The organism is Actinomycetospora corticicola (genome assembly GCF_013409505.1).
Lineage (GTDB): Bacteria > Actinomycetota > Actinomycetes > Mycobacteriales > Pseudonocardiaceae > Actinomycetospora > Actinomycetospora corticicola.
On sequence record NZ_JACCBN010000001.1, the window covers coordinates 57,672 to 113,353 of the forward strand.

The following is a 55,682-nucleotide window of genomic DNA, read 5'->3' on the forward strand; positions in this document are numbered from 1 at the left end:
CGATCCGTCGACGACCTCCCCGGCCACCAGCGCCCTCGCGACGGCGGTCTCCACCTCGCGGGCAATGAAGCGGCGCAGGGGCCGCGCCCCGTACACCGGGTCGTAGCCCTCCCGGGCGACGAAGGCGCGCGCCGCGTCGGTCACCCGCAGTCCGACGTGGCGCTCGGCCAGCCGGGCCCGCAGCTCGGTGAGCATCAGGTCCACGATCTCGGCGATCTGGTTCGCGACGAGCGGCGTGAACAGCACGGTGTCGTCGACCCGGTTGAGGAACTCGGGGCGGAAGTGCGCGCGCAGCGCCGCCATCACCTGGTCGCGGGCCTCGTCGGTGAGATCCCCGCTCGGGGTCACCCCGTCGATCAGGTACTGCGACCCGATGTTGGAGGTCATGATCACGACGGCGTTGCGGAAGTCGACGGTGCGGCCCCGCGCGTCGGTGAGGCGGCCGTCGTCGAGCACCTGGAGCAGCGTGTTGAACACGTCGGGGTGTGCCTTCTCGATCTCGTCGAACAGCACCACGGCGTAGGGCCGCCGCCGGACCGCCTCGGTGAGCTGACCGCCCTCCTCGTGGCCGACGTAGCCGGGCGGGGCCCCCACCAGACGTGACACGGTGTGTCGCTCCTGGTACTCGCTCATGTCGATGCGGACCAGGTTGTCCTCGGAGTCGAACAGCGCCGACGCCAGCGCCTTGGCCAGCTCGGTCTTCCCGACGCCGGTGGGTCCGAGGAAGATGAACGACCCGGTCGGGCGCCGCGGGTCCTTGATCCCGGAGCGGGCCCGCATGATCGCGTCGGTCACCGCGCGGACCGCCTCGTCCTGCCCGACCACCCGACCGTGCAGGATCTTGTCCAGCCGCAGGAGCTTCTCCCGCTCGCCCTCGGTGAGCTGGCTGACCGGGATGCCGGTCCAGGCGGACACGATCTCGGAGATCTCCTCCGCGGTGACCTCCTCGCGGAGCAGGCGTCGACCGCCCTGCTTCGTCACGAGATGCCCCTCCTCGGCCGTGAGCCGGCGCTCCAGCTCGACGAGACGGCCGTAGCGCAGCTCGGCGGCGCGGTTGAGGTCGTAGGCGCGCTCGGCCTCCTCGGCGTCGCGGCGGACCTGCTCCAGCTCGGCCCGCAATTCCTGGACGCGCTTGATGGCCTGCCGTTCGGCCTCCCACTGGGCGCGCATGGCGTCGGCCTCGGCGCGGAGGTCGGACAGCTCGCGGCGCAGCTCCTCGAGCCGGGACGCGCTCGCCGTGTCCGTCTCCTGGGCCAGCGCCGCCTCCTCGATCTCCAGCCGGGTGACCCGGCGGGTGATCCCGTCGAGTTCCGCGGGCATCGAGTCGATCTCGGTGCGGAGCCGGGCGCACGCCTCGTCGACCAGGTCGATCGCCTTGTCCGGGAGGAAGCGCTCGGTGAGGTAGCGGTCCGAGAGGGTCGCGGCCGCCACCAGCGCGCCGTCCTGGATGCGTACCCCGTGGAACACCTGCAGCCGTTCGCGCAGGCCACGCAGGATGGAGACGGTGTCCTCGATGCTGGGCTGCTCGACGTGGACCGGCTGGAAGCGACGCTCCAGCGCGGCGTCGTTCTCGACGTGGCGGTACTCGTCGAGCGTGGTGGCGCCGATCATGTGCAGTTCGCCCCGGGCGAGCATCGGCTTGAGCATGTTGCTCGAGTCCATCGAGCCCTCGGCCGCCCCCGCGCCGACCACGGTGTGCATCTCGTCGACGAACAGCAGGATCCGGCCCTCGGCGGCCCTGACCTCCGCGAGCACGGCCTGCAACCGCTCCTCGAACTCGCCCCGGTACTTCGCTCCGGCGATGAGCAGCCCCATGTCCAGGGCGAACACCGTCCGGTCGGTGAGGCCCTCCGGGACGTCGCCGTGCGCGATGCGCTGCGCGAGCCCCTCGACGATCGCGGTCTTCCCCACGCCCGGGTCGCCGATCAGCACCGGGTTGTTCTTGGACTTGCGGGACAGGATCTGGATCACGCGGCGGACCTCGGCGTCGCGGCCGATGACCGGGTCCATCCGGCCCTGCCGCGCGTTCGCGACGAGATCCTGGCCGTACTTGGTGAGTGCCTCGTAGGTGCCCTCCGGGCTCGCCGAGGTCACCCGCTGGTTGCCGCGGATCGTGGTGAGCTCGGTGAGGATGCGATCGCGGGTGATCCCGAACCGGGCCAGGAGGCGACCCGCCCCCGTCTGCTCGCCCCCGTCGGCGAGCGCGACCAGCAGGTGCTCGACGGACACGTACTCGTCCTTGAGCCGGGCCGCCTCGCGTTCGGCCGCCTCCAGGACACGCGCCAGGGCCTGCGTGACCGAGACCTGACCCGGGGACGCCGACGGACGGGTCGTCCTCGGCTTGCGCGACAGCGCGGCCTCGACGTCCCCGCGCAGCCGGGACACGTCGACCCCGGACCCGGTGAGCAGCCGGGGTGCCAGCCCGTCGGGCTGCTCCAGCAGGGCGAGCAACAGGTGTTCGCCGTCGACCTCGGTGTGACCGGCCCTCGTCGCGATGCCCTGGGCGGCGGACAACGCCTCCTGCGATTTCTGGGTGAGTCGGTTCAGGTCCATCAGGTGCTCCCGTCCCGCAGCCGGCCTTCCAGTTCCTGGATGCGATCGAGCAGCTCACAGACCAGCCCGATCGCGGCGTAGTTGAGCCCGAGCCCCCGCCGGAGGCGCTCGATGCGGGCGACGACGGGGAGCTGGCCGGGTGGGAACCGCAGCTCGCCCCCGCCCCGGACCGCCTGCACCAGCCCGAGGGCGACGAAGCGCCCCAGCAGGTCGGGGTGCACCCCGCTGCGCCGGCAGAACTCCTCCCGGCTCAACCGCCGTCCCGGCTGCCGGCGGACCGTCATCACGTAGCTCTGTGTCATGGCCCACCTCGTCGTCCGTCGCGGCGCGGGTCGAAGTCGGAGATCTCGGCGAGGCGGGCGAAGAGATCCCGCTCGGCGTCGGTCGGCCGGGGCGGGACCATGACCTCGATCTCGGCGAACAGGTCTCCCGGCGCCCCCCGGGGGTTCGGCATGCCCTGCCCCCGCAGGCGCAGCCGGCGCCCGGTGGACGAGCCCGGCGGGACCTCGACCTTCGTCCCGCCGGCGGGGGTCGGGACGGGCACGCTCCCGCCGAGCGCGGCCTCCCAGGGGGCGAGGGGCAGATCGACGCTGATGTCGCGGCCCGTCACCCGGAATTGGGGGTGCGGGAGGAGCCGCACGACGAAGTAGAGGTCGCCGGGCTCCCCACCACCGACCCCGCGCCCGCCCTCGCCGGTCAACCGGATGCGCTGCCCGTCGGTCACGCCTGCGGGGATCGTCACCGTGTAGGTGCGGGGTCCGGCCGTCCCGGTCAGCGTCACCGGGCGGCGACCACCGCGGTAGGCCTCCTCGACGGTCAGCGGGAGCTCCGCCTCCTGGTCGGCCCCACTGATCGGCCCGGACCGCGCGCGCCCGCGGCCGAACATGCCGCCGAGGAGCTCCTCGATGTCGATGTCCCCGGCGAGATCGTCGAAACCCGCAGAGTCGAAGCCCGCGGAGTCGAAGCCCGCGGAGTCGAAGCCCGCGGAGCGGAAACCGGCTCCCGGGCCGGCGGACGACCGACCGCCCGCCCGGCCCCCGACCCCGGCACCGACGGTCTGCTCCCAGTCGTCGGGGACCTTGCGGAAGTCCTCCCCGAACCGGTCGTAGCGGCGGCGCGACCCGGGGTCGGACAGGACGTGGTAGGCCTCGTTGATCTCCTTGAACCGGTCCTCCGCCGCGGGGTCACGGTTGACGTCGGGATGGTTGGCGCGGGCCAGCCGGCGGAAGGCCTGCTGGAGCTCCTCGCTCCCGGCGTCGCGGGGGACGCCGAGCACCTCGTAGAAGTCGCGGGCCACCTCCGCTCACCCCTCCGCCGGCCCGGTGACGGTCACCGAGGCCGGCCGCAGCTGCCGCTCCGGGGTCCCGTAGCCGGGACGGACCACCTCCGCGACGTGTCCGGGTGCCAGGCCGTCCGCCGGGGCGACGACGCCCACCACCTCGTGGCGGGCCGGGTCGAACGGGACGCCGGTGTCGTCCTGGCGCGGATAGCCGAGGCCCGCGAGGATCGCCGCCGCCTGCTCCCGGACGGCCCGGACGCCCTCGAGGACGGCGTCCGGGTCGGCGTGCGTGTGCTGCAGGGCCAGGTCGAGGTTGTCCAGCACCGGGAGGAACGCCGCGGCCACCCGCCCCCGTTCGTCCGTCCGTTCCTGGCCGAGCGACCGGGCGTGCCGCTTGCGCAGGTTGTCGAGGTCCGCGACGGCGCGCCGCCACCGGTCCTCGAACCCGTCGGCGGACGGGGCCGCCCCGTCCGCGCCGGGTGGGTTCCCGCCCCCGTCCCGGCCCGGGGCCGGCTCGGACCCGCCGTCCGGGCCGCGGCGGTCGTCGTCCACCTCGTCGTGGGGAGAGGTCCGTGTCGATCCCGGGTCGGGCCCGGGCGTCGGGGAGGTCATCGTGTGCGGCTCAGGTGCGATCGAACTCGGCGTCGATCACGTCGTCGCTGCCGCCACCGTCCGCCGCGGCCCCCGAGGCGCCCGAGCTCCCCGCGGCGTCGGCGCGCGCCCCGCCCGACGTCCCGTCGGCCCGGCCGGCCGAGGCGGCCCGGAGCCCGTCGAGCACGCCCTGCAGCTCCTGGGTCAGCTCCTCGGCACGGGTCCGCGGCACCTCCTCGCCGACGGCGGTGCGGGCGTCGGCCACCAGCATCTCGGCCCGCGCCCGCTCGTGTGCCGGGGCGTCGTCGCCCAGCTCGTCGAGCAGGCGCTGCACCTGGTGGGCGACCGCGTCGAGGGTGTTGCGGGCCTCGACGTCGCGCCGCAGCTCCTGGTCGGAGGTCCGGTTCCGCTCCGCGTCGGCGACCATGCGGTCGACCTCGGCCTGGTCCAGGGTGGAGCTCTCGGAGATCGTGATCCCCTGCTCCGCCCCGGTGTCGCGGTCGCGGGCGGTCACGTTGAGGATGCCGTTCGCGTCGACGTCGAGCGTGACCTCGACCTGCGGCTCGCCGCGGGGCGCCGGCCGGATGTCGCCCAGCTGGAAGCGGCCGAGCACGCGGTTGTCCGCGGCGCGCTCGCGTTCGCCCTGCAGCACCACCACGTCGACGGCGGGCTGGTTGTCCGCCGCCGTCGAGAAGGTCTCGCTGCCCCGCGCCGGGATCGTCGTGTTGCGTTCCATGATCTTCGTCATGACGCCGCCCTGGGTCTCCACGCCGAGCGAGAGCGGCGTGACATCGAGCAGCAGCACGTCGGAGACGTCCCCGGTGAGGACGCCGGCCTGCGTGCCCGCGCCGTCGGCGACCACCTCGTCGGGGTTGACGCTCATGTTCGCGTCCTTGCCGCCGGTGAGCCGGCGCACGAGGGCCTGGACGGCGGGGATGCGGGTGGAGCCACCGACGAGGATGACCTCGTCGATGTCGGCGGCCGTCACCCGCGCGTCGGCCATCGCCTGCTCCACCGGCCCCATCGTGCGGTCGACGAGGTCCGCGCTCAGCCGTTCGAACGTCGAGCGCATCAGGGTCGTGGTCAGGTGCTTGGGGCCGGTCGCGTCGGCCGTGACGAACGGCAGGCTGATCTGCGTCTGCGCGACGGAGCTCAGCTCGACCTTCGCCTTCTCCGCCGCCTCGTGGAGCCGCTGCAGGGCCTGCGGGTCACGGCGGAGGTCGATGCCGTTCTCCGCGGCGAACCCGTCGGCGAGGTGGTCGACGATCCGGCGGTCGAAGTCGTCGCCCCCGAGGTGGGTGTCGCCGGCGGTGGCGCGCACCTCGACGACGCCGTCGCCCACGTCGAGGATGCTCACGTCGAACGTCCCGCCGCCCAGGTCGAACACCAGCACCGTCTCGTGCTCGCGCTTGTCCATCCCGTAGGCCAAAGCCGCGGCCGTCGGCTCGTTGATGATCCGCAGCACCTCGAGACCCGCGATCCGGCCGGCATCGCGGGTCGCCGTGCGCTGGGCGTCGTTGAAGTAGGCCGGCACGGTGATGACGACCTTGTCGACCTTCTCGCCGAGCTGTCGGCCCGCGTCGTCGGCGAGCTTGCGGAGGATCATCGCGCTGATCTCCTCCGGGGCGTAGAGCTCGTCCCGGATCCGGATGCGCGCGTTGCCGTTCTCGTCGGCCACCACGTCGTAGGTGACCTGGGAGGCCTCGTCGGTCACCTCGTCGAAGCGGCGTCCGATGAACCGCTTGACCGAGTACACCGTGCCCTGGGGATTGAGGATCGCCTGCCGGCGGGCGAGCTGCCCGACCAGGCGTTCCCCGGTGTCGGTGAAGGCGACCACCGACGGCGTGGTCCGCGCGCCCTCGGCGTTCGGGACCACCTCGGAGGCCCCGCTCTCCCAGGCGGCGATGACCGAGTTCGTGGTGCCGAGGTCGATCCCCGCGGCGCGTGCCATGTCGGTTCCTCCCATCGAGCGGCCGGATGCCTCCGACCTGCGCGGCTCTCGGTGTGGCCCCGGCGGCCACCGGGCGATCCCACGGTGCGCCCGTCCGTCCGGCACCGAACCGGTCTCGCGGGTGCATTCCCGCGGCGCGGTCTGGACCCGGCGGGTCAGGCCCACGCACCTGTCGGTCCACCCGTTCCCGCCGCTCGACGACGTCGGCGAGCGGGTGGACCGACACGCCGGGTCCAGGAGGCCTGCGGGGATTGCCTCCGTCGGACCGGTTCGGAGGTGGCGCACCGGTGTGACCGTGGTGGCCCGCGGTCGGGGCGACCGGGCCCGTCCGCGACCTCGGACCTCCAGGAGGCGCTCGTGACGTGTATGCGCTCCGGGTCGAGCCGCGCGCTCGGCCCGCCGACCGACCCGACCTCGACCGGACGGTCGCCGGACCGGGGAGGTCGGCGATGACCGCCCCGCGCGACGTGGTCACCGACCCGCACCTCGCCTGGGTCCGCGACGTGGCCCCGCAGACCGACGGGTGCGAGGAGTGCCTGCGGACGGGCACCCCGTGGGTGCACCTGCGGTTGTGCCTGACGTGCGGACACGTCGGGTGCTGCGATTCCTCGCCGATGCGCCACGCCCGCGCGCACGCGGGTGTCGTCGGGCACCCGATCGTGCAGTCGGCGGAGCCGGGGGAGTACTGGCGTTGGTGCTTCGTCGACGAGGCGTTCGCGTGACGCCCGGGAGGACGACCGCCGACGACGTCGAGCGGCTGCTCGCCACCGCGCCGCCGGACGAGACCCCGGACCTGAGCGGTGCCTTCCCCCGCCTGTCGGAGGACCGGGTGCGGGTGCTGGACGGGTACGGGTCGCGCCGGCAGACCCGGCGCGGGGAGGTGCTCTACGGCGAGGGACGCCCGGAGGAGTCGTTCCTCGTGGTGACCTCGGGCCGGGTCGCCGTCGTCGAGGCGCTCGGGACCCCGGCGGAGCGACTGGTGCGGGTCCACGGACCCGGGCGGTTCCTCGGGGAGCTCGGTCTGCTGACCGGCGAGGTCGCCTTCTTCTCGACGATCGTGCTGGAGCCCGGGGAGGTGCTGGAGGTCCCCGCGGACCGCCTGCGGGACATCGTGGTCCGGGACCAGGCGTTCGGGGACGACGTCCTCCGGGCCTACCTCGTCCGGCGCACGCTCGCGATCGGGGAGGGACTGGGCTTCCGCATCATCGGCTCCCGGTACTCGCCGGACACCCGCCGGCTGCGGGAGTTCGCGGCCCGCAACCGGCTCCCGCACCGGTTCGTCGACGTCGAGGCCGACGTCGAGGCCGAGTCCCTGCTGCGCGGGCTCGGGATCACGGCGGCCGAGACCCCCGTCGTGCTGTGGCGCGACCAGGTCCTGCGCAACCCCCAGACCGCCGAGGTCGCCGCCCTCGTCGGGCGGCGACCCGACCGGCCCTCGCCCGGGGTGTGTGACCTGCTCGTGGTCGGTGCCGGACCCGCCGGCCTCGCCGCCGCCGTGTACGCGGCCTCCGAGGGACTGTCCACCCAGCTCCTCGACGCCGTCGCCATCGGCGGCCAGGCCGCCCGGTCGTCGCGGATCGAGAACTACCTCGGCTTCCCGGCGGGCATCTCGGGCGCCGAGCTCGCCGAGCGGGCCGAGGTGCAGGCGCGGAAGTTCGGCGCCTCCGCCACCGTGCCCGCCGACGCCGTCACCCTGGACGTGTCCGGGGCGCATCCCACCGTCCGGCTGTCCGAGGGGGAGGAGATCCGCACGCGCACCCTCGTGATCGCGACGGGGGCCCGCTACCGCCGCCTCCCGGTCCCGCGGCTGGCCGAGTTCGAGCAGACGAGCGTGTACTACGCCGCGACCCTCGTCGAGGCCCAGTTGTGCGTGTCCGACCCGGTCGTGGTGGTGGGGGGCGGGAACTCGGCCGGCCAGGCCGCGCTCTTCCTGGCCGACCACGCCCGGTCGGTCGCGCTCGTCGTCCGCGAGCAGTCCCTCGACGAGTACATGTCCCGGTACCTCGCCGACCGGATCGAGCGCGATCCGCGCATCGAGGTGCATCTGCACACCGAGATCCGCGATCTCGAGGGTGAGGACGGCCGGCTCGAGGCCGTGGTCGTGGAGGACGCGACGAGCGGATCCCGCGTGGAGCTGCCGGCCCGCGAGCTCATGGTGTTCATCGGGGCGAGTCCGTGTACCGGCTGGCTGGCCGGGGCGGTCTCGCTCGACGACGGCGGCTACGTCCGTACCGGCCCGGCCCTCGCCGCCCGCGTCGACGGGGAGGGCGACCGGGGAGCCCCGGAGGGGGTGCGGGCGACGCTGGAGACCGACGTCCCGGGCGTGTTCGCCGCCGGCGACGTCCGGAGCGGGTCGATCAAGCGGGTGGCGTCCGCGGTGGGCGAGGGGGCCATGGCGGTCCGCCTCGCGCACGAGCACCTGGCCCGCGTCTCCGGCCGGAACTGCTGATGCCGCGCTAGAAGCCGAACCGGCGCTCGAAGTCGGCGTCGAGGAGCGCCGGGCGGGCGAGGGCGAACGTGTCGACCGGAATGCGGGAGCGACCCGCCGTCGCGAACTCGGCGAGGACCCGCCCCAGCAGCGAGGCGTAGGCGCCCGCCCGACCCGTGCCCACCGCCACGTGCACGGCCGGCGCCTCGGGCACGGTGTCGACGACGAGGTGGCGGTCCGGCGCGACGGTCGAGGTGGCGGTCGTGCTGGAGAGCTCGGGGCCGCCGAACTCGGGCAGGTGCTCGGCGAGGAACTCCTCGCGGTTCTTGCGGTGCAGCGCGTCGGCCTCGAAGGACGGCGGGCCGTGGCCGTCGAGGTCCTGGTCCAGGGTCGTCGCGACGGCGCCGTGCACCGGGAGGGCGACGAGGTCCTCGGCGCCGTGCCAGCGGACGATCGGGAACGCGCCGGGGGAGTGCTCGAGCAGGTGCGCCGTCGCATAACGGCTGACCTGCTCGTGGCGGGTGACGAGCGGGAGCGGGCGGCCCAGGTCGGCGAGCAGGCCGGCGGCGACGGCGTCCGCCGTCACGAGCACCTGCGCAGCGCGGTGGACCCCGTCGTCGGTGACGACCTCGACGTGGTCGCGCACGGGGCGGATCGAGCGGACCGGGGTGTCCTCCCGGACCTCGGCGCCCTGCCCGCGGGCGAGCGCCAGGTGCACGGCGGCGGCCCGTTGCGCGTCGACGACCCCGGCGGTGCGCTGGAAGATCGCCCGCTCGGTGCCGGTCAGCCGCAGCTGCGGCCAGCGGGCGCGCACGGCGCGCGCGTCGAGCTCCTCGACCGGCGTCGCATGCCGGGCGGCGACCGCGCGGTAGCCGTCGAGCACGTCCACGCCCAGCCGGGTCCCGGCCGACACGACGAGCTCGCCGGTGTCGGCGACGAGGTGCTGACCCGAGACCCGCTCCACGTCCCGCCACGCGGCGAGGGCGGCGGGGGCGAGGGCGGCGTGCACGTCGAGGGGCTGGGTGCGGCTCAGCGCGAGGGTGCGCTCGGGGCCGGCGCCGACGCGTCCGGCCTCCAGGCCGAGCACGGCCCCCGGCCGTCCGCCCGCGGCCCGCGCCGACCAGTACAGCGCGGCGGCGCCGGGGCCGCCGCAGCCGACGACGATGATGCGGTGCTCGGGGGTCATGACGGGGGCGCTCCCGGGTCGGGTGCGGGCGGCTTCGGGGTCCACCCTGCGTGCCGACGACGGATCGTGGTGGCGTCGGTCGATCGGCAACGCTTCTGCTCGCAGAAGGCGCGCCTTATGGATCCCCTCCGCCGCGTCGGCGCCCGCGCGTCCGCGACGGTCGGGCACCATCGATCGCATGGACCTCGAGCTCCGACAACTGCGGGCCTTCCTCGCGGTGGCCTCGGAGCTGCACTTCAGTCGGGCGGCGCGGCGGCTGCACGTGAGCCAGCCCGCGCTCTCCCAGCAGATCCGCGCGCTGGAGAAGAGCCTCGGCACGGCGTTGTTCGACCGGTCCAGCCGCGCGACGGAGCTGACCGCCGCGGGGCGGGTGCTGTTCGAGGCGGCGCCGCGGGTGCTCGCCGAGGCGGAACGGGCGCAGGCGCTGGTCACCCAGGCGGCGCGCGGTGCCGTGGGGCTGCTGACGGTCGGCTCGGTGGGGACGGCGCTGGCGTCGATCGCGCCGCGCATCCTGCGGCTGGTCCGCGCCGAGTTCCCCGACCTGCAGCTCGAGGTCAGCCAGTACGACACGTCCCCGCAGCTGGTCGCGCTCGCCGACGGCCGGATCGACGTCGGGCTCGTCCGGGCCGCCCAGCCGACCGAGACGGTCGCGGTGGAGCACCTGGTCTCGGAGCCGCTGCTGTGCGCGGTGCCGACGGACCACCGGCTCGCGGGCGGTCCGACCGTCGATCCGCGTGAGCTCGCCGACGAGCCGTTCGTGCTCTGGCCGCGCCCCCTGGGACGCGCGTTCTTCGACATCATCGTGAGCTACTGCCTGGGCCACGGGTTCAGCCCGCGCATCGTCGTCGAGGGCGCCGACATCGAGACCCAGCTCGGGCTGGTCGCGGCCGGGCTCGGGGTGTCGCTGCAGCCGTCGTACTACGCGAACCTGCGGCCGCCCGGAGTCGTGTTCCTGCCGCTCGACGGGGAGGTCCCGCAGGTCGCGCTGCAGGTGGCCTACCGGCGCAGCGACCGCTCCCCGGCCGTCGCGCACTTCGTGGCGGCGGCGAAGGAGTGCGCGGCGTCCGGCTGACTCACCCGGGGTGATCTACCAGGGCACGCTCCGGCCGTCGGCGAGGAACGAGCCGCTGGGGTGCACGGTCGGCCGGAGCACGGTCGCGACGATGCCCGCGGCGCCGTCGGCGACCGGTCGCCCGCCGCGTCCGCCCATGTCGGTGGCGGTCCAGCCCGGGGACACCGACTGCACGACGACGGGGGCGAGCGCGTCCGCGAAGACGCGCGTGGTCGCGTTGAGCGCCGCCTTCGACACCGAGTACGCGGGGGAGTGCGCCCGCATGCGGGTCAGCGACCCCAGCTCGCTCGTCACGTTCACGACGACGGGTTCGGTCCCCTCGCGCAGCAGCGGCGCGGCCGCCTGGATGAGCCGCCAGGCGGCGAGCACGTTCGTGCGCCACGCCTCGTCGACGACCGCGAGGTCCTCGGTGAGCGGGTCGGCGCCGGAGTCGAAGTTCACGGCCGCGTTGTTCACCACCGCGTCGAGCCGGCCGAGGTGCTCGCCGATCCAGGCGACGGCGGCGTCGACCGAGGCCTGGTCGGTCACGTCCAGGCCGACGAAGTGGACGCCGAGCTCGGCGGCGACCCGCTCGCCGTCGGCGGGGTCGCGGGTCCCGGCGACGACGGTGCACCCGGCGGCGGCGAGCTGGCGGGCGATCTCGGTGCCGAGGCCCCGGGACGCGCCGGTGACGAGGACGGTGCGGCTCATCCGGCAGGATGCCCCCTCCCGGCCCCGCCCTATCTGACAGATGGCTACCGTTTCCGGTGCTAACGTCGGGCGCATGGCCGGTGCGATCACCCTCCCGCTCCACATGCAGCGCGACCGGTACGACCCGCCGTCGCGCATGGCGGAGCTGCGGTCCGCGCCGGGGCTCGAGGCCGTCAACACGCCGCTGGGACTCCACGCTTTCCTCGCGACCCGCTACGAGGACGTCCGCGAGGTCCTCGGCGACGCCGAGCGCTTCTCCAGCGCCGGCCTGCCCGCGCTCCCCGGCTCGGACGGGGACCAGCGGGTGGGCAACCTCCTCGCCCTGGACCCGCCGGACCACACGCGGCTGCGCCGGATGCTGACCGGGGAGTTCACGGTCCGCCGGATCCGTCGCCTGCAGCCGCGGATCGAGCAGATCGTCGCCGACCACCTCGACGCCATGGAGCGGGCCGGGTCGCCCGTCGACCTCGTCGAGCACTTCGCGCTGCCGATCCCGAGCCTGGTGATCTGCGAGCTGCTGGGCGTGCCCTACGCCGACCGGGGCGACTTCCACCGGCGGGCCGCGGTCCAGCTCGACCTCACGCGCCCGCTCTCCGAGCGCGGCGCGATGGCGGCGGAGTCGCGCGCCTACATGGGCACGCTCGTCGACCGGGCGACGGCGGACCCCGGCGAGGACATGCTCGGCATGCTCGTGCGCGAGCACGGCGACGAGTTCAGCCGGGCCGAACTGGTCGGGGTGGCCTCGTTGCTGCTGATCGCCGGCCACGAGACGACCGCGAACATGTTGGCGCTCGGCACCCTCGCGCTGCTGGAGAACCCGGAGCAGGCCGAGGCCGTGCGGGCCGACCCCGCCGTCACCGCGCCCGCCGTCGAGGAGCTCATGCGGTTCCTGTCCGTGGTGCACTCGGGGATGCCGCGCCGGGTCACCCGGGACACCGAGGTCGCCGGGACCGCGCTGCGGGCGGGGGACTTCGTGGTCGTCTCCCTGCCCGCCGCGGACCGCGACCGGGCGCTCGTGGAGGACCCGGACCGGCTCGACGTCGGGCGGGCCGCGGCGCCGCACGTGGCGTTCGGCCACGGGGTGCACCACTGCCTCGGCGCGCCGCTCGCCCGGATGGAGATGGCCACCGCCTTCCCGGCCCTGCTGCGCCGGTTCCCGACGCTCGCCGTGGCCGGCGAGCCGGAGTTCCGCTCCGCCACCGTGGTCTACGGGCTGCGCCACCTACCGGTCTCCTGGTGAGATCGACCGTCCTTTCGCCCACCACCGGAGGGGAACCACCTGATGAAGATCCGAGCCGACCGGGACGTCTGCATCGGGGCGGGCAACTGCGTGCTCGCCGCGGAGAACGTGTTCGACCAGGACGACGACGCGATCGTCGTCGTCCTGCAGGAGACCCCCGAGGGGGCCGACGCCGAGGCCGCCCGCAACGCGGTCGGGTCGTGCCCGTCGGGGGCGCTGTCGATCGAGGAGACGTAGCGGAGCGGAGCTCGACCATCGAGCGGGGAGTGGCGACGGCGCCGTCCGGTCGCGAGCGACACGTCCGGATCGCGCCTCCGCGCTGCTAGCGTCCCGGCCCGTGACCGACGTGTCCTCCCGACCGTTGCGTGCCGACGCCGCGCGCAACCACCGCGCCATCGTGGCCGCGGCGCGGGAGGCGTTCGAGGAGGTCGGCCCCGACGTCCCGCTCGAGGAGGTCGCGCGGCGCGCGGGGGTCGGCCCGTCGACGCTCTACCGTCGCTTCGGCGGCCGGGACGAGCTGGTCAACGCCGTGTTCTCCGAGTACTTCGTCGAGACCGTCGAACCGCTGTTCTCCCGCGTCGGGGCCGAGCCCGACCCGGGCCGCGCGGTCGCGGTGCTCGTCGAGGGGATCGCGCGCGCGTTCGTGCACCAGCGCGGCATCCTGCGCGCCGCGAAGGACGCCGGCGCGTTCACCCCGGAGCTCGTGCTGCGCTTCGTCGGCCCGATGCACGACCTCGTCGAGCGCGCGAAGGAGCAGGGTGCCGTGCGCTCCGACCTGGAGGCCCGCGACCTCCCCGCGGTCGCCCACATGCTGGCCTCGATCGCCGCGCCGTTCGGCAGCGAGGTCGAGCCGCGCACGTGGGACCGCTATCTCGCGTTCCTGGTCGACGGGCTCACCGCCGGGGCCGAACGCACCGCACTGCCCCCCCTCCCCCCACCGCCGCGCGCCGAGGTCGCCGAGCGGCTCGGTTGCTCGGACAGGAGCCGCACGTGACGAGATCCCTGCGCTGGACGGTCCACGGCGACGGCCGTGCTCCCGGCCCGGGGGAGGTGGTGCGACCCGACGAACGGATGAGCTGGGGGCGCACCGTCGGACTCGGGATGCAGCACGTCCTCGCCATGTTCGGGGCGACCTTCGTCTTCCCCGTCCTCATGGGCCTGGACCCGAACCTCGCGATCCTGCTCTCCGGGCTCGCGACGATGCTGTTCCTGCTGATGACCCGGGGCCGCGTCCCCAGCTACCTGGGCACCAGCGCGTCGTTCGTCGGCGTCGTCGCCGCGGTGCGGGCCGACGGCGGCACCAGTGCCGAGGTGACCGGCGCGATCGCCGTCACCGGCGTCGTCCTCGCCCTGGTCGGGCTGGCGGTGCACCTCGGCGGGGCGCGCATCATCTCGGCGATCCTGCCGCCGGCCGTCACCGGTGCGGTGGTGCTGCTGATCGGCTTCAACCTCGCCCCCGTCGTCGCGGGCACGTACTGGCCGCAGGACCAGGGCGTCGCCCTGGTGACCATGCTCGTCGTCATGGTGGTGGCGGTCGCCGCCCGCGGGATGCTGGGCCGCCTCGCCGTGCTGGTCGGCCTCGTCGTCGGCTACCTGCTCTCGGTGGTGCTCGACGCCGTGCTGGGGCCGATCACCGCGCCGGACGCCTCCGGGGTCGTGTCCACGCACCTGCGCCTGGACTTCTCGAAGGTGGGCGACGCCCCGTGGGTGGGGCTGCCGCTGGGCTCGCCGGACGCCCCGGGTCTGCACTTCCCCGCGTTCAGTGCGACCGCGATCCTCATCGTGGTGCCGGTGGTCGTGGCGCTCATCGCGGAGAACACCGGGCACGTCAAGGCGGTCGCGTCGATGACCCGCGAGGACCTCGACCCGTACCTGGGGCGGGCGCTCGCGGCGGACGGCATCGCCACCGCGGTCGCGGGCGGGGTCGGGGGGTCGCCCACCACGACCTACGCCGAGAACATCGGGGTCATGGCCGCGACGCGGGTCTACTCGACGGCGGCCTACTGGGTGGCGGCCGTCGTCGCGGTGCTCATCGGGTTCTGCCCGAAGTTCGGTGCGGTCGTGGCGGCCACCCCGGGCGGCGTGCTGGGCGGGATCACCGTGGTGCTCTACGGGATGATCGGCCTGCTCGGCGCGCGGATCTGGGTGGAGAACAAGGTCGACTTCTCCCGCCCGGAGGTGCTCGTGCCGCTGGCCGCGGGCATCGTGATCGGCGTCGGCGACGTGACCATGCGCTTCGCCGGCGGGCAGTTCGGCGGCATCGCGTTCGGCACCGTGGTGACGATCGCGGGCTACCACCTCATGCGTCGCCTGGCCCCGGACCGTCCGGACCCGATGCCGGCGGAGACGGTGGAGCGGACCCCGGAGCCTCGAGACCCGCCAGAAGGGCGATGAGGGTCCGCCCGAACAGGTCGTCGGGCACCGAGTCCGGGCTGAGCCGGCGGTGCTGCACCAGGCCGCGGGCCAGCGCGGAGGTCACGGTGGCGACCTCGGCGTCGGACATCGAGAGCGTGGTGCCGCGCCGGGTGCGCTCCTGCTCCACCATCGCGGTGGTGACCTCGTGCACCCGCCGGTGGTGGGCGGCCAGCTCCGCGCCGAACGCGGGGGAGCGCAGGGCGTAGAGCCAGGCCTCGGCGCCGAGCTCCGCGAGGTGGTCGGAATCGGCCTCGGCGAGGAGCTGGCGGTTCAGCGCCGGCACCGCGGCCTCGAAGCCGTCGGCGAGCTCGGCCTGCGCGGTGGCGAACTCCTGCGCGGAGCGCCGCTCCATCAGGGCGACGAAGAGCTTCTCCTTGCTGGTGAAGTGGGCGTACACCGAGCCGACGGAGGTGCCGGCGGTCCGGGCGATCTCCTCCACCGACGCCGCGCCGTAGCCGCGCTCGGCGAACACCGTCGCCGCCGCGTCCAGGAGGTTCTCGTGGGTGCGCGCCTTCGCAGCGGCCCGACTGCCGGACATGGGGACAGTCTCCCCCGTGGAGGAGGATCGACGGGGCGGGTGGGTGATGGTTCCAGCATCACCCACCCGCCCCGCGTCATCCGGTCGGTCGGGGGTCCGGCCGGCGGGCGGTCGTCAGACCGACGATCCGAACAGTCCGGTCGTCACGCCGCCGACCAACGGCGCCGCGACCCCGTCCACGCCGCCGACGACGCCGCCCACGAGGTCGGTGACCCCGCCGAGCAGCTCACCGCCCGCGCCGACGAGGCCGCCGACGAGTCCCTTGCTCGCCTGCGACGCCGCGGGGGAGTGGCCGTGGGAGTGCGACTCGGTGGCGTTCGCCGCGCCGGCCATCGCGACCGTGCCGACGCCCGCGAGCATCGTGGCGGCGGCGAGCCGGGTGGTCATGCTGGTCATGGGGTTCCTCCTGGTGGTGTCCCGACGTCCCGCTCGTCCGAGGCGTCGGCGGAACTCTCCCGACGTCCGGAGCGGTCGTTCGTCGCGGGGTCACTCAGTGAACGGACCCTCAATGAACCGATCGGTGCCCGGACTGCCGTCCATCGGACCCGGGCCTCCTGGCGAACGGCCGCTCGATCCGCTCGACCGAGTGATACCTGGTCTCTTCGGGTGAACATCATCCGCCAACGTGACGGTCGGTGATCTCTCCTCGTCGGATCGCTCCTCGTTGACTTCCTGTGTCTGATGGTCCTAGAGTCGTACTCAACCTAAAGGTTGAATACGACGATCGGAGCGACCGGTGGACGACGAGCTCTCCCGAGCCTTCGCCGCCCTGGCCGACCCGATCCGACGGGACATCGTCGCCCGCCTCACCGCGGACGACATGACCGTCACGGAGCTCGCCGCGCACCACGCCGTGAGCCTCCAGGCCGTCTCCAAGCACCTGCGGGTGCTCGAGGCGGCCGGCCTGATCAGCCGCAGGCGGGACGGCCAGCAGCGCTGGGCGCACCTCGAGGTCGACGTGTTCGACCTGCTCACCGGCTGGATCGACACCTATCGCCGCCGCGCCGAGCTGCGGCACCAGCGACTCGACGACGTCCTGAGGAGACAGCCGTGACCACGACCCTGCAGACCACCATCGAGGCCGACCCCACCGTGCCCGCCATCCGCATCACCCGGGAGTTCGACGCCCCTCCGTCCGCGGTCTTCCGGGCCCACGTGGACCCCGTGCTCGTGGTGCAGTGGCTCGGTCCGCGCCGGCTGACCATGACCGTGCAGCACTGGGACGCCCGGACCGGCGGCGGCTACCGGTACACCCACGTCGGCGAGGACGGCACCGAGCACCACTTCCTCGGGTCGTTCCACGAGATCCGGCCCGACGAGCGGATCGTGCAGACGTTCGCCTACGTCCCCTTCGCCGACCAGGTGGCGCTGGAGACGATGACGTTCACCGAGCTGCCGGGCGGGCGGTGCCGGCTCGAGGGCTTCTCGCTGTGCGGCTCCTTCGAGGGCCGGGACGCGATGCTCGCCTCGGGGATGGACGAGGGTGTCGTGCAGGGCTACGAGCGCCTCGACGAGGTCCTGTCCTGACGGCGGGTGTGGTCGCCCGCGGGGCGGGGAAGGCGCCGGTATGACCTGGTGGGACCCGGAGTTCCGGGACGTGGTGGCCGCCCTCCCGAGGAGCCGGGGCGACCTCTCCGATCCGGCGGTGCTCGCGGTGCTGCGCGAGCCGGGACCGGACCCCTCCCCGGAGCCGGACGTCACCTGGACCGCGGGGACCGTGCCGAACACGGCGGGGGACCACCGGATCCCGGTGCGCGTCTACCGGCCCGCGCAGCCGCACCCGAACCGGCCCGGATACGTGCACTTCCACGGCGGCGGGCTCTCCTTCGGGAGCCTCAACACCGAGCACCGACGGTGCGTCGCGCTGTGCCGGGACACGGGTGCGATCGGGGTGAGTGTCGACTTCCGCATGGCGCCCGAGCACCCGCCCGCGGTCATCCTCGACGACGGGTACTCGGTCCTCCGTCGGATGACCGAACAGTCCGGGGCGTACGACGTCGACCCGCGTCGGCTCGCCGTCACCGGCGCCAGCGGCGGCGGGATGCTGACGCTCGCCGTCGCGCAGATGGCCCGCGACCGCGGCGACACGGCGCCCGCCCTGGCGTTGGCGCTCTACCCGAACACCGACGACCGCGTCCTGCCGGAGCACGCCTCGCGGCGCGAGGGGCTGCCGGTGATCCCGGAGGACGCCATCGCGGCGGTGATGGCGAACCTGGGGCCGCCCGCGCCGTACATCGTCCCGAACCGGACCGAGGACCTGCGCGGCCTCTGTCCGGCCGTGCTGCTCGTCGGGCAGAACGACCCGCTGCGCGACGAGGTGGTCGACCACGCCTGGCGGCTGATGCGCGCCGGCGTCACGACGGAGTTGCACGTCCTGCCGGGGCTGCCGCACGCGTTCGACCTGCTCGTGCCGCAGGCCGAGGCCACGCGGCAGGCGGACGGCCTGATGGCCGGTGCCTTCCGGCGCTTCGTCACGGACGCGTGAGCGGGCGGAACGGCTCCGGACATGCGAAAGGGGCTGCGGGCCCACGGGTATGAGGCATGGGTCCACAGCCCCTCAGCGGATCGGGCGGCATCGCCTGGATGGCGGCGCCCGACCGGGTCGGTGCGAGCTAGAGCGCCTGCACCTGGTCCGCCTGCGGGCCCTTCGCGCCCTGGCTGGACTCGAAGCTCACGCGCTGGTTCTCCTCGAGCGAGCGGAAGCCGCCGCCGGTGATGGCCGAGTAGTGGACGAACACGTCCTTGCCACCGTCGTCAGGCGCGATGAAGCCGAAGCCCTTCTCCGCGTTGAACCACTTGACTGTTCCTTCAGCCACGAATCCTCTTTCAGGTCGAGCTCCTCGCGGGCGATCTGTCCACGAGCGTTGCCCGACGCCGGGGCACGGTCGAAGGAGACGTTCCTCCAACTGTGCTGACCAGGGCCGTTGTCACATCATCCACGGCACCGCGCACGGCGAGGAAAACGAGACTGCAACAGGGACCACGCTACAGGAAAGGGTCGAGGCGGCCCCGCGGAGGGTGTGGAGCGGGCGACGGGAATCGAACCCGCGTAGCCAGTTTGGAAGACTGGGGCTCTACCATTGAGCTACGCCCGCGATGGTCCGGCACCCCGGACCGTGCTCACCGTAGCCGATACCCGACCGGCCACGTACCGCCGGGCGCGCAACCCAGGACGCTCGTGTCGAGCGCGGGTTGCCCTCCCGGGTGAATCCCGGGGCTACTGGATCGTTCAGTAGACGCTCTGTCACGGTGCAGTCCTTGGCGAACAGCTCGTGAACAGGTACACAAGCGCGGTCGACGGACGCGATGGGTGCGGCACACGTTGTTGATGTGTGACGCTCACCTGGTACTTCACGGTAGGTCCGCCGATGCGTGAACCATGGCCGTACAGGCCGATGAGAGCGACCGGAAGGGACCGGAGCATGGACACGGAGCGCGACACCAGGGTCATCGACACGGACGAGGACCACATCGTCCGCGGGCTCGACTGACCCCAGTACGACGACGGGTGCGGACGACGGTGTCCGCACGGCCCGTCCGCACGACCACTCCGGCCGGAGCGGCGACCGCCGCCCGACCGTCGAGGAGCCGGTGACCCGCGACGCCAGGGCCACCGACCGCCGACCGACGCCCCGGGGCGACCCCCCGGAGTCGGCGTCGTCGCACGGGCGTGAGCCCACCGGGCCGGGCGCCCTACACTCGGGGCAGACGGGGTGTAGCGCAGCTTGGTAGCGCACTCGCTTTGGGAGCGAGGGGCCGTGGGTTCGAATCCCGCCACCCCGACCAGACACGACCAGCACGGACGCCGCTCGCGCCGTGGCGGCGGCGGTCCCGGACGGGGCCACTGCACCCATTCCTGCACCAACGGGGCTCACGCCTCGCCCTCCTCGTCCTGCCAGTCGATAGCGTCGAGTGCCTGACGCATCGCGTCGAGGTTGGTGTGCGCGTAGATCGACATCGTGACGTCGAGGTCCGCGTGCCGGGCGATCGCCTGGACGACGTGCGGGGGAGTGCCGAGGTCGAGCAGGAGGCTCACCACGGTGTGCCGCAAGTCGTGGAGCCGGACCGTCGGCATCCCGGCACGGACCCGCAGTGCGGAGAAGTCGCGATTGAGCGCGCGCGGCTCGACCGGCGTCCCGAGCTTGGTGGCGAACACCAGACCGTGGTCCTGCCACAGCACGCCGGCCTCCGTCCGCTCCGCCGCCTGTCGGTCCCGGTGCGCGAGGAGTGCTCGCCGGGTGACCTTGGGCAGCGGGATCGTCGCCTCCGACGCCCGGGTCTTGGTCGCGTCGACCACCAGCCGGCCGCCGACCCGCTGGACCGTCTGCACGACGTCGAGCGTCGCGGCCTCGAAATCGAGGTCCCGCCACCGCAGGCCGAGCAACTCACCGCGCCGCAGCCCGAGCGTGGCGGCCGTGACGTAGAGCGCGTGCCAGCGGGTGTTCTTCGCGGCGTCGAGGAGCGCGCGGGCCTGGGCGACGGTGAGGCCCTTCCCGACGCTGTAGGTGGGCGTGGGGACCACCACGAGCTTGGCGACGTTGCGCATGATCAGCTCGTCGCGCTCGGCGTTCGAGAGGCCGTTGCGCAGGACGGCGTGCACGAACTGGACCTGGCGGACGGTCGGGTGCCGGCCACAGCACCGGCCCGCCGAGCAGCACTGATCCTTGGCGGCCCGGTGCTTGTCGTAGCCGTTCGCGCAGCACAGGCACTTGGCTCGGAGACGAGTGAGGAACTGGCGGACGTCGGCGCCGGTGAGGCGGTCGAGGCGCTTGCCACCGATCAGCGGGGCGATGTGCAGCCGGACCGCACTCTCGTAGCCCCGGTGCGTCGTGGCGCGCTTCTCGACCCGGACCCGGTCGAGCCACAGCTCCAGGTACTCGCTGACGGTGTACGAGCGGTCCGGGGCCGGGATACCCGCCTGGTCGTCGGCCTGGAGCTTGACGAGCTTCTTCCGCGCCTCCTCGTGCGTCTTCCCGTAGACCCGGCGCCGCTTCACCTCGCCCGAGGTGGTGTGGACGTACGCGGCACCGACCCAGAGCCCGTCGCTGGACCGCTGGAAGATCGTGCCCTCACCGTTGACCTTCCGTCCCCGGGCCATCAGGCGACCTCCTCGCCGAGGAGAGCCGCGACGTACGCCTCCAGGGCCGTGCGAGGCACGCGGCGCGAGCCGCCGATCTTCACCGAGCGGAGGGCGCCGGTCCGCATGAGGTCATAGACCTTGGCCCGTCCGACGCGCAGCGCCTCCGCGGCCTCTTCCGGCGTCACGAGCAGGTTCTCCATGGGTCAGTCCTCCGCGATGACGAGGCCGATGTGCCCCAGGTGGACCTGGGTCGTGGCGAGCTGGACGGCGACGAGGTCGACATAGCCGGTGGCCTCGGCGAGGGCGTGGGCGGCGGCCTGGAGGGTCGCTGCGGGGTTGTTGCCGCGGTCGTCGAAGTAGCGGCCGGGCGCGCGCTCGACGGAGCGGCCGAGGAACCCGAACAGCTGCGGGAGGCGGCGGACGAGGTCGTCGAGGTCGCCGACGAGGTCGTAGACGTCGGGGACGGTGACGGTCTCGCGGAATGTGGCGTGGTTGGCGGCTCGGAGCGCGGCGGAGGCTTCCTCGGCGCGCAGGCGCAGGAGCCGTGCGTTGTCGGTCATCGTCGGACCTCCTGCGGGACGGTGGCGGCGCGTTCGGAGGCGTTGCCGAGCTGGCGGGCGAACTCGGCGGTGCTGCTGGTGACGGCGGGGCCGAGGGCGGGGATGGCGGCGAAGAGCAGGCAGACGGTGACGACGCCGGCGAGGACGGCGGGGCCGGCCTTGTGGCTCTTGGCGAGCAGCGCGGTGACGAGGGCGGCGATGAGGACCAGGGCGAGCGGGCTCATGCCGCTCTCCGGCCGTCGCGGGCGATGCGGTCGCAGAAGGCGCCGTACCCGCCGACGTAGGGCGCACGGAGCCGAACGCAGTCCTCGCCGGGGGCCGACAGGTAGGCAATGCCGGGCTCGGTGTTGGCGTGCTCCGGGCCGAGGCGGCGGGCGTCGTCGCCGTGCAGCATCGCCAGGGACTCGGCGGGGACGCGGAAGGAGAGTCGGACGGCGAACTGGTCGCGGGCGTAGCCGCCACCGACGGCGTTGGCCTCGAACCGCTGGGCCAGCATCAGGACCCGGAACGCGGCCTTGCGGCCCTCGGAGAGCAGGCGGAGGACGGCGGAGGTGATGCGCTCGGCGAGCTTGCGGTCCTTCGCTTGCGCGGCGCGGAGCAGGCCGGGGAACTCCTCCAGGACCACCAGCACCAACGGCGTCTGGACCGTCGGGGCGATGTTGTCGACGCGGGGCGGCATGGTCTCGAGGCGGTCGTCCATCCACCCGACGAGCCGGTCGAGGTGCGCGGCGTGCGCGGCGAGGTCCTTCGAGCCAGTGATCTGCCAGGGTCGGTGGGCGGTGCCGTTCCAAGCGCGACCGAGCAGCAGGCCGGTGATGTCCGAGCCCGCGATGACGACGTCACCGGCGGCCGCGAGCTGCGCGAGCAGCCCGTAGGAGAGCTGCGACTTCCCGGACCCGTTCTGCCCCTGCACCGCCACATGACCGGGCGAGGCCAGCGCGTGCTCCACGAGGGCGCCGTCCTCGCGGCGGCCGAGCAGGATCGGGTCGTCGGCCCGCCCGGTGACGGCGTGGGGGAGGGCGAAGGTCGAGGCGAGCGGGTCGGCGTCGAAGAGGACGACGCGGACCCATCGGCCGGCCATGGGCTGGACGCGGAGCCCGGCGAAGCCGAGGGAGTGGGCGAGGCGCAGTGCGTGGGCTTCGATGTCGGTGGGTTCGCCGCCGGGCATCAGCTCGACGGTGAACGAGGTCCCGGTGGGGGTGAGGCGCAGGCCGCCGAAGCGGGGTGTGCGGACGGTGAGCCCGGCGGCCGCCGAGATGTACTGGCAGAGCCCGACTCCGGTGCAGGCTTCGCGCCACAGTCCGCGCATGTCGGCCTCGAGGAGCCGGTGGGCCTCGAGGCGCTGCTGCTCGGCGACGCGGGCCCGGAGGCGGTTGATGAGGCGGCGGGCTCCGCCGGGGCCGCCGGTGTGCCAGCGGACGGGCTGGCGGGGCAGGAGGGGTCGGGTGCGATCGGTGGTCATGCCGCGTTCCTCTCGGTGCAGCGTGAGCACAGTTCGCCGTCGACGGCGGGCATCGGGAAGAGCAGGGCGCAGGCCGGGCACATCGGGTCGGTGTCGGCGACCGGGTCCGGGACGCCGGCCGAGCGGGAGCGGCGGATGGCGCGCCGGTCTGTGGGAGTCGTGGCGGCCCACAGCCCGTGGTCCTGGCCGGTGTCGAGCGCCCAGCGCAGGCACTCGGTCGCCACGGGGCAGGACGAGCAGATCGGGGCCACGGCGATGCGATGGCGGGCCACGATCACGCTGGAGTCGTCGTCGGAGGCGGGGAAGAACAGCTCCGGGTCGGTGTCGCGGCACGCCGCGTCGGTCTGCCAGCCCACGGGTCACGCCGCCTCGGTCTGCTCGGCGGAGCGGCGGCCGGTGCGCTGCGGCCCGGCAGGGCGTACGGCGTCGGCGGTGAAGGAGACGTCGACGCCCTTGCCGGTGCGCGAGGCCCGGACCTTGACCCGCAGACCGACCAGCTCGACCGGCGCGTACGCGGCGAACTCCGGCTCGTCGGCGGCGGCGAAGCGGACCCCGAACAGCTCCGGGCGCCCGTCGCGGCCCAGCGGGAGCATCACGTCGGCGACGTAGACCCGGGCGCCGGTGACCTCGTCGACCTCCGGCGTCGAGCCGGGACGGCGACCGTTGGCGGTGTCCTCCCACTGCATCACCGCCGCAACGTGGCCGGTCGCGACCGGCGTGTAGTCGGACCCGTCGAGGGTCCCGGTGAACTCGAAGAGCGCCATCTCGTCTGTCTCCCTCTGCTCCAGCCTGATGTATCTCTCTGACTCAGACAGTAACAGACGTGAGCAGACTGAAGCAACTGTTACCTGCGGTGGTGTCCATCTCCGCAGGTAGAGGGCACGACCCTTCTCGCGGTAGCTTGGTGCTGTTACGAACTGAGTCGAGCAGTACGGATCAGAGGAGACGCGGCAGCGATGTCCCAGGCCCCGGAGCGGTTGACCCGCGGCACGAGCGCGGAGTCCATCGCGCGGCACCTGCGGACCGAGATCGAGTCCGGCACCTACCGCCACGAGCAGCAGCTCCCCAGCACCCGCGCCCTCGCCGCGGAGTGGGAGACCAGCGTCGCCACGGTGACCCGCGCGATGCAGCAGCTAACCGCCGAGGGCCTGGTCATCTCCCGCGACCGCTCCAGCCGGGTCGTGAACTACCCGGGCGAGGAGCGTCGAGTTCGCCAGGAGACCGAGGCCCCGACGATCCTCGTGATCGGCGGCTACGCCGGATCCGGCAAGACCGAACTCGGTAGGATCATCGCCCGCCTCACCGGGTGGCCCCTGTTCGACAAGGACAGCGCCACCCGCCCCGTCGTGGAGATGGCGCTGGTGGAACTCGGCAGCGCGCCCAGCGACCGCGAGTCCGACCTCTACCTGTCCAAGGTCCGGCCCGCCGAGTACGAGGCCCTACGGACCCTGACCGCCGAGAACGTCGCCTGCGGCAACTCCGCGATCATGACCGCCCCGTTCATCCGTGAGCTGCGCGACGAAGCCTGGACCCGGCACATGGCCGCCGACGCCGAGGCCCTCGGCGCCACGCTGCGCGTCATCTGGATCAGAGCCGACGCCGACACCATGCAGACCTACATCCGCCGCCGGGGCGCCGCTCGCGACACCCACAAGCTCGCGCACTGGGACGACTACCTGCAGGGCGTCGACCAAGACTTCACTCCGACCCTGCCCTACGCCGTCATCGACAACTCACTGTCCTCCCCGCCGCTGCAGGAACAGGCCCGCGAGCTGCTGACCACATGGGCAGTCCTGTGAGCGACGAGAATTCGGCAGCCGACGAGGCGACGGTCGACCAGATCAGGCGTCGCTACGAGCAGGACGGCCTCATGCTCGCGGGCACCGTCCGCAAGCGCCGGCCCGAGGTCCTGCACCGCGCTGCCGCCCTCGCGGTGGAGGAGATGCAGGCGGGCCCGACGCCGGCCACGTGGGAGACCGCCCGCACCCGGCCGTACGCCACCGACGAGCTGGACGACCCCCGAGACGTCCTCATCGGCCGCCTCGCCGCCATCCTCGGCGTCGTCGACGGCGGCTACCACCCCGCGTCCTACCCCGCCATGCTCTCGGCGGCGAGGCAGTTGCAGGCCGAGCTGTCATCGCTCCGAGCGTCGAACGACGGTCAGGCGTAGACCAACCACTGTGCGCGCTGGCCGGGCCCCTGCCATCACGCCGAGGACTTCTCTACGCCGAGTGCGCCATCCGCTAGGCCGGTTGGGCTCATGGTCCTGCCGCTCAGCCTCGTTCGAGCGCCGTTCAGCGCGCGAATGGGCTTCAGCGGTTCATTTCCAAGCACGATGTCACTGTGCAGGGGTACTCTCGCCGCTGTGACGGAACGTAGCACGGTCGAGACGGTCCTTGCCGAGGCAGGCGTGCTGGCTGGGATGCAGTGGGCTCGATGGTCCACGCATCGGCACGTTCTGGCGCATTACGACCCCGACGCAGGCCATGACCGGGCGTGGCTCGGCACGACCGCCTACGTCGTCTTGCGTGATCGACTCGACCGCGTGTTCCAGTGCGGCGGCTACCAGCCTCCGGCTGAGGATTCGGAGGCCGGCCGTGACGTCCTCGGTGCTGGACTGGGTCCGGGAGAGCTGGACGCGATGCCAACGATTCCGGCTGGCCGTGTCGCGCGAAACGGGCTCAATGGTTCTCCGGGATGGCGATATCAGGGATGGCGCTTCCTGCTCATGTCCTTCGATCCGGGCGGCATCGATCGTGTCCCGTGGCCCGAGAAGAGTCACACGAAACGACGGGTGGCGTCTGCACCCGATCCGGAGCAGTTCGGCTTCATCGTCGACGCCAGCGGATCGCTGGTGATGCCGGAAGAGTCAGCTTCCGGAGTGGAACTGCCGGGCGGGGTTCAGACTCTCGTCGCCGCGCACGCGCTTAATCCCGAGACTGCAAAGGGCGAAATCTTCCTCGGACGTCCGCGTATCGGACGCGATGGCGAGGGGTGCTGGCACTGGCGGTTTGCGGTGCACGGCGACGGTGGACCGGGTGACCCCTTCGGTCACCGACCCGTAGAGCCCGGGCCCTTGGGCCCCGACACTTCTGATTCCGATGCTGCCGATCTGCCTCTGCGGCTTCGGGAGAACCCGAAAGAAGGGCAGGCGTAGCGCGCGCCGTACAAGCAAGGACGGTAAGGTGCCCCCATGAAGTTGGCTGACGTGGCACGCGTTTTTGACGGTGAGCGACTTACGCTTGCTCGTCACCTCGCCGGCCTGCGCAAGAACAAGCTCGCGGAAATGGTCGGCAGGACTCCTACGGCGGTCGCCGCGTACGAGAACGGGACCAAGCGGCCGTCACCCGATGCGGTTGGTCAGCTGTCTCTTGCGCTAGGGGTCGACCCTGACTTCTTCTCAGCCGGAGGAGGCTCGCGACTTTCGGGCGGGCCTCCTCATTTTCGCTCTCTGCGAGCAACGACGCAGGCAGCCCGCGATCAGGCACGAGCATATGGCCTTGTAGCCGCGGACGTGGCTGAAACACTCGAAAGGCATGTCGAGTTCCCGGCTCTCAATCTGCTCGATGAGCCTGTTGCGTTGGACGAAGAAGATGCTGCTGGTACAACGCCAGAGGACTGCGCACGGATTCTGCGGGAGCAGTGGCGGCTCGGCTCAGGTCCCGCGCCGCACCTTGTTAGACTATTGGAGGGCAACGGCGTTGTTGTAGTTTTCAGTCCGCCCCAAGTTGCCAGTGTCGACGCTTACTCTTTTGGTTCGTTTGGTCGTCCTGTGGTTGTGCTGAACCCAGCCAAAAGGGATTACTATCGCCAGCGTTTTGACGTAGCTCATGAGCTGGGACATCTCATCATGCATAGCGACGCAGAGCCAGGAAGTAAGATCGCCGAATCGCAAGCCAACAGGTTTGCGTCAGAGTTCTTGATGCCTGAATCATCTATCAAGCCTTTGCTTCCCGTTAAGGTGAGCTGGCCTAGAATGCTTTCCCTCAAGGAGGAGTGGAAGGTGAGTCTCCAAGCACTCCTTTATCGTTCTAAGTCTCTGGGCGTATTGACTGATTCGGCCCACCGAACCGCGATGGTCTACATCTCCAATCAAGGCTGGCGGCGGCAGGAGCCTGGCAGGACTGCGCAGGTGGAGCAGCCCTCGCTTCTGCCGGCGGCGTCATCACTTTTATTGAGTTCAGGACGTACGGAGCATGACCTCGCGGCGGAATGTCGCGTCCCTCGAAATCTCCTGCGAAGCGTTATTGCGAGGGCGCCAGAGGACGACGGGGCCCTCAGTTACCTCGAAGAGGGCGGCAAGGTGTACTCGCTCGTCGGCTCAGTCGAGTCGTAGGTCGCCCGGTCGCACCAGTTCAGCGTCGCCGCAGACTGGTTCGGCCGTACCTACGGGCAGGTGTTCACCGGCTGGGGCCTGGCCGGGCACGCAACCCCCCTGTCCTGACGCCCCGGCGTCAAGGGGAGGCGCAACGCCTGGCACCACGCTCTGCCGGTGCTGCGTGAGCCCACGAAGCGCCGTTTCATCGTGTACTCCGATTGGCTCCCGAGCTCGGCTCGCCGCCCCCCACGGTAGGCGGCGGGATGTCTGTCGCCTTCGACCGATGCGGCTCCCAGATGCACTGTCCAGCCCGCACGGCGGCATCGAAGATCGTCGTGAGCGCGACCTCAGCTGCGGGCCCGCCGAGGTGGTCGAGCAGGTCGGCTAGAGCCGCGCGGCACGCAGGGCTCAGTGGCTCGCCATCACGCAGCACGGCAGCGGAGCGTCGGAGGCGTTCGCCCTCGGCTCGACGTACGGCTCGGGCTCGGGCGGACATGGGGCGCACCGAATCACGATAGAACACATGTTCGATCGAGATCGACCTGCACGTTCCCTCTGTGGGCCCCGATTAGTCACGGACGGCTGTACAGTTCAGCCTGTGCTGACTAGTGAGACGCGTGAGGCCGCACTTGCGCGGGTCGGTCGGGCTCTGGCCGACCCAACGCGATGCCGCCTGCTGGTGGCTCTGCTCGACGGGCCCACCTATCCCGCCCGGCTCGCCGTCGACCTCGGGCTCTCCCGATCGAACGTGTCGAACCACCTCGCCTGCCTCCGCGGGTGCGGGCTGGTGGTGGCCTCCGTGGAAGGCCGACAGACCCGCTACGACCTCGCCGACCCCCACCTCGCTTCGGCGCTCCGAGAACTCGCACGGGTCGTGCTCGCCGTCTCGATTACCGACGCGTGCCTCGACGAGGCGGACGCCCTGGCATGAGCACCGACGAGTCCTCCCCTCGGTCGCTGCCGCTGGCCCCGGTCGCCGCCTGCGAGAAGCCGTGTTGCACCGAGTTTGTGCAGCAAACTGCGGTCGACCAGGAGCGGCGGGCCGTCCTCGCCCGACGCGTGCGGCTGCTGGTCGCCGCGACGATCACCTACAACGTGATCGAGGCGGTCGTCGCCATTTCGGCGGGCACTGTGGCGTCGTCGTCGGCGCTGATCGGCTTCGGCCTGGACTCCGTCATCGAGGTCGCATCGGCGACTGCGGTGGCCTGGCAGTTCGCCGGCCGAGACCCCGAGGCGCGCGAGCGGGTGGCGCTGCGGGTCATCGCGTTCTCGTTCTTCGCGCTGGCGGCCTACGTGACCGTCGAGTCGGTGCGCACTCTGCTCGGCGCCGGCGCCGGCGACCCTGAGCCCTCGACCGTCGGCATCGTCCTGGCCGCGCTGAGCCTGGTGATCATGCCGTTCCTGTCCGCTGCGCAGCGCCGCGCGGGCCGCGAACTCGGCTCGAACTCCGCGGTCGCCGACAGCAGGCAGACGTTGCTGTGCACCTACCTCTCCGCGGTGCTGCTGCTCGGTCTCGTCCTCAACGCACTCTTCGGCTGGAGCTGGGCCGACCCGGTCGTCGCACTCGTCATCGCCGCCGTAGCGATCAAGGAGGGGCGGACGGCATGGCGCGGCGAGCACTGCTGCTGACACCGCGTCCACGCTTAATCAGGGTCGTCGGAGTACGCCCCGGGCGTCGTCGCGCCACCCGTAGGGCTGGATGACCGCGCTCGGTGGACCGTCCCCTGGGGTTGCGACGAACCACCTCAACCCCCGGCTGGTGAGCCAGGTGCGAGCGCCGTCGAGCCCGTCGTGTTCAGCGGCGGCGAGAAGCTCGGTCTCCTGTCGCTGGGCGGTGATCCGGGTCCAGGTCTCGCGGGGCAGGGCGATGCGCTCGTCGGCGTCCTGGTCCTCGGCGGCGATCTCCTCGTCGGTGGCCTCCCTGCCGAGCCCGGCCAGCGCCCGTAGGTCTCGGCGGCCGGTGGACCAGGTGAGCTGGCGGCGGCCGTCGGAGGCGGACTCCCACTCCCACCAGCGGGCCATGTCGCCGGCCTCGTAGGTCTCCACGGTGTCCCCGAGTAGCTGCATCGGGGTCCGCCCGCCGTGGCGGTGGCCCTCCTTGCGGTGCCCGGAGGTGACCTCGTGGGCCATCTTGGTGAAGTAGTCGGCGAGGTCGCCGTCGCCGAGCTGCGCCCGACGCAGGTCCCACCCGTGCTCGGGTGAGGCGGAGAACCCACGCCGACCCAGGGCCCGGGACCAGCGCCCGAACACCCGCGGACCCAGGGCGGCGCGGGCGAGGTCGGCGGAGACCTGCTCGCGGAAGCAGAGCAGGACATGAATGTGGACGTGCCACCCGTTGACGCCGTGGGTGACCTCCACGGCGCGGGCCCAGCCGAGCAGGCCCCCGAATCGCTCGGAGTCGGCCTGCCAGCCCGCGCCCGAGGTGACCGAGCGCCAGGCGTAGGACAAGACGTCCCAGCAGCCCTCCGAGGCGACGAGCGCCGCGAGTTCGTCGTCGTCGGACGCGGCCTGGTCGACATCGACGTCCCAGCCGTTGCGACGCGCGATCGAGCGGGACCAGACGCGGTCCTCCAACTCCTTGCGCCGGGAGCGTTCGGTGCGGGTCAGTCCGAGGCGGTCCCCGCGCACGTGGCGCATCGTCAGCGTCAGCAGGAACGCCGAGCCGCCGAGATCGTCCACGGTCCGCATAACCGTGGCCAGGTCGTCCGCGCGCCGGGCCGCGATCTTGGCGGCGCACACCGGGCAGGCCCACACCGATCCGCAGGTCGTCAGACCGCCGTAGGCCGCCGACCGCCTACCGCCCGAACCTGTGACCACGCCGAGAGTCGCGCCGGACTCGCTGGTGGTCGACAGCCCGCAGGTGCGGATGCGCCTCAAGCCCGTGAACCGGCGCAACGACCGGCGGCGCTCCCACCGTGACGCCCGGGCCGACTGGGCCTGCACCAGCTTGTCCGGCGTGACCTGCTCGGCGAGGTGTCGGCGGTCGGGGCGAAGAGTTGTTACCCCTTTACCGAGAGGCGCCCCGCTCACCGGGCATCACCAGCACGAACGTGGGCCGGCGCTGGCGCGCCGGGGGTGCCCGGCCCCTGCGGGCCGGGCACGCCACCCCTCCTGTCTTCGACCCGGGGCGCGCGCCCACCCCGCGGTCCGGACACCCGCACGGCAGACGCAGCGACGACCACCACCGCGCGGGGGAGTGCCATTGGGAGCTGGGGGTGCCTCCGGCGGCCAGGCGCTCCGCCCTGGACCAGGACACCGGCCTCAGGAGAGACGGCGACGAGCTCGAGCAGGCCCGGCACCAGGGGGAGGTGGTGGTCGGGACGGGGTCTCACCCACGACGACGCGCCCCAGGGCTGCCAGACCGCCCGCACAGCCGCAAGCGCCCACCAGGCAGCCGTCCGCCAGCCCCGAGGCACGTGGGCGCTTGCACCCGCACGACCGGCCCGGCAGGGCAGAGCCCGCGCCGCCGAGGGAGAGACCCCGAAGCGGTCCCGTGCGGAACGGTCGAGGGCACACCTCGTTGGAAGACCCAGAACGTCGGATATCGACCTCGATGCGAGTCGAATCCGATTGACCACGGGGGGAACTACATGCGTCTGCTGCTTGCTGTCCTGTTCATCGCTGCGACCGCCTCGGCCTGCGGGTCGGAGCCGCCGCCCAAGGTCTGTTCGGACCTCCAGGGAGCGAACGACATCACCGCGATCGCGCAGGTCGTCGACGATGTTGCTCCGGGCCACGATTACGTCGCGAACGAGCTGCAGGCCGAGGGCGTGGTCAACAAGAGCTGCCCGGACCAGGGCTACAAGCTCCAGCGTTATCGCGAGCAGGTGATCAACCCGGTCGTAGGCGGGTAGCGGTCGCACTCGGTGCACCAGAACTGCACCAGTGCTGTACCAACCAAGCCCGTGCGAGCTGGTCCGGCTGCTCCTCGCGCCCTTCTCGCCGGACGGTCTCAGACCGATGAGCGCCCGGAACCGGCACTTTGGGAGCGAGGGGCCGTGGGTTCGAATCCCGCCACCCCGACCACGACACTGTCAGCCACGCCTACGCTCCGGGCTGTGCGCCGGACGTTCGCCGACCTTCTCCGGGCCGGCCTCGGGGCCGGCGGTGCCTTCGCCGGGATGTGGGCGATGGAGCGGCTCCGCCCTCCGGTGACCTCGGACGACGCCGGTGCGCCGGAGAACCAGGTCGGCATCGGTGAGCTGACGCGCGCGTACTTCTTCTCCGCCGGCGCGATCGCCGTGAGCCCGCTGCTCGCCGACGGGGTCCGGCTGCCCCGCTGGTGCGGTCCCGTCGGCATCGCCACGCAGCTCGGCGGCTTCGGGCTGCGGGTGTGGGCGATGCGCACCCTGCAGGGCCACTACGCCCACACGCTGCGGGTGGTGCCCGACCAGTCCGTCGTGCGCATCGGCCCCTACCGGTACGTCCGGCACCCGGGGTACGCGAGCGTGCTGCTGCTCTGGCTCGGGGCGGCGGTGAGCGCGCGGAACCTCCTGGCGCCGGCACTGACGCTCGTCGCGGTCGGCACGGCGTACCGCCACCGGATGGACGCCGAGGACGCCCTCCTGCGCCGGGAGCTCCCCGGCTACGCCGAGTACGCGGCCACCACCCCGCGGCTGCTGCCCCGACCCTGACGACGGAGGCCGCGCCCGGCACCCGTCGTCGGGAAGGCAGAGGGGCGGGAGGCTCCGCCAGGAGCGTGGAAACCGGTTGCCGCGCAGCCGGTCCGGGGCTGGGATCGACGCCCGTGGACAACGTGCTGACCCTTCCCGACGACGGGCCGCTGCTCGACGGCGAGCGCGCGGCGCTCGACGTCCTGGGCCACGCGTTCGGGCTGGGCGCGCACACGGTGGTCGTGCCCGTGGCCCGGCTCGCCCCGGACTTCTTCGCGCTGCGCACCGGGATCGCGGGCGCGATCACGCAGAAGTTCGCGCAGTACGGGGTGCGGCTCGTCGTCGTGGGGGAGCCCGCGACGACGGCCGGCCCCGTCGCGGACTGGACCCGCGAGGCGAACCGGGGCCGTGACCTGTGGTTCGTCGCCGACGAGTCGGAGCTCGAGGCACGCCTGCGCCCGTGAGCCCGTGGCTAGGACGACGGCGGGTGCTCACGGGCGCGCAGCGCACTGCGCTCCAGCCGCGCCACGTGACCCTGCCGCTGCGCGGCGGCCGCGAGGCCCAGGTTGTCGTTGTCCCGACGTAGGCCCACCGCGCCGTCCACGAGCTCGCGGGCGACGTCGGCGTGGCCGCCGTGGCGGTTCGTCTCGGCGATCATGTGCACCAGGATCTGGTGCAGCGTGACGGTGGCCCGTTCGTCCGGCCAGTGCGGGACCCGGCCCTCGGCGTCGAGGTCCAACGCGTCGATGGTCGCGTCGGAGTGCTCGGCCACGCGCGCGTAGAGCCCGACGACGTCCTCGCGGGCCTCGCCGGCCGGGACCCACAGGTCGGCCTCCGGCTCCGGGTGCGCCTCGAACCAGCCGACGGTCTCCGCGAACGGCCGGTCGAACACCTCGCCGAGGTAGCCGGACTCGACGATCGCGAGGTGCTTGACCAGCCCGAGCAGGTTGGTGCCGGTCGGGGTGAGGGGCCGCCGGACGTCGTACTCGCCGAGCCCCTCCAGCTTCCAGACGACGGCGTCCCGCGCCTGGGTCAGGTACCGCTGCAGCGTCGTCTTCGGGTCCGGGGCGCTCACGGCTCGTCACAGTAGGGGGAGCCACCCCACCGGGAACGCGACCGAGCGCATGAGGCATGGTCGCGGCGGCGGCACACGTTCGTGCCGACCTCCGCGACGAAGAGGAGCAGGGACCCGCGATGACCGAGGGACGCACGAGCGTCGGCGAGCCGGACGCGGAGGTCGAGCGCACCTCGACGACGCCGGAGGCCACCGAGGCCACCGAGGCCACGGACCCGACGCCGGAGCCGACGGACACGACGCGCGAGGTCACGGACCCGGAGCGCACCGACGGCGAGGACGCGACCGCACCCGCCGTCGGGAATGCCGAGGACCCGCAGCCCGGCGACACCGTCGCCGCGGCGACCCTGCCCGGCGAGCAGGACAGCGCCGACGAGGGTCGCCACAGCGCGCCCGAGGCCGGCGAGGACGACTGGGCCGACGCCGAGGACAAGGCGTACAAGCGCGAGCTCCGCAAGGGCCTCGCGTTCGGGACGGCGGGCGGGCTCGTGCTCGGCGCGATCGTCGCGCTCCTGCTCGGCGCCTTCGTCTACCCGGGCTACCTCGGCGGGCCCGGCAGCCCCGACGACACCGCGAACCAGGTCGTCACCGCCCTCGCGGCGAAGGACGCGCCCGGCCTCGAGCAGCTCTCCTGCAAGGGCCCCGACGGCAACTCCGTGGCGCAGCTGTCCCCGCAGGTGCTGCAGCTCATCGGCTCGGTGAAGCCCTCGGGTCCGACCACCACGGTCATCGACACCGAGGCTCGGACGCCGGTCGACCTCACGCTGAGCTACCAGGGCCAGACCCAGACGCTGCCCTCGGAGATCGTCCTGGGCCAGGCGCAGGGCTCGTGGTGCCTGAAGGGGCTCGCGCAGCGCCAGTAGGACGTGCGAGCGGCTACGTCGCGCCCGCTGCGCCCCGCCGCAGCGGCGCGCGACGTCCCCAGGTGACGCAGCGCCAGCCCCACTCGACCGGGCCGTGGGTGAAGGCGCGCAGCCAGAGGCGGCTCCAGACGATCTGGACGACGAGGATGCCGACCGTGAGCGCCGCGATCGCCGGGGCGTCCGCGGTCGAGTCGATCCCGAGCAGCGGCCCGAGCGCCAGGAACAGCACCGTCGCGGCGAGGTAGTTGGTCAGCGCCATGCGGCCCATCGGGGCGAACACGTCGGTCAGGACGGGTCCCACCGGGGTGTGCAGGAGCAGGAGCACGGCGCAGCAGAGCGTGATCGCGGTGGCGACGGCGGCCAGCGACGGGAGCAGGTCCTGGGTCCCGCCGAGCCCGCCCCCGACGAGGTTGACCCGGGGGAGTCGGGCGCCGGTCAGCGCGAGGACCACCCAGGCGACGGTCAGCGCCCCGGCGACCGCACCGACGACGGCGACCCGTCCCGGACGGTCGGTGAGATGCTCGGCGACGCCCACCCGCGCGAGGGCGAAGCCGAGGATCAGCAGTCCGACGATCAGCCCGAAGGACTCCTCGATCTGGGGCAGGACGAGCACCGCCGCGACCCCGATGACCAGGCACTCCCACCGGCCCGCGACCGACAGCGGCAGCAGGACCGCCAGCCCGACGAGGGCGTAGGGGAGCAGTACCTCCCCCTGGTGGACGAACTGGTGGAGGGCCCCGATGGCGGCGAGGGCCACCAGCCGCCGGACGAGCACCACGCGCGGGCGCGGGGTCCGGGCGGCAGCGCGGGTGAGGAAGAGGCCGAACCCGACGCCGAAGAGCAGCGCGAAGATCGTCAGGAACCGCTCGAAGAAGATCAGCTGGACGGCGAGCGGGAGCGTTCGCTCGCCGGTCCCGCGGACCCAGACGAGCTGCTGGTAGATGTTGATCACGAGGATGCCGCACAGGGCGACGCCCCGGAGGACGTCGAGCGCGACGATGCGCGCGCCGGGTGTCCCGACCCCGACCGGCGTCCCGGTCAGCGCGGCCATGCCTCCGGGACCTCACGCGCGATCTCGTCCAGCCAGATGCGGGCGGAGGAGTCCGACGGCGCGCGCCAGTCCCCGCGCGGCGAGAGCGACCCGCCCGCTGAGACCTTCGGGCCGTTGGGCACCGCGGAGCGCTTGAACTGGGCGAACTGGAAGAAGCGCTGGGCGAAGACCTCCAGCCAGTGCCGGATCTCCGGGAGGTCGTAGGCGACCCGGTCGTCGTCGGGGAACCCGGTCGGCCAGTCCCCGTCCTCGGCGTCGTGCCAGGCGTGCCAGGCGAGGAACGCGACCTTGGACGGCCGCGACCCGTGGCGCAGGATCTGGAAGAGCGTGAAGTCCTGCAGGTTGTACGGGCCGATCTTCTGCTCGCTGGACTGCACCGGGGCGTCCTCGGTGGCGGGCACCAGTTCCGGGGTGATCTCGGTGTCGAGCACCGACTGCAGGACCTCGCCGACCTCGTCGTCGAACTGGCCCGAGGAGATGACCCAGCGGATCAGGTGCTGCATCAGGGTCTTCGGCACGCCGCCGTTGACGTTGTAGTGCGACATCTGGTCGCCGACGCCGTAGGTGGACCAGCCGAGGGCGATCTCCGAGAGGTCGCCCGTGCCGAGCACGATGCCGCCGCGCTGGTTCGCCGCCCGGAACAGGTAGTCGGTGCGCAGGCCGGCCTGGACGTTCTCGAAGGTGACGTCGTACTGCGGCTCGCCCTGGGAGAACGGGTGGTCGAGGTTCGCGAGCATCAGCCGCGCGGTCTCGGTGATGTCGATCTCGGTGAACGAGACACCGAGGGCCTCGCACAGCCGCTGCGCGTTGCCCTTGGTCCGCTCGCCGGTGGCGAAGCCCGGCAGCGTGAAGGCGAGAATGTCGCTGCGCGGCCGGTCCGCCCGGTCCAGCGCCCGCGCGGCGACGATGAGGGCGTGGGTGGAGTCGAGCCCGCCGGACACCCCGATGACGATCTTCGGCTGCCCGATGGCCCGGAGTCGCTGCTCGAGACCCGACACCTGGATCGAGTAGGCCTCGTAGCAGTCCTGCTCGAGCCGCGACGGGTCGGCGGGGACGAACGGGAACCGCTCGACCTCCCGCCGGAGCCCGAGGTCGCCGTCCGCGGGATCGAGCGTGAACTCGACCGTGCGCCAGCCCGCCAGCCGGTCCGCGTGGGCCCGGCGGTTGTCGTCGAACGTGCCCGTGCGCAGCCGCTCGGACCGCAGCAGCCCGAGGTCGACGTCGGCGACGGCGTGCTGCTGACCCTGGGGGAAGCGCTGCGTCTCGGCGAGCAGCCGGCCGAACTCGTGGATCGAGGTCTGGCCGTCCCACGCGAGGTCGGTGGTCGACTCGCCCTCCCCGGCGGCGGCGTAGACGTACGCCGCGGCGCAGCGTGCGGAGGCGGACCGCGCGAGGAGCTGGCGGTCCTCCGCGCGCCCCACCGTGATCGGGCTGCCGCTGAGGTTCGCGAGCACGGTGGCGCCCGCGAGCGCGGCCTCCGCGCTGGGCGGGACCGGGACGAACATGTCCTCGCAGATCTCGGCGTGCAGCACGAACCCGGGCAGGTCCGTCGCCGCGAAGAGGAGATCCGGGCCGAAGGGCACGTCGGCGCCGAGCAGGCGGATCGTGCCGCGCTGGTCGTCGCCCGCGGCGGCCTGACGGCGCTCGTAGAACTCCCGGTAGGTCGGCAGGAAGGACTTCGGCGCCACGCCGAGCACACGGCCCCGGTGGAGCACGACCGCGCAGTTGTACATCCGGTGCCGGTGGCGCAGCGGGGCACCGACGACGAGGACCGGGGTGAGCGCGGCGGTCTCCTCGACGACGCTGCCGAGCGCGGACTCCACGGCGTCGAGCAGCGTGTCCTGCAGCAGCAGGTCCTCGATCGAGTAGCCCGAGAGCGTGAGCTCCGGGAACACGACCAGCGCCGCCCCGTCGTCGTGACAGGTCCGAGCCATCTCGACGACCGCCGCGGCGTTCGCCGGTGGATCGGCCAGCGACGTGCGCAGCGTGGCGGCCGCGACGCGGGCGAACCCGTGGCGGTAGGCGTTCCTGAAGTCGTACGAGCCGATGCCGGGCAACGCTGGATCCCTCCCCGGTGATCACTGGGACGTCCGGAGTGTGCCCGACGGGTCCGACATCGACGCCGGAACTTCTCCGCTACACCCAGGCCATGGCGCGCCGCGCCGTCCAGTACTCGTCCGCCGGGCGGGCCAGGTCGCCCAGCGCCGCGAGGTCGGCGTCGGTCAGGGACACGGGCGCGAGGTTCGACCGCAGCTGCTCCGGGTCCGCGGCGCCGGAGAGCACGACGTCGACGAAGGGCTGCGCGGCGATCGCGGCCAGCGCCACCGCGTCCGGCCCCACGTCGTGGGCGTCGGCGACCGCGGCGAGCGGAGCGGGCGGGTCGACCACGAGCCGCCCGTTCGCGACGCCCTCCTTCACCAGCACGAGCACCCCGGCGTCGTGGGCCTCGGCGAGCGCCGGGCCGACCGAGGTCTCGAGCAGGTTCCACGTCGACTGCACGGCGGTGAACAACGGCGCGCCGTCGACCTCGAGGGCCAGGCCGCGGCGCACCGCGTCCGCCTGGTCCGGGCCCGACGTCGAGAAGCCGAGGCGGACCCCGTCGGCGCGCAGCCCGGCGAGGGCCTGCTGCAGCGGCCCGTCGTCGAACAGCGGCGAGTCGGTGGTCAGCGAGTGCACCTGGTAGAGGTCGGGCACGCCGAGCACCTCGCGGGTCTGCGCCCACTGGGTGCGGAAGTGCTCCAGCGAGTGCTCCTTGACCTCGTGGACCTCGGCGTCCGGGTCCCAGTCGGCGGTGTAGCGGTAGCCCCACTTGCTCGAGACGACGGCATTCCGACGCCGGGTGGGGTCGGCCGCGAGCCACCCCGCGAGGAACTCCTCGGCCCGGCCGTAGGAGCGGGCGACGTCGAACCGGCGGATCCCCGCGGCCCACGCGGCGTCGAGGGTGGCGTGCGCGAGTGCCCGCAGCTCGTCGACCGAGCGGTGCACGCCGTCGCGGCCCACGTTGACGTAGGTGGGACGGCCCAGCGCGGCCAGCCCCAGGGCGAACTCCGTCATGTCCGCAGCCTAACGACCCAGACCGTCGCATCCGTGCTGGTCAGGGCCGCCACCGCAGGATGTCGGGGGGCACGTCTAGACTCGCGACCAACGCCCGGGCGGGTGTCGACGTCGAGGCCCGAACGGGTCACCGCCGTACGCCCCCGGTCGCGATCTGCAGAAGTCCCGCCCGGAGGAGAACGAGCTGTGAAGTCCACCGTCGAGCACCTGTCGCCGACGCGCGTCCGTCTCGCCGTCGAGGTGCCGTTCGACGAGCTCAAGCCGACCTTCGACCAGGCGTACAAGAAGATCGCCCAGCAGGTCCGCGTCCCCGGCTTCCGTCCGGGGAAGGCTCCCGCCCGCATCCTCGACCAGCGTCTCGGGCGCGGTGTCGTGCTCGAGGAGGTCGTGAACACGGCCGTCCCGCAGAAGTACGGCGAGGCGGTCGGCGAGGCCGAGCTCAACCCGCTGGGGCAGCCGGAGATCGAGGTCACCTCGATCGACGACGGCGACAAGATCGCCTTCACCGCCGAGGTCGACGTCCGGCCCGAGATCACCCTGCCCGACTTCTCGACCATCTCGGTGTCGGTCGACGCCGCCGAGGTCACCGACGAGGACGTCGACGACCAGCTGAAGGGCCTGCAGGCGCGCTTCGGCACCCTCACCGGCGTCCAGCGGCCGGCCGCGAAGGACGACTTCGTGGTCATCGACCTCGCGGCGACGGTGGACGGCGAGGCCCTCGAGGAGGCCCAGGCCTCCGGGATGAGCCACCAGGTCGGGTCCGGCCAGCTCATCGAGGGGCTCGACGAGGCCCTCGAGGGGATGTCCGCGGGCGACGAGAAGACGTTCACCACGAAGCTCGTCGCGGGCGACCACGCCGGCGAGGACGCCGAGGTCACCGTCACCGTGTCGCAGGTCAAGGAGCGCCAGCTCCCCGAGGCCGACGACGAGTTCGCCCAGCTCGCCAGCGAGTTCGACACGCTCGACGAGCTGAAGGCCGACCTGCGCGAGCGGCACGGCCGGGTCAAGAAGATGGAGCAGGCCGGCCAGGCGCGGGACAAGGTCCTCGAGGCACTCCTCGAGGCCGCCGACATCCCGGCGCCGCAGGGCGTCGTCGACTCCGAGGTCGAGGTCCGCGCCCACGAGGCGGTCCACGAGTTCGACCACGACGAGGACAAGCTCACCGCCTACGTCGAGTCCCAGGGCCAGACCCGCGAGGAGTTCGACGCGGAGCTGCGCACCGCGGCCGAGCAGGCCGTGCGCACGCAGCTGCTGCTGGACGAGGTCGCCGAGAAGGGCGAGGTCCAGGTCGACCAGCAGGAGCTGATGGAGCGCATCTTCATGCAGGCGCAGCGCTTCGGCATCAGCCCCGAGGAGTACATCCAGCAGGCCCAGCAGGCCAACCAGCTCGGCGCGATCTTCGCCGACGTGCGGCGCGGCAAGGCGCTGGCCTCGGTCGTGCAGGCCGCCACCGTGCTCGGCCCGGACGGCGAGCCGGTCGACCTCTCCGAGCTCTTCGGCACGGCGACGCCGGCCGAGGGCGAGGAGGCGGCCGACGCCGCGGAGGTGGCCGACGAGACCGCCACCGTCGCGTCGGGCTCCGACCAGGACGAGGACGCCGTCGTCGAGGCGACCGACACCACCGACACCGAGGCCGCGGCCAAGAGCTGACCGACGCCCGTCACGGGTCCGTGTGCTCTGAGCGAACGCGGCCCCGTGACGGACGATCGGGGCTCTCTCGATCGTTAGGGTCGATGGCAGCGCTGCGTCAAGTACCCCCAACACCCAAGGAAAGCAGGGACAGGTGAGCCAGCACCTCTCCGACCCGTCCGGGGCGGTCATGCGTTCCGCCGGCGGGTCGATGACGCTCAACGACTCGGTCTACGAGCGCCTTCTCCGGGAGCGGATCATCGTTCTCGGCCAGGAGGTCAACGACACCATCGCGAACCAGATCTCCGCGCAGCTCCTCCTGCTGTCCGCGGAGGACCCCAAGTCGGACATCCGGCTCTACATCAACTCGCCGGGCGGCTCCGTCTCCGCGGGCATGGCGATCTACGACACCATGCAGTGGATCGAGCCCGACGTCTCCACCGTGGCCATGGGCCTCGCGGCCTCCATGGGGCAGTTCCTGCTCTCGGCCGGCGCCCCCGGGAAGCGCTTCGCGCTCCCGCACGCGCAGATCATGATGCACCAGCCGTCGGGTGGCCTCGGCGGCACGGAAACCGACATCACGATCCGCGCGGAGTCGCTGCGCAAGCTCAAGCGGCAGCTCGCCGAGCTCATCGCCGAGCACACCGGGCAGAGCTTCGACCAGATCACGGCCGACTCCGACCGCGACCGCTGGTTCGACCCGTACGAGGCCAAGGAGTACGGCTTCATCGACCACGTCGTGAGCCGGGCGAGCGACGCGAGCTCGAACGGCAACGGCAACGGCACCAGCGCCTGAGGAGACGCACCATGAGTGAGCTTCACGTTCCGGGTGGGCGTGCCTCGGCGTCGCCGGAGGCCCGCTACATCCTCCCGTCGTTCGTCGAGCGGACGAGCTACGGCGTCAAGGAGTCCAACCCCTACAACAAGCTCTTCGAGGAACGCATCATCTTCCTCGGGGTGCAGATCGACGACGCGTCCGCGAACGACGTCATGGCGCAGTTGCTGTTCCTGGAGTCCAACGACCCGGACCGCGACATCACCATGTACATCAACTCGCCGGGCGGCTCGTTCACGGCGCTCATGGCGATCTACGACACCATGCAGTACGTGCGGCCCGACATCGCGACGGTCTGTCTCGGGCAGGCCGCGTCGGCCGCGGCGGTCGTGCTCGCCGCCGGTGCCCCGGGCAAGCGCCTGGCCGTGCCGAACGCGCGCGTCATGATCCACCAGCCGGCCACCGAGGGCTTCTACGGGCAGGCCTCCGACCTGGAGATCCAGGCCAACGAGATCACCCGCATGCGCCGGCTGCTCGAGTCCACCCTCGCGAACCACACGCACCGCACCGCGGAGCAGGTCCGCGCGGACATCGAGCGCGACAAGATCCTGACGGCCGACGAGGCCAAGGACTACGGGATCATCGACGACGTCGTCGCGAGCCGGAAGCTCTCGGCGAACCGGTAGCGATCCGCGGTGGGCGGTCCTCACCCGGACCGCCCACCGCGTCGCCCTTCCGGGACGGCGCGTCGCCGCCCCCGCAGGGCACACGACCAGCAGGATCGCCGCACCCCGAAGCCTCCCGCCGCGGCGGAGTGGACGGGTACGGTCAATCACGACAGCGCGCACCGTCCGGGTGCGCCGGATGGGACACGGGGTCTGCTGCGATGGCACGCATCGGTGACGGCGGGGACCTGCTGAAGTGCTCGTTCTGCGGAAAGAGCCAGAAGCAGGTCAAGAAGCTCATCGCCGGTCCAGGCGTGTACATCTGCGACGAGTGCATCGACCTCTGCAACGAGATCATCGAGGAGGAGCTCGCCGAGGCCGGTGAGGTCAAGCTCGACGAGCTCCCCAAGCCGACCGAGATCCACGAGTTCCTCGACCAGTACGTCATCGGTCAGGACGACACGAAGAAGACCCTCTCGGTCGCCGTCTACAACCACTACAAGCGGGTGCAGGCGGGGGAGAAGAACCGGGAGAACAGCCGGGGCGACGACACCGTCGAGCTCGCGAAGTCGAACATCCTCATGCTCGGCCCCACGGGCTGCGGCAAGACCTACCTCGCGCAGACGCTCGCGAAGCTGCTCAACGTGCCCTTCGCGATCGCCGACGCCACGGCCCTCACCGAGGCCGGCTACGTCGGCGAGGACGTCGAGAACATCCTGCTGAAGCTGATCCAGGCGGCGGACTACGACGTCAAGCGCGCCGAGACCGGCATCATCTACATCGACGAGGTCGACAAGATCGCGCGGAAGTCGGAGAACCCGTCGATCACGCGCGACGTCTCCGGCGAGGGCGTGCAGCAGGCGCTCCTGAAGATCCTCGAGGGCACCACGGCCAGCGTGCCCCCGCAGGGCGGGCGCAAGCACCCGCACCAGGAGTTCATCCAGATCGACACCACGAACGTCCTGTTCATCGTGGCGGGTGCGTTCGCGGGCCTCGAGAAGATCATCGCCGAGCGGGTCGGCAAGGGCGGGCTCGGCTTCGGCGCCGACATCCGCTCCAAGGCCGAGATGGAGTCCGCGGAGTCCTTCGCCGACACCATGCCCGAGGACCTCATCAAGTTCGGTCTGATCCCCGAGTTCATCGGTCGCGTGCCGGTCATGGCCTCGGTGTCGAACCTCGACCAGCCCAGCCTGGTGCAAATCCTCACCGAGCCGCGGAACGCGCTGGTGAAGCAGTACCAGAAGCTCTTCGAGATGGACGGGGTCGAGCTCGAGTTCAACCCCGAGGCCCTCGAGGCGATCGCCGACCAGGCGATCCTGCGCGGCACCGGCGCGCGTGGTCTGCGGGCCATCATGGAAGAGGTCCTCAACCCGGTCATGTACGACATCCCGAGCCGCGACGACGTGGCCAAGGTCGTCGTCACGGAGCAGACGGTGAAGGAGAACGTCAACCCGACGATCGTCCCCCGTCAGCCGGCCCGCCGGGAGCGCCGCGACAAGTCGGCCTGATCCACGTTGACCTACGGGCCGTTCGTCACCCTCGACGGGTGACGGGCGGCCCGTTCGTCGTTCCGGGGTGGTGCCCCGCCCGCCGGGGGTGACACCAGGCAGGGGCGCGGGCCGGAGAACCTGCCTCCTGTCGACCTCGCGGCCGAGCAGGTTGGGGCAGGCGCCGCAAGGTTCACGTCAGGCAGCCCGGGCGGCCGGATTCCCTGCCTGATGTGACTCTCGCGTTCCCGACGACGGGTGCGGGCGAGGGCCCGGCGCTACAGGTGCGGGTAGGTCGCCGACGAGGAGACCGGGGCGACCGGCAGGTTCGTCGGCGCCACGTGCTGACCCAGGAACGCGAAGACCTGCGGCAGGATGGTGCCGTAGTAGGAGCCGGTGTGGGCCCCGGGGCTGATCCGCGAGTACTGCGGACGGGCGAGGTCGATGTAGCGCCGGACGGCCGGGGCGAACGAGTCGCGGTCGCCGCACCACATGCCGGTCGGGGTGCCGGCGAGCTCGGGGTAGAAGCGCAGCGGGTCGTTCGCCTCCCAGTCGGCGACGCCCGCGAAGGGGCGCTTGGCGGCGACCGACCAGTCGGTGAACAGCCCGGGCGACATCGCGGCCACGGCCTTCACCGGCACCCGCCGGTCCGCGCGGGCGCGGGCGTACATGAGGGCACCGGCCCCGCCCATGGAGACGCCGGAGGCGAGGACCGGCAGGCCGCCCGTCTGCCGCGCCATCCCACGGGCCGTGAGCCAGCCCGGCAGCTCCTCGAGCAGCATCCGCATCGGGTCGTCGGTGGGACGGAAGGGATGCCAGTAGTTGTCCCCGCCGTCGAGGGCCGCGATGGCGAAGGGCGGCACCCCGGAGGCCCACGCGACGCCGAGGGCCCGCCGCATGCCGGGGTCGCCCCACCAGAGGGCGTTGCCCCCGAGGCCGTGCAGACCGACCGCGACCGGCAGCGGACGACGGTCCACCCCGGCGGGGGAGGTGATGACGAGGCGCACCGAGCGTCGACGCGCCGACGAGGCCACCCACTCGACCGTCGAGACCGCGTCCGGGGTGCGGGCGGGCCGGGGGGCGGCGGGGACGCGCTGGGGGATCGGCGCGGGGGTCTCCACCGCGGCCGCGAGGCTGGTGGCGCCGGCGGCCAGCGCACCCGCGCCGACGATCGCCCCGCCACCGAGGAGGAGCCCTCGACGGCTCACCCGGCGTCCCTGCCCCGACACGTCGTGCCCCCGTTCATGTTTCGAAACCGTCCGAACGCGGTATCGATCGTGGCTCGGGAGGACGTTACCGGTTTCAGGCGTCGATGCCGGTCACCCGCGATGCTCCGGCGTAGATGTTCATCGACCGGCCACGCAGGAAGCCGACCAGGGTCATGCCCGCGTCCTCGGCCATCTCGGCGGCGAGCGACGACGGCGCGGACACCGCGGCCAGCGCGGGGATCCCGGCCATCACGGCCTTCTGCGTCAGCTCGAACGACGCCCGTCCCGAGACCATGAGCACCGTACCGGCGGCGGGGACCGACCCGGAGAGCAGGGCGTGCCCGACGACCTTGTCCACCGCGTTGTGCCGCCCCACGTCCTCGCGGACCGCCAGCAGCGTCCCGTCGGCGCGGAAGAGCCCGGCGCCGTGCAGCCCGCCCGTCGAGTCGAACACCTTCTGCGCGGCGCGCAGGGCGTCGGGCAGGCCGAAGAGCACCTCGGCGTCGATGGTCACCGGGTCGTCGGCGGGGGAGAAGGCGGTGCGGGTGCGCACGGCGTCGAGCGACGCCTTCCCACACACCCCGCAGCTCGAGGTCGTGTAGAAGCGGCGCTCCACCGAGTCGTCCGGCGGCGCGACGCCGGGTGCGAGGGCGAGGTCGAGGACGTTGTAGGTGTTCCGGCCGGTGTCGTCGACCGAGTCGCAGTAGCGCGCCGTGGCGATGTCGTCCGCCGAGGTGATGACGCCCTCGGTCAGCAGGAAGCCGTGGACGAGCTCGACGTCGTGGCCCGGCGTCCGCATGGTCACCGCGAGCGGCTTCCCCTCGATGCGGATCTCGAGGGGTTCCTCCGCGGCCAGCGCGTCCGGGCGGCGGGACACCCCACGCTCCCGGACCCGCACCACGGGTCGACGGACGGTCACCCTGCCCACTCCGACCACACCCTTCGTCCCGAATGGCTGATTGCTCCCCCTGGTGCGATAGTGCTCCGGTCACACGCTCGTCACACACCGATCACACTCGGTTGCGCACCGTGGAGGTCGCGTTGGGATTCCTGGACCGTTCGTCCATCGTCGCACCGCCGGGATGGAGTCGCTGGCTCGTGCCGCCGGCCGCCCTCGCCGTGCACCTGTCCATCGGGCAGGCCTACGCGTGGAGCAACCTCAAGACCGGCCTGGGTGACGGGCTGGGGCTGTCGGGCACCGCGACCGCGCTGCCGTTCCAGCTCGCGATCGTCATGCTCGGCCTGTCCGCCGCCTTCGGTGGCACGACGGTCGAGCGTCGCGGCCCGCGGTGGGCGATGTTCGTGTCGATGTGCTTCTTCTCCGCCGGGTTCCTGATCTCGGCGGTGGGCCTCTTCCTCTCCCAGTTCTGGCTGGTCGTCGTCGGCTACGGCTTCTTCGGCGGCATCGGGCTGGGCATCGGCTACATCTCGCCGGTCTCGACGCTCATGAAGTGGTTCGCGGACCGGCCCGGGATGGCGACCGGCATCGCGATCATGGGCTTCGGCGGCGGCGCGCTCATCGCGGCGCCGATCGAGACCGCCCTGCTGGCGGCGTTCGGTTCGACCCCGGGCGGGCTCGGCACGACGTTCCTGCTCATGGGGGTCGGCTACGCGATCTTCATGTCGGTGGGGTGGCTGCTGATCCGCGTGCCGGCCGACGACTGGACCCCGCCGAACCCGCCGCAGCAGTCCAGGCAGGCCGCGGACACCCGGGTCGCCGTGTCGGCGGCCACGGCGATCAAGCTGCCGCAGTTCTGGTTCCTCTGGGTCGTGCTGTGCTTCAACGTGACCGCGGGCATCGGCCTGCTGGAGCGGGCGAACCCGATCTACCGCGACTTCTTCGCCGAGACCGGGCCCGCGACGCAGATCGCGGCGGCCGCCGGGGCCTTCGTCTCGATCCTGTCGCTCGCGAACATGCTCGGACGGTTCGTCTGGTCCTCCGCGTCCGACGTCATCGGCCGCAAGAACATCTACCGGATGTACCTGGGCGTCGGCGCGCTGCTCTACCTCGTCATCCTGACGCTCGGCGAGGGCAACAAGGTCGTCTTCCTCATCGCGTCGCTGCTGATCCTGTCGTTCTACGGCGCCGGGTTCGCGACGGTGCCCGCCTACCTGAAGGACCTCTTCGGCACCTACCAGGTCGGCGCCATCCACGGACGTCTGCTGACGGCGTGGTCGGCCGCGGGCGTGCTCGGCCCGCTCGTGGTCAACGCCATCGTCGACGCCCAGGGCGACGTCCCCGGGCCCGGCAAGTACAGCGTGTCCTTCATGATCATGATCGGTCTGCTCGTCGTCGGGTTCATCTCGAACGAGCTCATCAAGCCGGTCGACCCGAAGCACTACGTCGGCACCGAGGCCCCGGTGCGTGAGGAGGCGGCACGATGAGCCAGGCGACGGGCGGGTCCCGCCAGGTGTTGATGGTGCTGGCGTGGCTGTGGGTGCTGGTCCCGTTCCTCTACGGGGTGTACCAGCTGGTGATCAAGATTCCGGCGCTGTTCTGAGCGGGTCGTAGGATCGGGTTCGATGCGCTACGAGCCCCACACCTTCGACGCGGACGCCGCGGGCGACACCGACCCGGACGAGATCGCGCAGTTCCTCGCAGCCGCGGGGGGCGACACGACGCCGGGCGGTGGCGCCCTGATGGACGCCATGGTCCGCACCGGTCCCGACGACGAGGCCGTCCCGGCGGCCGAGCACGACACGGCCGAGGACCTCGCCGCGCTGCGCGAGGTCGAGACCGAGCTGGACCGGCGGTGGCCGGAGACGCGGATCGCGCCCTCGCTGGACCGCATCCGGGCTCTCTGCGACGTCCTCGGCGAGCCGCAGCGGTCGTACCCCGTCGTCCACGTCGCGGGCACGAACGGCAAGTCCTCGGTGACCCGCATGATCGACGCGCTGCTCACCCGGATCGGCCCGCGCACCGGGCGCTACACGAGCCCGCACCTGCAGCTGGTCACCGAGCGGATCGCGCTGGACGGCCGGCCGATCTCGGCGCGGCGCTACGTGGAGACGTGGCAGGAGATCGCGCCCTACGTCGGGGTGGTCGACCGGGCGCGCGACGCCGTCGACGGGGTGCACTGCTCGAAGTTCGAGGTCCTCACCGCCATGGCCTTCGCCGCGTTCGCCGACGCCCCGGTCGACGTCGGCGTGATCGAGACCGGGCTCGGCGGCTCCTGGGACGCCACCAACGTCGCCGACGCGGCGGTCGCGGCGATCACCCCGATCGGCCTCGACCACCAGGAGTACCTGGGGTCGGACATCCTCGACATCGCGCGCGAGAAGGCCGGGATCATCAAGCCGGGGTCGGTGGCGCTGCTCGCCCAGCAGACCCCCGAGGTGGCCCAGGTGCTCCTCGAGCGGGCCGTCGAGGTCGACGCCGAGGTCGCGCGGTCCGGGGTCGAGTTCGGCGTCCTGGAGCGCTCCGTCGCGGTGGGCGGGCAGCAGCTGCGCCTGCAGGGCCTCGGCGGCGAGTACGACGACATCTACCTGCCGCTGTTCGGCGAGCACCAGGCCGGCAACGCCGCGCTCGCCCTCGCCGCCGTCGAGGCGTTCTTCGGGGCCGGCTCCTCGCGCCGGCTCGACCTCGAGGCGGTGCGCGACGCGTTCGCGGCGGTCCGCGTGCCCGGACGCCTCGAGCGGCTCCGCTCGGCGCCCACGGTCGTCGTCGACGCCGCGCACAACCCGCACGGTGCGGCCGCCGCGGCCGCCGCGGTGAAGGCCGAGTTCAGCTTCCGCCGCCTCGTCGGGGTCGTCGCGATCATGGCCGACAAGGACGCCGACGGCATCCTCGCCGCCCTCGAGCCCATCTTCGACGAGGTCGTCGTGACCGGGATGTCCTCGCCCCGTGCGATGGACCCCGATCAGCTGGGCGCGCTCGCCGTCGCCCGCTTCGGCTCCGAGCGGGTCGTGGTCGAGACGCGCATGGACGCCGCCCTGGAGACCGCGATCTCGATGTCCGAGGAGACCTCCGACGACGGGGCCGCCGCCGGCGGCGGGGTCCTCGTCATCGGCTCCGTGGTCGCGGCCGGCGAGGCCCGCACGCTGCTCGGACGGGAGCCCGCGTGAGCACCCCGGACGACGCCCCGGAGGAGCTGGTCCGACCCCCGGACCCGCGCCGCGCCTTCCGCGGCCCGGCCTCGGCATGCCTCGTGCTCGAGGCGATCGCGGTGCCGCTGGTGCTGCCGGTGATGAACTACGTCGAGGGCGGCATCACCGCCGCGAAGCTGGTGCTCGTCGTGGTCCTGACCGTCGGGATGATCGTCGGCTGCGTCGTGATCCTGAGGCCGTGGGGGCTGCCCTTCGCGGTCGGGCTGCAGGTCGTCATGCTGCTCGGCTGGGTGCTGTCGCCCTCCCTGGGCGTGCTCGGTCTGATCTTCTGCCTGGTCTGGGGCCTGATGCTCTGGATGCGCCGTGAGGTGATTCGTCGGCAGGAGGCCTGGTTCGCCCCGCAGTGAGCTGCGAGGGTGGGCCGATGGGCTCCGACAACCGCGCCCGCCGCGCGCAGCGCTCGCGGGACAAGACGCGTGAGGTCCGCCGGATGCGGCGGACCGCCGTCGAGATCGACGACGTCGACCGGGACGAGTTCGAGCGGCGTGTCCCCGAGGATCCCCTGCCGGACGCGCTAGGCAGATGATCATGCCGAGCGCGACGAGCGCCGATGTCGCACTCGACACGATCACATGCCTAGCCGTCCGATGGGCGGGAACCGTCCCGGCCCCCGCGGAGTCCGAGCGGATGTGGACACCAGTCGCCCGTTCCGTCATACCGACCTCGTCGCGTCCGGGGCTCTGACCCGTCACCACCTCGTCGACGGCCGCTTCACCACGCTCTTCGCGGGCGTGTCCGTGGACCGCGGCGTCGTGGTCACGATGGCTGTGCTCGTATCGCGGCGAGCCGGAACCGGACGAGGTGACCGAACGCTGCGGGGTGCGCCTCTCGTCACCAGCGAGAACGGCCTACGACGTCGCCAGATGGCTCCCACGAGGCGAGGCCGTCGTCCTGGTCGATGCCCTCGCACGCGTCACGGGTCTCGAGGTGGCGGCGGTCCGGGCGCTGGCCGCGCGACATCCGGGGGATCGGGACGTGCGGAGGGTCGAGCCGGTCCTCGCGTGGGTCGAGCCCCGGAGCCCGGACGAGGACGCCTCGCGGCGACGTGTGCGGCTCCTGGCACGCGGTGTGCCCGTGCCGCGCGTCGAGCAGTGTCTCCTCGACGCGCGGGGCGACGTCGTGGCCCGGCTCGCACTGGCGTGGCCGGAGGCGCGCACGGGGATCGCCGTCGCACCAGGGGTCCGGGACCGGGCCCGGTCGATCGGGTGGGAGGTCGTGACGCCGGCCGTGGGAGTGACCTCCGACGAGCTCGTCCGTTGGGTGACCCGCTCGTTCGACCGGTGGGACCCGGCACGACGGCTCGGCATGCCCCTGACGCTCCGCCTCCCGCCGGCGGCGGAGCCGGACGGAGTGTGCGACGACGGTCTCAGTAGGCTCGTACCGGACTGTCGATGAGTGAACAGAGAGGAGCGCCGTGTCCGACGAGCGCACCCTGGTGCTGGTGAAGCCGGACGGCGTGCAGCGCGGACTGGTCGGTGAGGTCATCTCGCGCATCGAGCGCAAGGGCCTGCGGCTGGTCGCGCTGGAGCTGAAGGACGTCGAGCGGTCGGTGGCCGAGCAGCACTACGCCGAGCACGCCGAGCGCCCGTTCTTCGGGGAACTCATCGAGTTCATCACCTCGGGCAAGGTGGCCGCGATGGTCGTCGAGGGCCCGCGCGCGATCGCCGCGTTCCGGCAGATCGCCGGTGGCACGGACCCGGTGGAGAAGGCCACGCCCGGCTCGCTGCGCGGTGACCTGGCGCTGGAGACCGGGTCGAACATCGTGCACGGCTCGGACTCGCCGGAGTCGGCCGAGCGCGAGATCAAGCTCTGGTTCGGCTGACCTACCCGGTCGAGCTCCGCTCCGCTGCGTCTCCCACCCGCACGATCCCGTCCACGACGGCGGGCCACGAGGCCCGCGCCAGGTCGTGACCCATCCCCGGCAGCTCGAGGAGCTCGGCGCCGGGGATGGCGGCGGCGGTCGCCCGGCCGCCGCTGGGACGGATCACGGTGTCGTCGGCCCCGTGGATCACCAGCGCCGGCACCGACAGCGCGCGCAGGTCCGCGGTGCGGTCCCGCTCGCCCACGCACGCCGCGAGCTGACGGCCACCGCCCTGCCCGTCGTGCGCGACGGTCGCCTCCCGGCCGGCCGCGCGCCGCATGGTCACGCGCACGTCCTCGTCGTCCTCGGCCGTGCGGGTCGCGGAGCCGATGCGGCGGAAGGCGCGGACCATGTCCTCGACGGGGTCGCCCGCGGCGGGGCGCAGGAAGTCCGGCACGCGACGCCACGAGACCTTCCCGGTCCGCCCGTCGCCCGGCCGCCCCATGATCGAGGTCAGCGACAGCGTGCGCCCGGGGTGCCGGATCGCGACCTCCTGGGCCACCATCGCGCCGAGCGAGGCCCCGACGACGTGGGCGGCCCCGCCGTGGGCGTCGATCACGGCCGCGGCGTCGTCGGCCATGTCGCCCAGCGAGTAGACCGGACGCGCCCGTCTCGTCAGGAAGCCCCAGGCCGAGATGCCGGCCCCGGAGAGGTGCGACGAGCGCCCGACGTCGCGGTTGTCGAAGCGCACGACCCGGCGCCCGCGCGCGGCGAGCTCGTCGCAGAAGTCCTCGCGCCACCAGTCGTAGCTCAGGCCGAGGCCCATGATCAGCAGCACCGGCGGATCGGCGGCGTCACCCGTCGTCGTGGTGCAGATCCGCAGGTCGCCGGAGCGGACGAAGCGCTCGGTGCCGGTCACGACAGATCGTTCGGCCGTGCCCGCAGCACGGTTCAGGAGCACGTTTACCCTGGAGAACCATGTCCGTCGATGTCACGACCTCGCCGGAGTCGGTGTACGACCGGCTCGAGCCGCTGCTGCCCCGGGTGCGCAAACCCGTGCAGTACGTCGGTGGTGAGCGCAACGCGACGGTGACCCCGTGGGAGGACGCCGAGGTCCACTGGGCGCTCTGCTACCCCGACGCCTACGAGGTCGGCCTCCCCAACCAGGGCCTCATGATCCTCTACGAGGTCCTCAACGAGCGGCCGGACGCGCTCGCCGAGCGCACCTACGCCGTGTGGCCGGACCTCGCCGCGCTGATGCGCGAGCACGGGGTCCCGCAGTTCACGGTGGACGGGCACCGGCCGGTGGCGGCGTTCGACGTCCTCGGCGTCTCCTTCGCCACCGAGCTCGGCTACACGAACCTGCTCGAGATCCTCGACCTCGCCGGCATCCCGCTGCACGCGGCCGACCGCACGGTCGAGCACCCGCTCGTGCTCGCCGGCGGGCACGCGGCCTTCAACCCCGAGCCGATCGCCGACTTCGTGGACATCGTCGCCCTCGGGGACGGCGAGGAGGTCGTCGGCGACATCACCGACGTGGTGAAGGCGGCCAAGGCCGAGGGCCTGTCCCGGCACGCGACGCTCGAGCGGCTCGCCGGCGTCCCCGGCGTCTACGTCCCGGCGCTCTACGCCGTCGACTACCACGACGACGGGTCGATCGCGGCCGTGCGCCCGACCTCCCCGGCCGCGCCGCAGCGCATCCACAAGCGCACCACGAGCGACCTGGACGACTGGCCCTACCCCAAGGCGCCGCTGGTGCCGATGGCCGAGACCGTCCACGAGCGGATGAGCGTCGAGATCTTCCGCGGCTGCACCCGCGGGTGCCGGTTCTGCCAGGCGGGGATGATCACCCGCCCGGTGCGTGAGCGCTCGAAGCAGGGCGTCTCGGAGATGGTCGAGGCCGGACTGCAGGCCTCCGGCTACTCCGAGGTGGGCCTGCTGTCGCTCTCCAGCGCGGACCACTCGGAGATCGGCGAGATCGCCAAGGGCCTCGCCGACCGCTACGAGGGCACCGGCACCGGGCTCTCCCTGCCCTCCACCCGCGTCGACGCCTTCAACGTCGACCTCGCCGAGGAGCTGACCCGCTCCGGACGACGCTCGGGCCTCACGTTCGCCCCCGAGGGCGGCTCGGAGCGGCTGCGCCGGGTGATCAACAAGATGGTCTCCGAGGAGGAGCTCATCGCGACCGTCGCCACCGCGTACGAGCACGGCTGGCGCCAGGTCAAGCTCTACTTCATGTGCGGGCTCCCCACCGAGACCGACGAGGACGTGCTCCAGATCGCGACGATGGCCCACGAGGTCGTCCGCACCGGGCGGAAGGCCGCCGGGCGCGGGGACGTGCGGGCCACGGTGTCGATCGGCGCCTTCGTCCCGAAGCCGCACACCCCCTTCCAGTGGGCGGCGCAGACCGCGCCCGAGGTGGTCGACTCCCGGCTGCGCCAGCTCCGTGAGGCGATCAACTCCGACCGCTCGCTGGGTCGCAACGTCGGCCTGCGCTACCACGACGGACAGCCCTCGCTGATCGAGGGACTGCTCTCGCGGGGCGACCGCCGCGTCGGCCGGGTGATCGAGGCGGTCTGGCGCGACGGCGGGCACTTCGACGGCTGGAGCGAGTACTTCTCCTTCGAGCGCTGGGAGACCGCCGCCGCCGAGGCGCTGCCCCCGCAGGGCGTGGACCTGTTCTGGTTCACCACGCGCGAGCGCGACCAGCACGAGGTCCTGCCCTGGGACCACCTCGACTCCGGGCTGGACCGCGGGTGGCTGTGGGACGACTGGCAGGACGCGCTGGACTCCCGGGAGCAGGACGACTGCCGCTGGACGCCGTGCTTCGACTGCGGCGTCTGCCCGCAGATGGGCACCGAGATCCAGATCGGCCCGACGGCGGGTGCGATGGCCCCGGGCCGCATGCTGCCGCTCACCCCGGTCGAGACCCGGACGTCGACCCCCGTGCACAACCCCCGGCTGGACGGAGCCGCGGGGCAGGGAACGGCGTGAGCTACAAGGGCGAGGCCGCGCACCCCTCGGCGCCGACCGTCGCGAAGGTCCGGATGCGGTTCGCGAAGCGCGGCCGCGCCCGGTTCAGCTCCCACCGCGACGTCGCCCGCGCGATGGAGTGGGCCCTGCGCCGGGCCGGGGTGCCGGTGTCGCTGTCCCAGGGGTTCAGCCCGCACCCGCGGCTGTCCTGGATCGGGGCCTCGCCGACCGGGGCCGCGAGCGAGGCCGAGTTCGTCGAGATCGGGCTCACACGCGACCTCGAGCCGGAGGCCGTCGGCCGCGAGGTCGGCGCGGTGCTGCCGGAGGGGCTCGTCGTGCTCGACGTGGTGCGCTCCGGGCCCGGGGCGCTGGCCGACCGGATCGACGGCAGCGCCTGGCGCATCGAGCTGCCCGGGGTGGAGCCGGGGACGCTGCGGGCCGCGGTGACGGCGCTGCTGGACTCCGACGTCGTCGAGGTCGAGCGGATGACCAAGAACGGTCCGCGGACGCTGGACGTGCGGACGGCGATCGTGTCGATCACCGTCGACGGAGCGGAGCGGAGCTCGGCCCGGATCTCCGTCGACGACGTCACGGACCCGCACGACGAGCGTCACCCGAACGATGAACCACTCGCGCACGACACGCCGTCGACACGCCCGCCGGTCGAGAACGACCGCCGAGCGCATGCACGATCGGCGGTGTGTGGGACACTGTCGACGGTCGTACGGCACACCACGCCGGCCGTGCGACCCGACGACGTGGTGAGCGCGCTGCGTATCGTCGCCGGGCTGGAGCCGCCCGTCCCCGTCAGATCGACGAGGACGGCGCAGGGCCGGCTCGACGACGACGGAACGCTGCTCGACCCGCTCGAGGCGGACCGCGACCCGATCGGTCGCTGACCCGCACCGCGCGGCACGTCCCGGATTTCCCGGTGGACGCCCGCCCGACGGACGGACGCCCACCGGCCAGGCGAGACCACGCGATGCCCTCGTGTGGCCGCGACCGCCCAGGTCGCGCCCGGGGGCCGAAGGAGTTGCATGTCCGAGAACGACGCACACCCCGAGGCGTCATCACTGCCCGTCGACCCCGCGACGGGCAGTCCGGGGCGACCCGACGCGGCCGCCCTCGCGGCCCTGCCCGAGAAGCTGCGGGTCCACGCGCTGGCCCGCCTCGTCGGGTCCTCCAGCCGTGAGGTGCTGGCCCTGCTGGCCCGGCTCGAGGTGCCCGCGCGCAGCGCCCAGTCCAGCGTCGACCGCGCCACGGTCTCGCAGGTGGTGGAGACGTTCTTCCCCAGCGAGCAGCCGACCCCCGCGGCCGTCGAGGACGCGATCGAGGCGTCGGAGGCGACGGTCGTGCCCGAGACGCTCCCCGACATCCCCGCGGACCTGACGCTCGACGACCCGGTGGCCGACGCCGAGCCGCGCGTCACCGGTGCGGCCGCGCCGACCGCGCCCGCCGCACTCTTCCTGGCCCCGGACGTCGCCACGCCCGCGGCCCCGGCCACCGAGGAGGGCGAGAGCGGCGGTGGCCGCCGCCGTCGTCGGAGCAGCCGCACCGCCGGCGTCGTGACGCCGGGTCAGGGCGACGCCGCGCCCGCCGCGGAGCGTCCCGCCGAGCACACCGCGGACGAGGACACCACGGCGGGCTCCGGGCCCGCCGTCGACGGGACCGACGCCGAGGGCGACGACGAGTCCGGCCGCCGCCGCCGTCGTCGGGGACGTCGCGGTCGCGGCCGGGGCCGCGGGGGCGACGAGGCGAACGGCGACGACGAGGCCTCCGACGAGTCCGAGGACACCGACGAGACCGAGGACGGCGACGAGCAGGACGCCGACGACTCCGAGGACCAGGGCGAGGGCGCGTCCGACGAGGGCTCGTCCGAGTCGGGCTCCTCGCGCCGCCGTCGGCGCCGCCGCCGGCGTGGCTCGGACGACTCGTCCGACGGCCCGGCGACGAACGACGACCCGCCGAACACCGTCACCCACGTCCGCGAGAAGGCGGAGAAGGCCGAGAAGGAGCGGTCCGAGTCGCGGCGCTCGAGCGACGACGAGGTCAAGGGCGTCAAGGGCTCGACCCGCCTCGAGGCGAAGCGCCAGCGGCGTCGCGACGGCCGGGAGGCCGGTCGCCGCCGCCCGTCGATCCTCTCCGAGTCCGAGTTCCTGGCCCGCCGCGAGGCCGTCGAGCGCACCATGGTCGTGCGCCAGCAGGCCGACCGGAACCAGATCGGCGTCCTCGAGGACGGCGTGCTCGTCGAGCACTTCGTCGCGGGCAGCGGCCAGAACTCGATGGTCGGCAACGTCTACCTCGGCCGCGTGCAGAACGTGCTGCCCTCGATGGAGGCCGCGTTCGTCGACATCGGCCGCGGCCGCAACGCGGTCCTCTACGCCGGCGAGGTCAACTGGGACGCCGCCGGTCTCGACGGCAAGCAGCGCAAGATCGAGCACGCCCTGTCCTCCGGCGACGCGGTGCTGGTCCAGGTGACCAAGGACCCGGTCGGGCACAAGGGCGCGCGCCTCACCACGCAGATCAGCCTGCCCGGCCGCTTCCTCGTCTACGTCCCCGGCGGCGGCGCCACCGGCATCAGCCGCAAGCTCCCCGAGCCGGAGCGCAAGCGGCTCAAGGAGATCCTCAAGCGGATCGTCCCCGACGAGGCCGGCGTCATCATCCGCACGGCCGCGGAGGGCATCGAGGAGGACGAGCTCGAGGCCGACGTGCGCCGCCTGGCGGCGCAGTGGGAGGTCATCGAGAAGACCGGCCAGGAGGCCGCCGAGGGCAAGGGCAAGGGCGGCAAGAAGTCCGGCCCGAAGGCGCCCTCGCTGGTGCACGAGGAGCCCGACCTGCTGATCCGGGTCGTGCGCGACATGTTCAACGAGGACTTCTCCTCGCTGGTCATCTCCGGCGAGCAGGCGTGGGAGACCCTCGAGGGCTACATCTCGCACGTGGCCCCCGAGCTGGTGCCGCGGCTCTCGCGCCACATCGGCCCCGAGGACGTGTTCAGTGCCTACCGGATCGACGAGCAGC

Annotated in this window: 58 protein-coding genes and 2 tRNA genes (2 of these 60 cut by a window edge); 34 read left to right on the forward strand and 26 right to left on the reverse strand. The window is 72.6% G+C overall.

The genetic code is table 11. The features are described from left to right. From clpB to dnaK, 5 genes are all read right to left on the reverse strand, one after another. Positions 1 to 2,553, reverse strand: the 5' portion of a protein-coding gene (gene clpB / locus BJ983_RS00210) for an ATP-dependent chaperone ClpB (RefSeq protein WP_179791949.1). It extends 87 nt beyond the left edge of the window; only the first 2,553 of its 2,640 coding nucleotides appear in the window; the start codon lies at positions 2,551 to 2,553; its stop codon lies beyond the left edge, outside the window. Then, entirely contained in the window at positions 2,553 to 2,855 is a 303-nt protein-coding gene (locus BJ983_RS00215; RefSeq protein WP_179791950.1) for a chaperone modulator CbpM, read from the reverse strand. Before BJ983_RS00215 ends, clpB begins: the two co-directional genes overlap by 1 nt. Beyond that, the gene (locus tag BJ983_RS00220; protein ID WP_179791951.1) at positions 2,852 to 3,850 is read right to left on the reverse strand and encodes a DnaJ C-terminal domain-containing protein; all 999 of its coding nucleotides are present in this window, start codon (positions 3,848 to 3,850) and stop codon (positions 2,852 to 2,854) included. Before BJ983_RS00220 ends, BJ983_RS00215 begins: the two co-directional genes overlap by 4 nt. 6 nt (positions 3,851 to 3,856) lie before the next feature. Next, positions 3,857 to 4,384: a nucleotide exchange factor GrpE gene (locus BJ983_RS00225; protein WP_343053559.1), complete on the reverse strand. Its 528-nt coding sequence runs from the start codon at positions 4,382 to 4,384 to the stop codon at positions 3,857 to 3,859. A 70-nt stretch (positions 4,385 to 4,454) separates the two neighbouring features. Beyond that, the gene (dnaK, locus tag BJ983_RS00230) at positions 4,455 to 6,374 is read right to left on the reverse strand and encodes a molecular chaperone DnaK (protein ID WP_179791953.1); all 1,920 of its coding nucleotides are present in this window, start codon (positions 6,372 to 6,374) and stop codon (positions 4,455 to 4,457) included. Between the two features lie 449 nt (positions 6,375 to 6,823). Between dnaK and BJ983_RS00235 the strand changes: the two genes are divergently transcribed. Together BJ983_RS00235 and BJ983_RS00240 are read left to right on the forward strand one after the other, a co-directional pair. Beyond that, complete coding sequence (locus BJ983_RS00235) at positions 6,824 to 7,096, forward strand: UBP-type zinc finger domain-containing protein (protein ID WP_179791954.1); 273 nt, start codon at positions 6,824 to 6,826, stop codon at positions 7,094 to 7,096. Continuing rightward, positions 7,093 to 8,823, forward strand: a complete 1,731-nt coding sequence (locus BJ983_RS00240; RefSeq protein ID WP_179791955.1) for an FAD-dependent oxidoreductase — start codon at positions 7,093 to 7,095, stop codon at positions 8,821 to 8,823. Before BJ983_RS00235 ends, BJ983_RS00240 begins: the two co-directional genes overlap by 4 nt. A gap of 7 nt (positions 8,824 to 8,830) precedes the next feature. Here the strand turns inward: BJ983_RS00240 and BJ983_RS00245 are convergent, their stop codons facing one another. Continuing rightward, on the reverse strand, positions 8,831 to 9,988 hold the full coding sequence (locus BJ983_RS00245) for an FAD-dependent oxidoreductase (protein ID WP_179791956.1): 1,158 nt from the start codon (positions 9,986 to 9,988) through the stop codon (positions 8,831 to 8,833). Between the two features lie 178 nt (positions 9,989 to 10,166). Here BJ983_RS00245 and BJ983_RS00250 point away from each other — a divergent pair, with 178 nt between their 5' ends. Then, a complete protein-coding gene (locus BJ983_RS00250) occupies positions 10,167 to 11,060 on the forward strand; it encodes a LysR family transcriptional regulator (RefSeq protein WP_179791957.1) in 894 nt (297 codons plus the stop codon). A gap of 15 nt (positions 11,061 to 11,075) precedes the next feature. Here BJ983_RS00250 and BJ983_RS00255 read toward each other — a convergent pair whose 3' ends face one another. Beyond that, the gene (locus BJ983_RS00255) at positions 11,076 to 11,750 is read right to left on the reverse strand and encodes an SDR family NAD(P)-dependent oxidoreductase (protein ID WP_179791958.1); all 675 of its coding nucleotides are present in this window, start codon (positions 11,748 to 11,750) and stop codon (positions 11,076 to 11,078) included. A gap of 73 nt (positions 11,751 to 11,823) precedes the next feature. Between BJ983_RS00255 and BJ983_RS00260 the strand changes: the two genes are divergently transcribed. The 4 genes from BJ983_RS00260 to BJ983_RS00275 all read left to right on the forward strand — a co-directional run bounded on the left by BJ983_RS00260 (position 11,824) and on the right by BJ983_RS00275 (position 15,384). Then, positions 11,824 to 12,990 (forward strand): cytochrome P450, encoded by a 1,167-nt coding sequence (locus BJ983_RS00260; RefSeq protein ID WP_179791959.1) that lies wholly within the window; start codon positions 11,824 to 11,826, stop codon positions 12,988 to 12,990. A gap of 42 nt (positions 12,991 to 13,032) precedes the next feature. Continuing rightward, positions 13,033 to 13,227 (forward strand): ferredoxin, encoded by a 195-nt coding sequence (locus BJ983_RS00265; protein ID WP_179791960.1) that lies wholly within the window; start codon positions 13,033 to 13,035, stop codon positions 13,225 to 13,227. 100 nt (positions 13,228 to 13,327) lie between these two features. Further along, positions 13,328 to 13,984, forward strand: a complete 657-nt coding sequence (locus tag BJ983_RS00270; protein ID WP_179791961.1) for a TetR family transcriptional regulator — start codon at positions 13,328 to 13,330, stop codon at positions 13,982 to 13,984. Then, positions 13,981 to 15,384, forward strand: coding sequence for a solute carrier family 23 protein (locus BJ983_RS00275; protein ID WP_179791962.1), 1,404 nt, complete (start codon positions 13,981 to 13,983; stop codon positions 15,382 to 15,384). The genes BJ983_RS00270 and BJ983_RS00275 overlap by 4 nt, the downstream gene beginning before the upstream one ends. Here the strand turns inward: BJ983_RS00275 and BJ983_RS30060 are convergent. Beyond that, positions 15,290 to 15,943, reverse strand: coding sequence for a TetR/AcrR family transcriptional regulator (locus BJ983_RS30060; protein ID WP_218890024.1), 654 nt, complete (start codon positions 15,941 to 15,943; stop codon positions 15,290 to 15,292). The two genes, BJ983_RS00275 and BJ983_RS30060, sit on opposite strands and share 95 nt — an antisense overlap. A 114-nt stretch (positions 15,944 to 16,057) precedes the next feature. Next, complete coding sequence (locus tag BJ983_RS00285) at positions 16,058 to 16,339, reverse strand: hypothetical protein (protein ID WP_179791963.1); 282 nt, start codon at positions 16,337 to 16,339, stop codon at positions 16,058 to 16,060. A gap of 340 nt (positions 16,340 to 16,679) precedes the next feature. Here BJ983_RS00285 and BJ983_RS00290 point away from each other — a divergent pair, with 340 nt between their 5' ends. Genes BJ983_RS00290 through BJ983_RS00300 form a run of 3 tightly spaced genes read left to right on the forward strand, consistent with a single transcriptional unit; the run spans position 16,680 to position 18,428 of the window. Beyond that, entirely contained in the window at positions 16,680 to 16,997 is a 318-nt protein-coding gene (locus BJ983_RS00290) for a metalloregulator ArsR/SmtB family transcription factor (protein WP_179791964.1), read from the forward strand. Further along, positions 16,994 to 17,470, forward strand: a complete 477-nt coding sequence (locus tag BJ983_RS00295) for an SRPBCC domain-containing protein (protein WP_179791965.1) — start codon at positions 16,994 to 16,996, stop codon at positions 17,468 to 17,470. Before BJ983_RS00290 ends, BJ983_RS00295 begins: the two co-directional genes overlap by 4 nt. A 40-nt stretch (positions 17,471 to 17,510) precedes the next feature. Then, a complete protein-coding gene (locus BJ983_RS00300) occupies positions 17,511 to 18,428 on the forward strand; it encodes an alpha/beta hydrolase (RefSeq protein ID WP_179791966.1) in 918 nt (305 codons plus the stop codon). A gap of 127 nt (positions 18,429 to 18,555) precedes the next feature. Here BJ983_RS00300 and BJ983_RS00305 read toward each other — a convergent pair whose 3' ends face one another. Both BJ983_RS00305 and BJ983_RS00310 read right to left on the reverse strand, forming a co-directional pair. Further along, on the reverse strand, positions 18,556 to 18,759 hold the full coding sequence (locus BJ983_RS00305) for a cold shock domain-containing protein (RefSeq protein ID WP_179791967.1): 204 nt from the start codon (positions 18,757 to 18,759) through the stop codon (positions 18,556 to 18,558). 205 nt (positions 18,760 to 18,964) lie between these two features. After that, positions 18,965 to 19,038: transfer RNA gene (locus BJ983_RS00310), tRNA-Gly, on the reverse strand. A 614-nt stretch (positions 19,039 to 19,652) separates the two neighbouring features. Between BJ983_RS00310 and BJ983_RS00315 the strand changes: the two genes are divergently transcribed. After that, a tRNA-Pro gene (locus BJ983_RS00315) sits at positions 19,653 to 19,729 on the forward strand. An 85-nt stretch (positions 19,730 to 19,814) separates the two neighbouring features. Here the strand turns inward: BJ983_RS00315 and BJ983_RS00320 are convergent. From BJ983_RS00320 to BJ983_RS00350, 7 genes are read right to left on the reverse strand one after another with little or no spacing between them, the layout of a single operon-like run. Further along, positions 19,815 to 21,041, reverse strand: a complete 1,227-nt coding sequence (locus BJ983_RS00320) for a tyrosine-type recombinase/integrase (protein ID WP_179791968.1) — start codon at positions 21,039 to 21,041, stop codon at positions 19,815 to 19,817. Continuing rightward, complete coding sequence (locus BJ983_RS00325) at positions 21,041 to 21,223, reverse strand: helix-turn-helix domain-containing protein (RefSeq protein WP_179791969.1); 183 nt, start codon at positions 21,221 to 21,223, stop codon at positions 21,041 to 21,043. The genes BJ983_RS00320 and BJ983_RS00325 overlap by 1 nt, the downstream gene beginning before the upstream one ends. Positions 21,224 to 21,226: 3 nt before the next feature. Further along, positions 21,227 to 21,583, reverse strand: a complete 357-nt coding sequence (locus BJ983_RS00330) for a hypothetical protein (protein WP_179791970.1) — start codon at positions 21,581 to 21,583, stop codon at positions 21,227 to 21,229. Next, positions 21,580 to 21,807, reverse strand: coding sequence for a hypothetical protein (locus tag BJ983_RS00335; protein WP_179791971.1), 228 nt, complete (start codon positions 21,805 to 21,807; stop codon positions 21,580 to 21,582). Before BJ983_RS00335 ends, BJ983_RS00330 begins: the two co-directional genes overlap by 4 nt. Beyond that, positions 21,804 to 23,045, reverse strand: a complete 1,242-nt coding sequence (locus tag BJ983_RS00340; protein WP_179791972.1) for a hypothetical protein — start codon at positions 23,043 to 23,045, stop codon at positions 21,804 to 21,806. The genes BJ983_RS00335 and BJ983_RS00340 overlap by 4 nt, the downstream gene beginning before the upstream one ends. After that, positions 23,042 to 23,401: a WhiB family transcriptional regulator gene (locus BJ983_RS00345; RefSeq protein WP_179791973.1), complete on the reverse strand. Its 360-nt coding sequence runs from the start codon at positions 23,399 to 23,401 to the stop codon at positions 23,042 to 23,044. The genes BJ983_RS00340 and BJ983_RS00345 overlap by 4 nt, the downstream gene beginning before the upstream one ends. Before the next feature lie 3 nt (positions 23,402 to 23,404). Next, positions 23,405 to 23,809, reverse strand: a complete 405-nt coding sequence (locus BJ983_RS00350) for an RNA-binding protein (protein WP_179791974.1) — start codon at positions 23,807 to 23,809, stop codon at positions 23,405 to 23,407. A 192-nt stretch (positions 23,810 to 24,001) separates the two neighbouring features. Between BJ983_RS00350 and BJ983_RS00355 the strand changes: the two genes are divergently transcribed. From BJ983_RS00355 to BJ983_RS00380, 6 genes are all read left to right on the forward strand, one after another. After that, entirely contained in the window at positions 24,002 to 24,844 is an 843-nt protein-coding gene (locus tag BJ983_RS00355; RefSeq protein WP_179791975.1) for a P-loop nucleotide/nucleoside kinase family protein, read from the forward strand. Continuing rightward, positions 24,841 to 25,215, forward strand: a complete 375-nt coding sequence (locus BJ983_RS00360) for a hypothetical protein (protein WP_179791976.1) — start codon at positions 24,841 to 24,843, stop codon at positions 25,213 to 25,215. Before BJ983_RS00355 ends, BJ983_RS00360 begins: the two co-directional genes overlap by 4 nt. A gap of 195 nt (positions 25,216 to 25,410) precedes the next feature. Further along, positions 25,411 to 26,202 (forward strand): hypothetical protein, encoded by a 792-nt coding sequence (locus BJ983_RS00365; RefSeq protein ID WP_179791977.1) that lies wholly within the window; start codon positions 25,411 to 25,413, stop codon positions 26,200 to 26,202. 36 nt (positions 26,203 to 26,238) lie between these two features. Beyond that, entirely contained in the window at positions 26,239 to 27,381 is a 1,143-nt protein-coding gene (locus BJ983_RS00370; RefSeq protein WP_218890026.1) for a helix-turn-helix domain-containing protein, read from the forward strand. Positions 27,382 to 27,961: 580 nt separating this feature from the next. Further along, a complete protein-coding gene (gene cmtR, locus BJ983_RS00375) occupies positions 27,962 to 28,294 on the forward strand; it encodes a Cd(II)/Pb(II)-sensing metalloregulatory transcriptional regulator CmtR (RefSeq protein WP_179791978.1) in 333 nt (110 codons plus the stop codon). Continuing rightward, positions 28,291 to 28,992, forward strand: coding sequence for a cation efflux transmembrane domain-containing protein (locus BJ983_RS00380; protein ID WP_179791979.1), 702 nt, complete (start codon positions 28,291 to 28,293; stop codon positions 28,990 to 28,992). Before cmtR ends, BJ983_RS00380 begins: the two co-directional genes overlap by 4 nt. 18 nt (positions 28,993 to 29,010) lie before the next feature. Here the strand turns inward: BJ983_RS00380 and BJ983_RS00385 are convergent, their stop codons facing one another. Further along, positions 29,011 to 30,393 carry a rep family protein gene (locus BJ983_RS00385; RefSeq protein WP_179791980.1) on the reverse strand — a complete coding sequence of 461 codons (1,383 nt, stop codon included), beginning with the start codon at positions 30,391 to 30,393 and terminating at the stop codon, positions 29,011 to 29,013. Positions 30,394 to 30,953: 560 nt separating this feature from the next. Between BJ983_RS00385 and BJ983_RS00390 the strand changes: the two genes are divergently transcribed. The 3 genes from BJ983_RS00390 (at position 30,954) to BJ983_RS00400 (ending at position 32,440) form a co-directional block, all read left to right on the forward strand. Beyond that, positions 30,954 to 31,217 carry a hypothetical protein gene (locus BJ983_RS00390; protein ID WP_179791981.1) on the forward strand — a complete coding sequence of 88 codons (264 nt, stop codon included), beginning with the start codon at positions 30,954 to 30,956 and terminating at the stop codon, positions 31,215 to 31,217. 204 nt (positions 31,218 to 31,421) lie between these two features. Then, entirely contained in the window at positions 31,422 to 31,997 is a 576-nt protein-coding gene (locus tag BJ983_RS31400) for an isoprenylcysteine carboxylmethyltransferase family protein (protein ID WP_179791982.1), read from the forward strand. A 113-nt stretch (positions 31,998 to 32,110) separates the two neighbouring features. Next, positions 32,111 to 32,440: a DUF4180 domain-containing protein gene (locus BJ983_RS00400; RefSeq protein ID WP_179791983.1), complete on the forward strand. Its 330-nt coding sequence runs from the start codon at positions 32,111 to 32,113 to the stop codon at positions 32,438 to 32,440. An 8-nt stretch (positions 32,441 to 32,448) separates the two neighbouring features. Here BJ983_RS00400 and BJ983_RS00405 read toward each other — a convergent pair whose 3' ends face one another. After that, a complete protein-coding gene (locus tag BJ983_RS00405) occupies positions 32,449 to 33,051 on the reverse strand; it encodes a mycothiol transferase (protein WP_179791984.1) in 603 nt (200 codons plus the stop codon). 119 nt (positions 33,052 to 33,170) lie between these two features. Here BJ983_RS00405 and BJ983_RS00410 point away from each other — a divergent pair, with 119 nt between their 5' ends. Then, positions 33,171 to 33,914, forward strand: coding sequence for a hypothetical protein (locus tag BJ983_RS00410; RefSeq protein WP_179791985.1), 744 nt, complete (start codon positions 33,171 to 33,173; stop codon positions 33,912 to 33,914). 13 nt (positions 33,915 to 33,927) lie between these two features. Here the strand turns inward: BJ983_RS00410 and BJ983_RS00415 are convergent, their stop codons facing one another. The 3 genes from BJ983_RS00415 to BJ983_RS00425 form a co-directional block, all read right to left on the reverse strand. Further along, a complete protein-coding gene (locus BJ983_RS00415; RefSeq protein WP_179791986.1) occupies positions 33,928 to 34,965 on the reverse strand; it encodes a DUF418 domain-containing protein in 1,038 nt (345 codons plus the stop codon). Then, entirely contained in the window at positions 34,953 to 37,022 is a 2,070-nt protein-coding gene (locus BJ983_RS00420; RefSeq protein ID WP_218890030.1) for an NAD(+) synthase, read from the reverse strand. Before BJ983_RS00420 ends, BJ983_RS00415 begins: the two co-directional genes overlap by 13 nt. Positions 37,023 to 37,101: 79 nt before the next feature. Next, positions 37,102 to 38,019: an aldo/keto reductase gene (locus BJ983_RS00425; protein ID WP_179791987.1), complete on the reverse strand. Its 918-nt coding sequence runs from the start codon at positions 38,017 to 38,019 to the stop codon at positions 37,102 to 37,104. A 186-nt stretch (positions 38,020 to 38,205) separates the two neighbouring features. Here BJ983_RS00425 and tig point away from each other — a divergent pair, with 186 nt between their 5' ends. From tig to clpX, 4 genes are all read left to right on the forward strand, one after another. Then, positions 38,206 to 39,669 (forward strand): trigger factor, encoded by a 1,464-nt coding sequence (gene tig, locus BJ983_RS00430; protein ID WP_179791988.1) that lies wholly within the window; start codon positions 38,206 to 38,208, stop codon positions 39,667 to 39,669. A gap of 169 nt (positions 39,670 to 39,838) precedes the next feature. Then, positions 39,839 to 40,444, forward strand: coding sequence for an ATP-dependent Clp protease proteolytic subunit (locus BJ983_RS00435; RefSeq protein ID WP_179797218.1), 606 nt, complete (start codon positions 39,839 to 39,841; stop codon positions 40,442 to 40,444). A gap of 11 nt (positions 40,445 to 40,455) precedes the next feature. Continuing rightward, complete coding sequence (locus BJ983_RS00440) at positions 40,456 to 41,109, forward strand: ATP-dependent Clp protease proteolytic subunit (protein WP_179791989.1); 654 nt, start codon at positions 40,456 to 40,458, stop codon at positions 41,107 to 41,109. 200 nt (positions 41,110 to 41,309) lie between these two features. Then, a complete protein-coding gene (gene clpX / locus BJ983_RS00445; RefSeq protein WP_179791990.1) occupies positions 41,310 to 42,596 on the forward strand; it encodes an ATP-dependent Clp protease ATP-binding subunit ClpX in 1,287 nt (428 codons plus the stop codon). 257 nt (positions 42,597 to 42,853) lie between these two features. On the opposite strand, the gene BJ983_RS00450 is transcribed toward clpX, so the two are convergent. Then, complete coding sequence (locus tag BJ983_RS00450) at positions 42,854 to 43,783, reverse strand: alpha/beta hydrolase-fold protein (protein ID WP_179791991.1); 930 nt, start codon at positions 43,781 to 43,783, stop codon at positions 42,854 to 42,856. Positions 43,784 to 43,877: 94 nt separating this feature from the next. Next, on the reverse strand, positions 43,878 to 44,711 hold the full coding sequence (gene fdhD / locus BJ983_RS00455; protein ID WP_179791992.1) for a formate dehydrogenase accessory sulfurtransferase FdhD: 834 nt from the start codon (positions 44,709 to 44,711) through the stop codon (positions 43,878 to 43,880). A gap of 101 nt (positions 44,712 to 44,812) precedes the next feature. Here fdhD and BJ983_RS00460 point away from each other — a divergent pair, with 101 nt between their 5' ends. The 6 genes from BJ983_RS00460 (at position 44,813) to ndk (ending at position 49,712) form a co-directional block, all read left to right on the forward strand. Beyond that, positions 44,813 to 46,168 carry an OFA family MFS transporter gene (locus tag BJ983_RS00460; protein ID WP_343053568.1) on the forward strand — a complete coding sequence of 452 codons (1,356 nt, stop codon included), beginning with the start codon at positions 44,813 to 44,815 and terminating at the stop codon, positions 46,166 to 46,168. Continuing rightward, positions 46,165 to 46,284, forward strand: coding sequence for an MFS transporter small subunit (locus BJ983_RS32630; RefSeq protein WP_425484726.1), 120 nt, complete (start codon positions 46,165 to 46,167; stop codon positions 46,282 to 46,284). Before BJ983_RS00460 ends, BJ983_RS32630 begins: the two co-directional genes overlap by 4 nt. Positions 46,285 to 46,306: 22 nt before the next feature. Beyond that, the gene (gene folC / locus BJ983_RS00465) at positions 46,307 to 47,848 is read left to right on the forward strand and encodes a bifunctional tetrahydrofolate synthase/dihydrofolate synthase (RefSeq protein WP_281376242.1); all 1,542 of its coding nucleotides are present in this window, start codon (positions 46,307 to 46,309) and stop codon (positions 47,846 to 47,848) included. Beyond that, entirely contained in the window at positions 47,845 to 48,237 is a 393-nt protein-coding gene (locus BJ983_RS00470) for a DUF4233 domain-containing protein (RefSeq protein WP_179791994.1), read from the forward strand. The genes folC and BJ983_RS00470 overlap by 4 nt, the downstream gene beginning before the upstream one ends. Positions 48,238 to 48,254: 17 nt before the next feature. Beyond that, a complete protein-coding gene (locus tag BJ983_RS00475; protein WP_179791995.1) occupies positions 48,255 to 48,416 on the forward strand; it encodes a hypothetical protein in 162 nt (53 codons plus the stop codon). Between the two features lie 888 nt (positions 48,417 to 49,304). Beyond that, complete coding sequence (gene ndk, locus BJ983_RS00480; protein WP_179791996.1) at positions 49,305 to 49,712, forward strand: nucleoside-diphosphate kinase; 408 nt, start codon at positions 49,305 to 49,307, stop codon at positions 49,710 to 49,712. A 1-nt stretch (position 49,713) separates the two neighbouring features. Here the strand turns inward: ndk and BJ983_RS00485 are convergent, their stop codons facing one another. Beyond that, entirely contained in the window at positions 49,714 to 50,610 is an 897-nt protein-coding gene (locus BJ983_RS00485; RefSeq protein ID WP_179791997.1) for an alpha/beta fold hydrolase, read from the reverse strand. Positions 50,611 to 50,669: 59 nt separating this feature from the next. Between BJ983_RS00485 and BJ983_RS00490 the strand changes: the two genes are divergently transcribed. From BJ983_RS00490 to BJ983_RS00500, 3 genes are all read left to right on the forward strand, one after another. Then, entirely contained in the window at positions 50,670 to 52,685 is a 2,016-nt protein-coding gene (locus BJ983_RS00490) for a TIGR03960 family B12-binding radical SAM protein (RefSeq protein ID WP_179791998.1), read from the forward strand. Then, positions 52,682 to 53,563, forward strand: a complete 882-nt coding sequence (locus BJ983_RS00495) for a TIGR03936 family radical SAM-associated protein (RefSeq protein ID WP_343053570.1) — start codon at positions 52,682 to 52,684, stop codon at positions 53,561 to 53,563. Before BJ983_RS00490 ends, BJ983_RS00495 begins: the two co-directional genes overlap by 4 nt. A 138-nt stretch (positions 53,564 to 53,701) precedes the next feature. Beyond that, positions 53,702 to 55,682 carry the 5' portion of an Rne/Rng family ribonuclease gene (locus BJ983_RS00500; protein WP_179791999.1) on the forward strand. 1,379 nt of this gene lie beyond the right edge of the window, so only the first 1,981 of its 3,360 coding nucleotides appear in the window; the start codon lies at positions 53,702 to 53,704; the stop codon falls past the right edge of the window.

Coding starts and splice junctions, on each gene's coding strand:
- BJ983_RS00215 (WP_179791950.1), bottom strand. CDS start 2,855: ATGACACAGAGCTACGTGATGACGGTCCGCCGGCAGCCGGGACGGCGG.
- dnaK (WP_179791953.1), bottom strand. CDS start 6,374: ATGGCACGCGCCGCGGGGATCGACCTCGGCACCACGAACTCGGTCATC.
- BJ983_RS00235 (WP_179791954.1), top strand. CDS start 6,824: ATGACCGCCCCGCGCGACGTGGTCACCGACCCGCACCTCGCCTGGGTC.
- BJ983_RS00245 (WP_179791956.1), bottom strand. CDS start 9,988: ATGACCCCCGAGCACCGCATCATCGTCGTCGGCTGCGGCGGCCCCGGC.
- BJ983_RS00250 (WP_179791957.1), top strand. CDS start 10,167: ATGGACCTCGAGCTCCGACAACTGCGGGCCTTCCTCGCGGTGGCCTCG.
- BJ983_RS00255 (WP_179791958.1), bottom strand. CDS start 11,750: ATGAGCCGCACCGTCCTCGTCACCGGCGCGTCCCGGGGCCTCGGCACC.
- BJ983_RS00260 (WP_179791959.1), top strand. CDS start 11,824: ATGGCCGGTGCGATCACCCTCCCGCTCCACATGCAGCGCGACCGGTAC.
- BJ983_RS00265 (WP_179791960.1), top strand. CDS start 13,033: ATGAAGATCCGAGCCGACCGGGACGTCTGCATCGGGGCGGGCAACTGC.
- BJ983_RS30060 (WP_218890024.1), bottom strand. CDS start 15,943: ATGTCCGGCAGTCGGGCCGCTGCGAAGGCGCGCACCCACGAGAACCTC.
- BJ983_RS00285 (WP_179791963.1), bottom strand. CDS start 16,339: ATGACCAGCATGACCACCCGGCTCGCCGCCGCCACGATGCTCGCGGGC.
- BJ983_RS00300 (WP_179791966.1), top strand. CDS start 17,511: ATGACCTGGTGGGACCCGGAGTTCCGGGACGTGGTGGCCGCCCTCCCG.
- BJ983_RS00320 (WP_179791968.1), bottom strand. CDS start 21,041: ATGGCCCGGGGACGGAAGGTCAACGGTGAGGGCACGATCTTCCAGCGG.
- BJ983_RS00325 (WP_179791969.1), bottom strand. CDS start 21,223: ATGGAGAACCTGCTCGTGACGCCGGAAGAGGCCGCGGAGGCGCTGCGC.
- BJ983_RS00330 (WP_179791970.1), bottom strand. CDS start 21,583: ATGACCGACAACGCACGGCTCCTGCGCCTGCGCGCCGAGGAAGCCTCC.
- BJ983_RS00335 (WP_179791971.1), bottom strand. CDS start 21,807: ATGAGCCCGCTCGCCCTGGTCCTCATCGCCGCCCTCGTCACCGCGCTG.
- BJ983_RS00340 (WP_179791972.1), bottom strand. CDS start 23,045: ATGACCACCGATCGCACCCGACCCCTCCTGCCCCGCCAGCCCGTCCGC.
- BJ983_RS00350 (WP_179791974.1), bottom strand. CDS start 23,809: ATGGCGCTCTTCGAGTTCACCGGGACCCTCGACGGGTCCGACTACACG.
- BJ983_RS00355 (WP_179791975.1), top strand. CDS start 24,002: ATGTCCCAGGCCCCGGAGCGGTTGACCCGCGGCACGAGCGCGGAGTCC.
- BJ983_RS00370 (WP_218890026.1), top strand. CDS start 26,239: ATGAAGTTGGCTGACGTGGCACGCGTTTTTGACGGTGAGCGACTTACG.
- BJ983_RS00380 (WP_179791979.1), top strand. CDS start 28,291: ATGAGCACCGACGAGTCCTCCCCTCGGTCGCTGCCGCTGGCCCCGGTC.
- BJ983_RS00390 (WP_179791981.1), top strand. CDS start 30,954: ATGCGTCTGCTGCTTGCTGTCCTGTTCATCGCTGCGACCGCCTCGGCC.
- BJ983_RS00410 (WP_179791985.1), top strand. CDS start 33,171: ATGACCGAGGGACGCACGAGCGTCGGCGAGCCGGACGCGGAGGTCGAG.
- BJ983_RS00415 (WP_179791986.1), bottom strand. CDS start 34,965: ATGGCCGCGCTGACCGGGACGCCGGTCGGGGTCGGGACACCCGGCGCG.
- BJ983_RS00425 (WP_179791987.1), bottom strand. CDS start 38,019: ATGACGGAGTTCGCCCTGGGGCTGGCCGCGCTGGGCCGTCCCACCTAC.
- BJ983_RS00435 (WP_179797218.1), top strand. CDS start 39,839: ATGCGTTCCGCCGGCGGGTCGATGACGCTCAACGACTCGGTCTACGAG.
- BJ983_RS00440 (WP_179791989.1), top strand. CDS start 40,456: ATGAGTGAGCTTCACGTTCCGGGTGGGCGTGCCTCGGCGTCGCCGGAG.
- clpX (WP_179791990.1), top strand. CDS start 41,310: ATGGCACGCATCGGTGACGGCGGGGACCTGCTGAAGTGCTCGTTCTGC.
- BJ983_RS32630 (WP_425484726.1), top strand. CDS start 46,165: ATGAGCCAGGCGACGGGCGGGTCCCGCCAGGTGTTGATGGTGCTGGCG.
- folC (WP_281376242.1), top strand. CDS start 46,307: ATGCGCTACGAGCCCCACACCTTCGACGCGGACGCCGCGGGCGACACC.
- BJ983_RS00475 (WP_179791995.1), top strand. CDS start 48,255: ATGGGCTCCGACAACCGCGCCCGCCGCGCGCAGCGCTCGCGGGACAAG.
- BJ983_RS00490 (WP_179791998.1), top strand. CDS start 50,670: ATGTCCGTCGATGTCACGACCTCGCCGGAGTCGGTGTACGACCGGCTC.